Annotated in this window: 55 protein-coding genes (1 of these 55 cut by a window edge); 7 read left to right on the top strand and 48 right to left on the bottom strand. The window is 54.0% G+C overall.

Annotated elements, in window-relative coordinates; translation table 11 throughout:
- Positions 1–152: 152 nt before the first annotated feature.
- Complete coding sequence (locus ACTG3Z_RS00845) at positions 153–1,631, top strand: DEAD/DEAH box helicase (RefSeq protein WP_439140769.1); 1,479 nt, start codon at positions 153–155, stop codon at positions 1,629–1,631.
- Positions 1,632–1,692: 61 nt separating this feature from the next.
- Here ACTG3Z_RS00845 and ACTG3Z_RS00840 read toward each other — a convergent pair whose 3' ends face one another.
- A complete protein-coding gene (locus ACTG3Z_RS00840) occupies positions 1,693–2,277 on the bottom strand; it encodes a hypothetical protein (protein WP_439140768.1) in 585 nt (194 codons plus the stop codon).
- Positions 2,278–2,364: 87 nt separating this feature from the next.
- On the opposite strand from ACTG3Z_RS00840, the gene ACTG3Z_RS00835 reads away from it, so the two are divergent.
- A complete protein-coding gene (locus ACTG3Z_RS00835; protein WP_439140767.1) occupies positions 2,365–2,820 on the top strand; it encodes a MarR family winged helix-turn-helix transcriptional regulator in 456 nt (151 codons plus the stop codon).
- A 3-nt stretch (positions 2,821–2,823) separates the two neighbouring features.
- Here ACTG3Z_RS00835 and ACTG3Z_RS00830 read toward each other — a convergent pair whose 3' ends face one another.
- From ACTG3Z_RS00830 to ACTG3Z_RS00650, 37 genes are all read right to left on the bottom strand, one after another.
- Positions 2,824–4,491 carry a ribonuclease J gene (locus ACTG3Z_RS00830; RefSeq protein WP_439140766.1) on the bottom strand — a complete coding sequence of 556 codons (1,668 nt, stop codon included), beginning with the start codon at positions 4,489–4,491 and terminating at the stop codon, positions 2,824–2,826.
- A 6-nt stretch (positions 4,492–4,497) separates the two neighbouring features.
- Complete coding sequence (locus ACTG3Z_RS00825) at positions 4,498–5,271, bottom strand: type III pantothenate kinase (protein WP_439140765.1); 774 nt, start codon at positions 5,269–5,271, stop codon at positions 4,498–4,500.
- Positions 5,272–5,287: 16 nt separating this feature from the next.
- The gene (locus tag ACTG3Z_RS00820; protein WP_439140764.1) at positions 5,288–6,046 is read right to left on the bottom strand and encodes a biotin--[acetyl-CoA-carboxylase] ligase; all 759 of its coding nucleotides are present in this window, start codon (positions 6,044–6,046) and stop codon (positions 5,288–5,290) included.
- A complete protein-coding gene (nuoN, locus tag ACTG3Z_RS00815) occupies positions 6,036–7,478 on the bottom strand; it encodes an NADH-quinone oxidoreductase subunit NuoN (protein ID WP_439140763.1) in 1,443 nt (480 codons plus the stop codon). The genes ACTG3Z_RS00820 and nuoN overlap by 11 nt, the downstream gene beginning before the upstream one ends.
- Before the next feature lie 15 nt (positions 7,479–7,493).
- Positions 7,494–9,038: an NADH-quinone oxidoreductase subunit M gene (locus ACTG3Z_RS00810; protein ID WP_439140762.1), complete on the bottom strand. Its 1,545-nt coding sequence runs from the start codon at positions 9,036–9,038 to the stop codon at positions 7,494–7,496.
- Positions 9,038–11,152: an NADH-quinone oxidoreductase subunit L gene (nuoL, locus tag ACTG3Z_RS00805; RefSeq protein WP_439140761.1), complete on the bottom strand. Its 2,115-nt coding sequence runs from the start codon at positions 11,150–11,152 to the stop codon at positions 9,038–9,040. The genes ACTG3Z_RS00810 and nuoL overlap by 1 nt, the downstream gene beginning before the upstream one ends.
- A gap of 4 nt (positions 11,153–11,156) precedes the next feature.
- Positions 11,157–11,462 carry an NADH-quinone oxidoreductase subunit NuoK gene (gene nuoK / locus ACTG3Z_RS00800; protein ID WP_072630106.1) on the bottom strand — a complete coding sequence of 102 codons (306 nt, stop codon included), beginning with the start codon at positions 11,460–11,462 and terminating at the stop codon, positions 11,157–11,159.
- An 85-nt stretch (positions 11,463–11,547) separates the two neighbouring features.
- Positions 11,548–12,156, bottom strand: a complete 609-nt coding sequence (locus tag ACTG3Z_RS00795) for an NADH-quinone oxidoreductase subunit J (protein WP_439140760.1) — start codon at positions 12,154–12,156, stop codon at positions 11,548–11,550.
- Positions 12,153–12,560 (bottom strand): carboxymuconolactone decarboxylase family protein, encoded by a 408-nt coding sequence (locus tag ACTG3Z_RS00790; protein ID WP_439140759.1) that lies wholly within the window; start codon positions 12,558–12,560, stop codon positions 12,153–12,155. The genes ACTG3Z_RS00795 and ACTG3Z_RS00790 overlap by 4 nt, the downstream gene beginning before the upstream one ends.
- On the bottom strand, positions 12,557–13,051 hold the full coding sequence (gene nuoI, locus ACTG3Z_RS00785; protein WP_009828136.1) for an NADH-quinone oxidoreductase subunit NuoI: 495 nt from the start codon (positions 13,049–13,051) through the stop codon (positions 12,557–12,559). The genes ACTG3Z_RS00790 and nuoI overlap by 4 nt, the downstream gene beginning before the upstream one ends.
- 3 nt (positions 13,052–13,054) lie before the next feature.
- A complete protein-coding gene (nuoH, locus tag ACTG3Z_RS00780) occupies positions 13,055–14,095 on the bottom strand; it encodes an NADH-quinone oxidoreductase subunit NuoH (protein WP_439140758.1) in 1,041 nt (346 codons plus the stop codon).
- 7 nt (positions 14,096–14,102) lie between these two features.
- Positions 14,103–14,480: a hypothetical protein gene (locus ACTG3Z_RS00775; protein WP_439140757.1), complete on the bottom strand. Its 378-nt coding sequence runs from the start codon at positions 14,478–14,480 to the stop codon at positions 14,103–14,105.
- 23 nt (positions 14,481–14,503) lie between these two features.
- The gene (gene nuoG / locus ACTG3Z_RS00770; protein WP_439140756.1) at positions 14,504–16,525 is read right to left on the bottom strand and encodes an NADH-quinone oxidoreductase subunit NuoG; all 2,022 of its coding nucleotides are present in this window, start codon (positions 16,523–16,525) and stop codon (positions 14,504–14,506) included.
- Between the two features lie 3 nt (positions 16,526–16,528).
- A complete protein-coding gene (locus ACTG3Z_RS00765) occupies positions 16,529–16,969 on the bottom strand; it encodes a DUF5333 domain-containing protein (RefSeq protein WP_439140755.1) in 441 nt (146 codons plus the stop codon).
- A 101-nt stretch (positions 16,970–17,070) separates the two neighbouring features.
- Entirely contained in the window at positions 17,071–17,400 is a 330-nt protein-coding gene (locus tag ACTG3Z_RS00760) for a hypothetical protein (RefSeq protein ID WP_439140754.1), read from the bottom strand.
- The gene (gene nuoF / locus ACTG3Z_RS00755; protein WP_439140753.1) at positions 17,397–18,698 is read right to left on the bottom strand and encodes an NADH-quinone oxidoreductase subunit NuoF; all 1,302 of its coding nucleotides are present in this window, start codon (positions 18,696–18,698) and stop codon (positions 17,397–17,399) included. The genes ACTG3Z_RS00760 and nuoF overlap by 4 nt, the downstream gene beginning before the upstream one ends.
- A gap of 7 nt (positions 18,699–18,705) precedes the next feature.
- On the bottom strand, positions 18,706–18,933 hold the full coding sequence (locus ACTG3Z_RS00750; protein WP_439140752.1) for a DUF5337 domain-containing protein: 228 nt from the start codon (positions 18,931–18,933) through the stop codon (positions 18,706–18,708).
- A 12-nt stretch (positions 18,934–18,945) separates the two neighbouring features.
- A complete protein-coding gene (locus ACTG3Z_RS00745) occupies positions 18,946–19,890 on the bottom strand; it encodes an NADH:quinone oxidoreductase (protein ID WP_439140751.1) in 945 nt (314 codons plus the stop codon).
- A 27-nt stretch (positions 19,891–19,917) separates the two neighbouring features.
- On the bottom strand, positions 19,918–21,096 hold the full coding sequence (locus ACTG3Z_RS00740; RefSeq protein ID WP_439140750.1) for an NADH-quinone oxidoreductase subunit E: 1,179 nt from the start codon (positions 21,094–21,096) through the stop codon (positions 19,918–19,920).
- Positions 21,097–21,182: 86 nt separating this feature from the next.
- Positions 21,183–22,406, bottom strand: a complete 1,224-nt coding sequence (locus tag ACTG3Z_RS00735) for an NADH-quinone oxidoreductase subunit D (RefSeq protein ID WP_439140749.1) — start codon at positions 22,404–22,406, stop codon at positions 21,183–21,185.
- Positions 22,406–23,014: an NADH-quinone oxidoreductase subunit C gene (locus ACTG3Z_RS00730; protein WP_439140748.1), complete on the bottom strand. Its 609-nt coding sequence runs from the start codon at positions 23,012–23,014 to the stop codon at positions 22,406–22,408. Before ACTG3Z_RS00730 ends, ACTG3Z_RS00735 begins: the two co-directional genes overlap by 1 nt.
- A gap of 22 nt (positions 23,015–23,036) precedes the next feature.
- On the bottom strand, positions 23,037–23,561 hold the full coding sequence (locus tag ACTG3Z_RS00725; protein WP_375265466.1) for a NuoB/complex I 20 kDa subunit family protein: 525 nt from the start codon (positions 23,559–23,561) through the stop codon (positions 23,037–23,039).
- A complete protein-coding gene (locus ACTG3Z_RS00720) occupies positions 23,561–23,926 on the bottom strand; it encodes an NADH-quinone oxidoreductase subunit A (RefSeq protein WP_439140747.1) in 366 nt (121 codons plus the stop codon). The genes ACTG3Z_RS00725 and ACTG3Z_RS00720 overlap by 1 nt, the downstream gene beginning before the upstream one ends.
- A gap of 327 nt (positions 23,927–24,253) precedes the next feature.
- A complete protein-coding gene (locus tag ACTG3Z_RS00715) occupies positions 24,254–25,042 on the bottom strand; it encodes a crotonase/enoyl-CoA hydratase family protein (RefSeq protein WP_439140746.1) in 789 nt (262 codons plus the stop codon).
- Positions 25,035–25,904, bottom strand: a complete 870-nt coding sequence (locus ACTG3Z_RS00710) for a hydroxymethylglutaryl-CoA lyase (protein ID WP_439140745.1) — start codon at positions 25,902–25,904, stop codon at positions 25,035–25,037. The genes ACTG3Z_RS00715 and ACTG3Z_RS00710 overlap by 8 nt, the downstream gene beginning before the upstream one ends.
- Positions 25,901–26,578 (bottom strand): glutathione S-transferase family protein, encoded by a 678-nt coding sequence (locus ACTG3Z_RS00705; RefSeq protein WP_439140744.1) that lies wholly within the window; start codon positions 26,576–26,578, stop codon positions 25,901–25,903. The genes ACTG3Z_RS00710 and ACTG3Z_RS00705 overlap by 4 nt, the downstream gene beginning before the upstream one ends.
- Positions 26,575–28,521, bottom strand: a complete 1,947-nt coding sequence (locus ACTG3Z_RS00700; RefSeq protein ID WP_439140743.1) for an acetyl/propionyl/methylcrotonyl-CoA carboxylase subunit alpha — start codon at positions 28,519–28,521, stop codon at positions 26,575–26,577. Before ACTG3Z_RS00700 ends, ACTG3Z_RS00705 begins: the two co-directional genes overlap by 4 nt.
- 65 nt (positions 28,522–28,586) lie before the next feature.
- Positions 28,587–30,191, bottom strand: coding sequence for a carboxyl transferase domain-containing protein (locus tag ACTG3Z_RS00695; protein WP_439140742.1), 1,605 nt, complete (start codon positions 30,189–30,191; stop codon positions 28,587–28,589).
- On the bottom strand, positions 30,188–31,729 hold the full coding sequence (locus ACTG3Z_RS00690; RefSeq protein ID WP_439140741.1) for an AMP-binding protein: 1,542 nt from the start codon (positions 31,727–31,729) through the stop codon (positions 30,188–30,190). Before ACTG3Z_RS00690 ends, ACTG3Z_RS00695 begins: the two co-directional genes overlap by 4 nt.
- A 1-nt stretch (position 31,730) precedes the next feature.
- Positions 31,731–32,039, bottom strand: a complete 309-nt coding sequence (locus tag ACTG3Z_RS00685) for a hypothetical protein (protein ID WP_439140740.1) — start codon at positions 32,037–32,039, stop codon at positions 31,731–31,733.
- Entirely contained in the window at positions 32,039–33,202 is a 1,164-nt protein-coding gene (locus tag ACTG3Z_RS00680) for an isovaleryl-CoA dehydrogenase (protein ID WP_439140739.1), read from the bottom strand. The genes ACTG3Z_RS00685 and ACTG3Z_RS00680 overlap by 1 nt, the downstream gene beginning before the upstream one ends.
- A gap of 154 nt (positions 33,203–33,356) precedes the next feature.
- Positions 33,357–34,172 (bottom strand): glycosyl transferase, encoded by an 816-nt coding sequence (locus tag ACTG3Z_RS00675; RefSeq protein ID WP_375265445.1) that lies wholly within the window; start codon positions 34,170–34,172, stop codon positions 33,357–33,359.
- A gap of 50 nt (positions 34,173–34,222) precedes the next feature.
- Complete coding sequence (locus ACTG3Z_RS00670; RefSeq protein WP_439140738.1) at positions 34,223–35,389, bottom strand: M20 aminoacylase family protein; 1,167 nt, start codon at positions 35,387–35,389, stop codon at positions 34,223–34,225.
- Positions 35,390–35,401: 12 nt separating this feature from the next.
- Entirely contained in the window at positions 35,402–36,577 is a 1,176-nt protein-coding gene (locus tag ACTG3Z_RS00665; RefSeq protein WP_439140737.1) for a M20 aminoacylase family protein, read from the bottom strand.
- A 57-nt stretch (positions 36,578–36,634) separates the two neighbouring features.
- A complete protein-coding gene (locus tag ACTG3Z_RS00660) occupies positions 36,635–37,975 on the bottom strand; it encodes an NAD(P)/FAD-dependent oxidoreductase (RefSeq protein WP_439140736.1) in 1,341 nt (446 codons plus the stop codon).
- Positions 37,975–39,147, bottom strand: a complete 1,173-nt coding sequence (gene argE, locus ACTG3Z_RS00655) for an acetylornithine deacetylase (RefSeq protein ID WP_439140735.1) — start codon at positions 39,145–39,147, stop codon at positions 37,975–37,977. Before argE ends, ACTG3Z_RS00660 begins: the two co-directional genes overlap by 1 nt.
- A 1-nt stretch (position 39,148) precedes the next feature.
- Positions 39,149–40,969 (bottom strand): ABC transporter ATP-binding protein, encoded by a 1,821-nt coding sequence (locus ACTG3Z_RS00650; RefSeq protein ID WP_439140734.1) that lies wholly within the window; start codon positions 40,967–40,969, stop codon positions 39,149–39,151.
- Between the two features lie 327 nt (positions 40,970–41,296).
- Between ACTG3Z_RS00650 and ACTG3Z_RS00645 the strand changes: the two genes are divergently transcribed.
- The 3 genes from ACTG3Z_RS00645 to ACTG3Z_RS00635 all read left to right on the top strand — a co-directional run bounded on the left by ACTG3Z_RS00645 (position 41,297) and on the right by ACTG3Z_RS00635 (position 45,111).
- On the top strand, positions 41,297–43,000 hold the full coding sequence (locus tag ACTG3Z_RS00645) for a peptide ABC transporter substrate-binding protein (protein ID WP_439140733.1): 1,704 nt from the start codon (positions 41,297–41,299) through the stop codon (positions 42,998–43,000).
- 136 nt (positions 43,001–43,136) lie between these two features.
- A complete protein-coding gene (locus tag ACTG3Z_RS00640) occupies positions 43,137–44,144 on the top strand; it encodes an ABC transporter permease (protein ID WP_439140732.1) in 1,008 nt (335 codons plus the stop codon).
- Positions 44,137–45,111 carry an ABC transporter permease gene (locus ACTG3Z_RS00635; protein WP_439140731.1) on the top strand — a complete coding sequence of 325 codons (975 nt, stop codon included), beginning with the start codon at positions 44,137–44,139 and terminating at the stop codon, positions 45,109–45,111. Before ACTG3Z_RS00640 ends, ACTG3Z_RS00635 begins: the two co-directional genes overlap by 8 nt.
- Before the next feature lie 56 nt (positions 45,112–45,167).
- Here the strand turns inward: ACTG3Z_RS00635 and ACTG3Z_RS00630 are convergent, their stop codons facing one another.
- The 8 genes from ACTG3Z_RS00630 to ACTG3Z_RS00595 all read right to left on the bottom strand — a co-directional run bounded on the left by ACTG3Z_RS00630 (position 45,168) and on the right by ACTG3Z_RS00595 (position 53,817).
- Entirely contained in the window at positions 45,168–45,515 is a 348-nt protein-coding gene (locus ACTG3Z_RS00630; RefSeq protein WP_439140730.1) for a hypothetical protein, read from the bottom strand.
- A 33-nt stretch (positions 45,516–45,548) separates the two neighbouring features.
- Positions 45,549–45,878, bottom strand: a complete 330-nt coding sequence (locus ACTG3Z_RS00625; RefSeq protein ID WP_439140729.1) for a DUF2322 family protein — start codon at positions 45,876–45,878, stop codon at positions 45,549–45,551.
- A 48-nt stretch (positions 45,879–45,926) separates the two neighbouring features.
- Positions 45,927–47,333 carry a UDP-N-acetylmuramoyl-L-alanine--D-glutamate ligase gene (gene murD / locus ACTG3Z_RS00620; RefSeq protein WP_439140728.1) on the bottom strand — a complete coding sequence of 469 codons (1,407 nt, stop codon included), beginning with the start codon at positions 47,331–47,333 and terminating at the stop codon, positions 45,927–45,929.
- Positions 47,334–47,681: 348 nt separating this feature from the next.
- Entirely contained in the window at positions 47,682–49,400 is a 1,719-nt protein-coding gene (metG, locus tag ACTG3Z_RS00615) for a methionine--tRNA ligase (RefSeq protein WP_439140727.1), read from the bottom strand.
- A gap of 90 nt (positions 49,401–49,490) precedes the next feature.
- Entirely contained in the window at positions 49,491–50,579 is a 1,089-nt protein-coding gene (locus ACTG3Z_RS00610; RefSeq protein ID WP_439140726.1) for a serine hydrolase domain-containing protein, read from the bottom strand.
- A gap of 86 nt (positions 50,580–50,665) precedes the next feature.
- Positions 50,666–51,889, bottom strand: coding sequence for an MFS transporter (locus ACTG3Z_RS00605; RefSeq protein WP_439140725.1), 1,224 nt, complete (start codon positions 51,887–51,889; stop codon positions 50,666–50,668).
- 164 nt (positions 51,890–52,053) lie between these two features.
- On the bottom strand, positions 52,054–52,839 hold the full coding sequence (locus tag ACTG3Z_RS00600) for an inositol monophosphatase family protein (RefSeq protein ID WP_439140724.1): 786 nt from the start codon (positions 52,837–52,839) through the stop codon (positions 52,054–52,056).
- A gap of 72 nt (positions 52,840–52,911) precedes the next feature.
- Positions 52,912–53,817 (bottom strand): LysR family transcriptional regulator, encoded by a 906-nt coding sequence (locus ACTG3Z_RS00595; RefSeq protein WP_439140723.1) that lies wholly within the window; start codon positions 53,815–53,817, stop codon positions 52,912–52,914.
- A 15-nt stretch (positions 53,818–53,832) separates the two neighbouring features.
- Between ACTG3Z_RS00595 and metF the strand changes: the two genes are divergently transcribed.
- Together metF and ACTG3Z_RS00585 are read left to right on the top strand one after the other, a co-directional pair.
- The gene (gene metF, locus ACTG3Z_RS00590) at positions 53,833–54,780 is read left to right on the top strand and encodes a methylenetetrahydrofolate reductase [NAD(P)H] (protein WP_439140722.1); all 948 of its coding nucleotides are present in this window, start codon (positions 53,833–53,835) and stop codon (positions 54,778–54,780) included.
- 59 nt (positions 54,781–54,839) lie between these two features.
- The gene (locus ACTG3Z_RS00585; RefSeq protein WP_375265464.1) at positions 54,840–55,316 is read left to right on the top strand and encodes a PaaI family thioesterase; all 477 of its coding nucleotides are present in this window, start codon (positions 54,840–54,842) and stop codon (positions 55,314–55,316) included.
- Here the strand turns inward: ACTG3Z_RS00585 and ACTG3Z_RS00580 are convergent.
- Both ACTG3Z_RS00580 and ACTG3Z_RS00575 read right to left on the bottom strand, forming a co-directional pair.
- On the bottom strand, positions 55,313–56,410 hold the full coding sequence (locus ACTG3Z_RS00580) for a DUF2235 domain-containing protein (RefSeq protein ID WP_439140721.1): 1,098 nt from the start codon (positions 56,408–56,410) through the stop codon (positions 55,313–55,315). The two genes, ACTG3Z_RS00585 and ACTG3Z_RS00580, sit on opposite strands and share 4 nt — an antisense overlap.
- Positions 56,397–57,671, bottom strand: the 3' portion of a protein-coding gene (locus tag ACTG3Z_RS00575) for a xanthine dehydrogenase family protein molybdopterin-binding subunit (RefSeq protein ID WP_439140720.1). Its footprint extends 1,026 nt past the window's final position; the window shows 1,275 of its 2,301 coding nt (coding positions 1,027–2,301); the start codon falls outside the window, past its right edge — the gene reads right to left on this strand; its stop codon occupies positions 56,397–56,399. The genes ACTG3Z_RS00580 and ACTG3Z_RS00575 overlap by 14 nt, the downstream gene beginning before the upstream one ends.

Genomic DNA, 57,671 nt, shown 5'->3' with positions numbered 1-57,671 from the left:
TTTAGAGCAATGGACAAGGCGTGATTTGACCAAACCGCGCTTTTTCGCTATCCCCTGCGCCAAGACCCATGGAGTGCAAAGACACTCGATCAATCGGATTTGGTCTAATCAAGATGTACGGGCCAAGTTGTGTCCGTAAGCCACGGATATACATGACAAAGTTTAGTGATTTGAACTTGGACCCTAAGGTCCTCAAAGCCATCGAAGATGCGGGATACGAATCCCCCACCCCTATTCAAGCCGGCGCAATCCCACCTGCGTTGTTAGGCCATGACGTATTGGGAATCGCCCAGACAGGCACGGGCAAAACGGCAAGCTTTACGTTGCCGATGATTACATTGCTTGGCAAAGGACGCGCGCGCGCGCGTATGCCGCGCTCTCTGGTCTTGTGCCCCACCCGTGAACTGGCGGCACAGGTTGCGGAAAATTTCGATACATACACCAAGTATCACAAGAAGCTGAGCAAAGCCCTGTTGATCGGTGGCGTATCCTTCAAAGAGCAAGATCGCTTGATCGACAAAGGCGTCGACGTTTTGATCGCAACGCCGGGTCGTTTGTTGGATCACGTCGAGCGCGGCAAACTGTTGCTGACGGGCGTTCAAGTCATGGTTGTCGATGAAGCCGACCGCATGCTTGATATGGGATTCATCCCAGATATCGAACGCATCTTCGGCCTGACACCATTCACGCGCCAAACATTGTTCTTCTCTGCCACGATGGCACCTGAGATCGAACGTATCACCAACACCTTCCTCTCCAACCCTGCCCGCGTCGAAGTTGCGCGTCAGGCGACGGCATCCGAAAACATCGAGCAGGTCGTGATGATGTTCAAAGGCTCTCGCAAGGATCGCGAAGCCAGCGAAAAGCGAAAAGCCCTGCGCATGTTAATTGATGCTGAGGGTGAGAAATGCACAAACGCGATCATCTTCTGCAATCGCAAAATGGATGTGGATATCGTTGCTAAGTCGTTGAAAAAATACGGCTATGATGCAGCGCCTATTCACGGCGATCTGGATCAAAGCCAGCGTACCAAAACTCTTGATGGCTTTCGCGACGGTGATCTGCGCTTTCTCGTTGCCTCTGACGTTGCGGCGCGCGGGCTTGATGTGCCCTCTGTCAGTCACGTGTTCAACTTCGATGTGCCAAGCCATGCCGAAGACTATGTACACCGGATCGGTCGTACTGGCCGCGCCGGACGCGATGGCAAAGCTATGATGATTTGCGTCCCGCGTGATGAAAAGAACTTTGAGGCGATCGAAAAGCTGATCCAGAAAACAGTGACTCGCATTGATAATCCACTAAAGTCGAAAGAAGAACCGGCCAAAGTTGCGGATGACGCGCAACCAAACGCTGAAGAAAAGCCAAAGCGCACGCGTTCGCGTAGCCGCAAGTCTGCGCCCAAAGAAACCGCCCCGGTTGTTGAAACGCCTGTTGAGACAGTTGAGGTTTCGGATGCGAAACCTGCGGCAAAGGCTGATGTAAAAAAGCCTGAGGCGCAAAAGCCTGCACCAAAGGAAAACCGCGGTCGTGGTAATCGTGGTGGACGTGGCAATGACAACAAAGTTGTCGGTTTGGGCGATCACCTGCCCGGCTTTATTGCGATGAGCTTTGAAGAGCGCAGCTCAAGCTGAGCCGTTTTAAAAATTACATAAAAGCCCCGCAAAACACATCCTGTTTGCGGGGCTTTTCTATTTAAGCTGCCGTAGGGCGACGCATCATTCCTAGACCGCTGGAAATCACACCTGTGATCAATGTGGCAAGTGCAAGGGCCATCGCAAGGGTCAAAGAGATGAACTTCAGCGCCGCAAAGCTAGAGTAAATGTAGGCGAGGACTTGCGGGATCACTGTGTCAAACTGCATCATAATGAATGACATCAGGTTTTCTGAGGCATCAAGCAGGCCACCTGCAACGGCAAACCCAGCAGCGGCCAGACCAAGCTTGCGCGTCAGGCTACCCACCTGCCCCATTCGTGCCAAGAGCGTGCCGAAGCAGATACCAAAGACAATCACAGCCGCAATAAAGGCGAAGTCAAACAGCTGCGTTTGCACATAGATCCCAAAGGTCCCGCCCTCGCGCATCGCGTCGTAGTACCCAAGCGTCGTTGCGCCATCAAAACCAAGCTGCCCTGTCGCGAAATCAACGGGGTGCTGGGAAGCCGCATAAAGCTTGTCAAGAAAGATGCGCGTTCCTTGAAACGCGCCAAAGCTCGCGAGGGTCGCAGTTGCGTGCATCCAGAGCGGAGCGTTGAAGGCTCGGTTGGTAAGTGTCGTGAACATTGTCTCATTCCTTTCAGTATTTGCATTCCATGGAATATTATTTATATTCCGAGGAATGTTAATGCAAGTGAAAATGTGAACGCTTCTATGAAACCGCCAGAACATGTTGAAAAATATGTAAAACTTGGAACAGCTTTGGGGATAAGCACACAGTTGTTCAGCACGCGTATGGCTGCGCGTTTGGATCGATTCGGGCTGACAGAGGCGCAGTTCTCGGTACTCAACCACCTCGCGCGGCGGATGCCAGAGGGACAAAGCGTGACGGCGATTGCAGCGGCTGTCGAAGTGAAGCAGCCCGCAGTCTCAAAGATGGTCAGCAAATTCGAAGGGATGGGTTGGGCGCGTTTTGAAGCGATCAAAGGGGATGCGCGCGCAAAACAGGTTTATCTGACGAAAGAGGGCGGAGCGCATTTGATGAGCGTACAGCGCTCTTTACTGCCCGACTACGTACAAATGCTAGATGGATGGAGCGATGAGGACATTGCCGCCCTCACCACTCAACTTTTTCGTCTTGTCGGTTGGCTTGATCAGAACCGACTTTAGAGCTTAAGACAGACGGCTCACCACGATTGTGACTTCCGGTTTCTTACCGATTTCAGCATTGCAGCTTTGACGCACGCACCGCTTGATTGCCTCTTCCAGCTTCTTGTCGTCGCGCATCGTCTTGCCGCCAGAACGCCCGATGAGCTGGCTTAGATCTTCTTCGACCACATCCACCAAAGGCGCACGCGATTTGCCCTGATCCGCAAGTCCCATCAGTTCGCACCATGGATCGCCAAGCATTTCATCGTTCTCATCCAAAATCAGCGTCACGGTGATATGCCCGTTCAGCGCCATGCGCATACGATCCCGTACAACGCCATCAAGCGCGCCAACTTGAACCGAGCCATCCAAATAGGTGCGTCCGGTTTCAATGTAATCCGCAACTTTTGGTTTGTTGCCCGACAGATCAATCATCATACCGTTGACTGCGACGATACCCGCAAGGCCCTTTTGTTCCGCAATCTTAACATGCGTGCGCAAATGGCGATGCTCACCGTGCATCGGGATCAACATTTGTGGCTGTGTAATTTCGTGCATCTTTTCCAGATCAGGACGGTTCGCATGGCCCGACACGTGATACAGGCCAGAGCTGTCATCAATAACGTCCACACCCTTTTCCGAGAGTTGGTTGATGATGTAGATCACTCCGCGCTCATTGCCCGGGATCGTTTTTGAAGAAAACAGGAACGTATCGCCCTCTTTCAACGTCAAACCTTGGTATTTCCCACGTGCCAGCTGCGCAGAGGCCGCGCGTCGCTCACCTTGGGACCCCGTCACCAAAAGCATCACGTTTTCACGCGGTAACTGCGTCGCGTCTTCAGGGTTAATGCAGGTTGGAAAATCGCTCAGCACACCAGTCTCAATCGACGCCTCAACCATTCGACGCATCGCGCGCCCCAATAGCACGACTGAGCGCCCTGCCCGCACGCCAGCTTCCGCCAGCGTTTTCACCCGCGCAACGTTGGAGGCAAATGTCGTCGCAACCACCATACCCGGCTGATCTTTGATCAATTTTTCGATCTCGGGGCCGACCGTGATTTCAGAGCGGCCTTCGTTCAAAGAGAACACATTAGTGGAATCGCACACCAGCGCTTTGACGCCATCTTTAGACACATCGCGCCACAGTTGCTCATCAAACGGCTCCCCCACGAGCGGGGTTTCATCAATCTTGAAATCGCCTGTGTGCAAAATGCGGCCATCAGGACTGTCGATCACAAGGCCAGAACTTTCAGGGATCGAGTGTGAAATTGGCAAGAAGCCAACAGAGAATGGACCAGCTTTCACAGTCTCAGGCCAAGGGGACACGGTTGTCACTGCTTTTGCCTCAACCCCGTATTCGTCAAGCTTGCGGCGCGCGATATTCGCTGTAAACGCACGTGTATAGATTGGTGCGCGAAGTTGTTCATAGAAATGCCCAATCGCACCAACGTGGTCTTCATGCGCGTGTGTGATGAAGATCGCCTCCAAGTCATTACGGCGCTCTTTCAACCAAGTGATATCTGGCAGGATCAAATCCACACCAGGGGTACCGTCCATATCTGGGAAGGTCACACCAATATCCACTAGGATCAGCTTTTCTTTGCCCGGCTTTCCGTAGCCATAGACATAGGCATTCATGCCAATTTCGCCCGCCCCACCGAGGGGAAGGTAGATCAAACGCTCTGCGCTCATTTAGGTTTATCCGTTCTTCTTATTGTGTTCGTAGATCACGATCAGACCATGCATTGTCAGGTCATCTTCGATCACGTCGAACAGGTTTTGTGCGGTTGCAAACAGCGGGGCAAGACCGCCTGTGCCAACCACTTTCATCGGCTTGCCATATTCATTCTTAATGCGGTTCGTAATGCCTTCTATGAGGCCCGTATAGCCCCAGAAAACACCTGACTGGATGCACGCCACCGTATTTGTGCCAATTACGTGTTCTGGCTGGGAAATGTCCACGTGAGGTAGAGCCGCTGCACCATTGTGCAAGGCTTCAAGCGAGAGGTTCACACCGGGCGCAATCACACCGCCCACATATGCGCCGTCATCTGCGACCACGTCAAAATTCGTCGCTGTCCCAAAATCAACCACAACGACATTACCGCCATGACGATCAAACGCAGCTGCCGCATTGGCCAAACGATCAGGTCCAACCTGAGTGCCGCCATCCACGCGCGGCGCAATTGGCAGATCGCACTCAGGCTTGCCAACCACCAAGGGGCGGCAATTGAAAAACCGATCCGCAAAAACACGCAAGTTAAACACCACGCGTGGCACGGTGGACGAAATGATCACATCTTGAATATCAAGGTCGATCTCGTAATGCGCGACAAGCGTGCTGAACCATGTGAAATACGCATCCGCCGTACGTCCATGATGGGTAGAGGTGCGCAGGGTGCACAGCCATTGCGTGCCGTCCCAAATCGAGAAAACCGTATTCGTGTTGCCGCAATCAATGGCGAGAAGCATCGGCTATCTCCGATCGTTAGAAAAATACATCCGCAGCGGCAATCGCCACGCGGCCTTGTGAGGTCTTTAGAACAAGGTTGCCCTGCTCGTCCACAGTCTCGAACGTGCCAATGGTTTCACTGTTCATTGTACGGGCCGTAATCACCTCACCCAGTTTCGCAGCCCGTGCGAGCCACGCTTCACGGATCGAGGCAAAGCCGTAGGTGGTGAACTGGCTCTCAAGACGCGCGTAGGCGCTCGCGAGCAGATCAAGAAAATCTTCCGGTCCAATCGCAACACCCGTTTCTGAGAGCAACGAGACAGGACGCATCGCGCGCGCTTCAACCTCTGCAGGCGCTGGTGCATCCGCAAGGTTAACACCGATCCCAATAGCTAAATGCCCAACACCACCACCTGACCCAATGCTTTCCAGCAAAATGCCGGCAACTTTACCGCCATTAAGCAACACATCATTCGGCCATTTCAGCGCAAGCGCATGGGATTGGACCCCGCTTGCGATAAACGCATCATAAAGCGCAAGAGACGCCACAAAGGAGCGCAGCGCGACAACATCAGGTGCCTCGGATGGATGAAGGACCAAGGTGGCGGCGAAATTCCCTTTCGGAAAGCTCCACGCGCGACCACGACGACCACGAGACGCCGTCTGGTTCAGGGCCAAAATCCATTCTGGCCCTGCCAAAGATGTCGCAATGCGTGCTGCTTCTGCGTTAGTGCTGTCAACCTCGGCCAGCACCCGCCGACCATAGCCAAGCGGGAAACTGTTTTTAGTTAACAAGCGTTGCCGCCGCTGCTGCTGCTGCGCTTTCAATCCCGAAGAGATTGACCAGACCCAACACCATCACTGCCGCAGATGCCATCAAGAAGCCCCATAGAACAGGCGACTTGCTCTTGTCCAAGGTCTCGTCAGGTTCTTCCCCGAAGTACATGTAGAAGACGATGCGCAGGTAGTAATAAGCGCCAATCACCGATGCGATCACACCTGCAACCGCCAGCCAAGCAAGACCCGCGTCATAAGCCGCACGAAGAACGTAAAGCTTACCGAAAAAGCCAACCATCGGCGGAACACCCGCCATGGAAAACAGCAAGATTAGCATCGCCAAAGCTTTGCCCGGCTCGCGTTTCGCGTATTGGTTCAATGCACCAATGTCTGTGATCGCTTGCCCGTCTTTTTCCATTGAAAGGATAAAGGCGAAGGTACCGATATTCATCGTCACGTAAATCGCCATGTAAACCAGCATCGCTTGCACGCCCAAAACCGTGCCCGCCGCGAGGCCCATCAGCGCATAGCCCATGTGTGCAATCGACGAAAATGCCATGAGGCGTTTGATGTTTGTTTGACCAATCGCTGCGAACGCGCCCAAGAACATCGAGACGACAGACAGAAGCGCAATGATCTGGCTCCAATCGCTGACAGCACCGCCAAAAGCGTCATGCAAAACACGCGCGAACAACGCCATCGCTGCGATTTTCGGAGCCGTTGCGAAGAAGGCCGTCACTGGTGTCGGCGACCCTTCATAGACGTCCGGTGTCCACATGTGGAACGGCACGGCTGACACTTTGAACGCCAGACCAGCAACAATGAAGACAAGTCCAAAGAGCAAACCAATTGATGTATGCCCTTCTGTCGCTGTCTGGATGATACCAGAGAACAAAGTCGTACCAGCAAAGCCGTATGTCAGGGATGCGCCGTACAGCAGCAAGCCGGAACTCAGCGCGCCTAGCACGAAATACTTCAAGCCCGCCTCTGTTGAGCGCGCGCTATCGCGGCGCAAGGATGCAACGACATAAAGCGCCAATGACTGAAGCTCCAAGCCCATATACAGCGTCATTAGATCACCCGCAGAGACCATAACCATCATGCCAACAACGCTGAGCGCGACCAGCACAGGATATTCGAACCGCAACAGACCTTTGCGCTGCATATAGTCTTGGCTCATCACCAAAACAGCAGCGGAGGATATCAGAATGGCAACTTTTGCAAAGCGCGAGAACGCATCGTCAATGAACATGCCACCAAAGGCTTCGTTTGTGCCTGCGCCGTTCGCACCGATCCAGAGCGCAAGAGCAATGAAAACGCCTGCCGTGGCCCAAACAAGCGCCGGACCCATCTTATCCTTGCTCGTGTAGACCGCGCCCAGCAGTGCGCCTATCGCAAAGAGCGACAGGATGATTTCCGGCATAATGATGTTCAGGTCAGCCTGTATCATGGTGCAGCGCTTTCTTTAGTTCGTGGCGGCATTCTGGAGCGCGTCTTGCGCGCTTGCCAGTGCCGTTTCATAGTTGGAAACCAGCGCTTCTACCGAAGGGCCGATGATGTCGAGGACGAGCGCTGGATAAACACCCAACAGCAGCGTCATCACAACGAGCGGCGCGAAAATCACGCGCTCGCGGGTTGTCATATCAGTGATCGTGCGCAGGCTTTCTTTGATCAGATCGCCCATCACAACGCGGCGGTAAAGCCACAATGCATAAGCCGCTGACAGGATCACACCCGCTGTCGCCACTGCTGCCACCCATGTATTCACTTGGAACACGCCGATCAGCGTCAGGAATTCACCAACAAAACCGGATGTGCCGGGCAGACCAACGTTCGCCATCGTGAAGAACATGAAGATCAACGCATAAGCAGGCATACGCGTGACGAGACCACCGTAGGCATCAATCTCACGCGTGTGCATCCGGTCGTAGATCACCCCAACGCAGAGGAACAAAGCACCAGAGATGAAGCCGTGGCTGATCATCTGGAAAATCGCGCCGTCGATACCTTGCTGGTTCGCTGCGAAGATCCCCATCGTTACGTAGCCCATGTGGGCGACCGATGAATAAGCGATCAACTTTTTCATGTCTTCCTGCACAAGCGCGACAAGCGAAGTATACACAATCGCGATTGCAGACATCCACAAGATCAGCGGCGTCATCACATCCGCCCCCACTGGGAACATCGGTAAGCTGAAGCGCAAAAAGCCATAGCCACCCATTTTCAACAGGATCGCTGCCAACACAACGGAACCCGCTGTCGGCGCTTGCACGTGCGCATCAGGCAACCACGTGTGAACAGGCCACATCGGCATTTTCACCGCAAAGCTTGCGAAGAAGGCAAGGAACATCAGTGTCTGCAAACCGCCAACCACTTGGATACCGAGCAGTGAGAAACTCTCAGAGCCGAATGTATGCGACATCAATGTTGGAATATCCGTCGTAGCTGCATCCACAAACATCGCCACCATCGCGACCAGCATCAGGACAGACCCGAGGAAAGTATAGAGGAAGAACTTGAAGCTCGCGTAAATCCGGTTCGCGCCACCCCAGATACCAATGATCAAGAACATCGGGATCAAACCTGCTTCAAAGAAGACGTAGAATAACACCAAATCGAGCGCCATAAACACGCCAAGCATCAGCGTTTCCAAAAGCAAGAATGCGATCATGTATTCTTTGACACGTGTCTCAACATTCCAGCTGGCTGCAATCACCAGCGGCATCATGAAGGTTGTGAGCATCACGAAGAGCACGGAAATGCCATCCACGCCCATCTTGTACTGCATGCCCATGACCCAAGACGCCTCTTCCACCATCTGGAAGTCGGTGTTGGAGCTGTCGAATTGGAACAAGATGAACAGCGATACGATGAACGTTGCACTTGTCGCGATCAGCGCGAGCCATTTTGCATTACGCGCCGCCGCTTCATCGTTCCCTCGCAAAAAGAGGGCAAGGATCAAAGCTGCAAGCGCAGGGATGAAAGTGACAATGGAAAGAAGGTTATCCATTATTGCGCTCCTCCGGAGAACGTCATCCATGTAACTAGAACCAGAATTCCGATCACCATGGCGAAGGCATAAGTAAAGATGTAGCCGGACTGCGCGCGACCTGCGAGGCGGGTGAACAAGGGCACAATACCCATCGCCACACCATTCAAAGTCCCGTCAATCACATCCCCGTCGCCACGCTTCCAGAAGAAACGGCCAATCATGGATGCTGGCTTGACGAAGACAGCATCATACAGCTCGTCAAAGTACCATTTGTTGAGCAAGAAATTGTAGAGCGGACGGTTGTTCTCCATCGTGCGCTTGGGCATCTTTGGATCCCAGATGTAGAACCACATCGCCATCAAGAGACCAATGACCATCGCAACAAACGGGCTGAGTTTCACCCAAGTTGGAACATAGTGCGCGTCATGAATGACGTGATTGTCCTTGCCCGTGTAAATCGCGCCCTCACCTGGTTTTCCTGTGAATGCATATGACGTCTTTTTGGTCTTGTCGTCCTTAGGTGCTGCGTCATCGTCTTTATGATCGTCTGCGGCTTCACCATGACCATCTTTATGCTCACCATGCTCCGACGCTTCGGCGTATGGGACACCAAAAAAGCTCGCGATTTCATTCGTTTTGCCAAAGAAGCTGCTGTACCAGATCGCACCTGCAAAGATCGAACCAATGCTCAGAACACCCAGCGGGATCAACATGACCATCGGGCTTTCATGCGCATGTTCGTGCGTATGTTTGTCGCCACGCGCTTTGCCGAAGAAGGTCAAGAACATCAAACGCCAGCTATAGAACGATGTGAACAGTGCTGCTACGACCAGCATCCAGAAGGCATAGCCCATCGGATCCGCCGCAAACGCACTCTCGATCACAGCATCCTTGGACGCGAAGCCAGCGAAACCGATCCAACCTGTAAGTGGAATACCAACACCTGTGATCGCCAGCGTGCCAATCAGCATCGCTGCGAACGTGTATGGGATCTTTTTGCGCAAACCACCGTAGTTACGCATGTCCTGTTCGTGATGCATCGCGTGGATCACAGAACCTGCCCCCAAAAACAACATCGCTTTAAAGAAGGCGTGTGTGAACAGGTGGAACATCGCGACTGAATAAGCACCAACGCCCGCTGCAACGAACATGTAGCCAAGCTGGGACATGGTGGAATACGCAATCACGCGCTTGATGTCGTTTTGCACCAAGCCGATTGTCGCTGCGACGAAGGCAGTCGTTGCACCAAGGAATGTGACAAACGCTGTCGCTTCCGGCGCGTATTCCATCAATGGCGACATACGACACACAAGGAAGACACCGGCGGTAACCATTGTCGCCGCGTGGATCAGTGCGGATACGGGTGTCGGCCCTTCCATCGCGTCCGGCAACCATGTGTGCAGAAACAGCTGCGCTGATTTTCCCATCGCGCCAATGAACAAGAGCACTGCGAGCAAGTTTGCTGCATTCCACTCGGCCCAAAGGAAGTTCACCTTGGTTTCCGCAAGCGCGGGAGCCGCCGCAAAGATGTCATCGAATTTGACGCTGTCCGTTAGGTAATAAAGGCCAAAGATACCTAGCGCGAAACCGAAGTCACCCACACGGTTAACCACAAAGGCTTTGATCGCCGCCGCATTCGCAGATGGTTTGCGGTAGTAGAAACCGATCAAAAGGTAAGATGCGACACCAACCCCTTCCCAGCCAAAGAACATCTGGACAAGGTTATCGGACGTCACCAGCATCAACATCGCGAAGGTAAAGAACGACAGGTATGCGAAAAAGCGCGGCTTATAGCTTTCGCCCTCTTTCCACTGGGGGTCATCGGCCATGTAGCCAAAGGAATACAGGTGAACCAAAGCCGAAACTGTGGTGATCACGATCAACATGATCGCGGTCAGACGGTCCATACGGATCGCCCAATCTGTGCTTAGGCTGCCGCTTTCGATCCAACGCAGGATCTGGATTTTCTCTGTAACACCGTCATGCCCTAGGAAAACTATCCAGCTAAAGGCGCAGGCGACAAATAACAGGCCCGTGGTGATCCACATCGCCGCGCGCTCACCCGTGAGACGCCAGCCAAATCCACCAATCAGAGCCCCGACGAGAGGCGCGAAAAGAATAAGCGTTTCCATCTGATCAGCCTTTCATCACGTTGACGTCTTCAACAGCAATGGTGCCGCGAGTACGGAAGAAGCAAACAAGGATCGCCAGGCCAATCGCGGCCTCTGCGGCGGCGACTGTCAGAACGAAAAGCGTGAACACTTGCCCAACCAAATCACCAAGGAAACTGGAGAAGGCAACAAGATTAATGTTCACCGCCAGTAGCATCAGCTCAATCGACATAAGCAGGATGATGACATTCTTGCGGTTCACAAAAAGGCCAAAGATACCAATGACAAACAGCGTCGCAGCCACTGTCAGGTAATGTTCTAGTCCGATCATGTCGTCCCTCAGTTCTTTTATTCTTGGCGATGGCTATCGCCAGTGTTTGCCCATGCAGGCTTAATATTTAGTGCGGATCAGCAGCCTAAAGCCCCTGCCCCGGTTTCACGTCTTTCAGCTCCATCGCCGTCGCCGGGTCACGGTGCATCTGCGCCATCACGTCTTGGCGTTTCACATCCGTACGGTGGCGCAGTGTCAGAACAATCGCACCGATCATCGCAACCAACAGGATAAGGCCGGACAATTGGAAAATCAGGAAGTACTTATCATAGAGCAACAGCCCCAGCGCCTCAGTGTTATGCGCATCTGTTGGCGTAACAGCATCGCGCAAGCCTTCTGCTTGCTCACTGCTTTCCCAAACACCAAAGGCCATTGTGAATTGCATCAACAAGACAAGGCCAATGAGCAAGGCCAGCGGCATGTACTTCGCCATTTCTGCTTTCAACTCTGCAAAGTCGATGTCGAGCATCATGACCACAAACAAGAACAAAACTGCGACCGCGCCGACGTAGACGATGATCAACAACATCGCCACGAACTCTGCGCCAAGCAAAACGAACACGCCAGCAGAGGACAAGAACGCGAGGATCAACCATAAAACCGAATGTACTGGATTACGGCTAATCACCGTAAACAAGCCACCCGTGATCGTGCAGATCGCGAACAAGTAAAAGGTAAATACAGCGACGCTCATGTTTGCGCTTCCTTGCTATCTTGCAAAACCTCATTCGCGAATTCCATCGCGCGGGTCATGGCGGGGAGACCGGCAAACATCGACATTTGTGCAATGCTTTCAGTCACTTCATCTTTTGTTGAACCTGCCTCGACAGCGTGGCGCACGGTCATTCTAATCTGCGTTTCATTCTGCGCGCCCTGCATGGTCAAGCCAGCAAGGGTTAACAAAAGCCGCGTTTTGGCGTCCAACCCTTCCTTAGACGCGCCTTTGCCAAACGACATTTCCATCATGTCCTTCGTCATCGTCGGCCAAAGTTTTTCCATCGCCTGCGTCGACGCACCAGCAAACGCAGGGTTGAAAGCTTTCGCCATCTCCTGAGCTTGGGCCATCATCATGGCAAAGGGGTTGTTCGCATCAGTCATCGGTAAGGCGCATCAATCTCGAGGTTGCGCGCAATCTGCGCTTCCCAACGATCGCCGTTTTCGAGCAGCTTGTCCTTGTCGTAGAACAGCTCCTCACGGGTTTCGGTGGCAAATTCAAAGTTCGGACCTTCGACAATCGCATCCACAGGGCAAGCTTCTTGGCAGAAACCGCAATAAATGCACTTCGTCATGTCGATGTCATAACGCGTCGTGCGGCGTGAGCCGTCATCGCGCGGTTCCGCATCAATGGTGATCGCTTGTGCGGGGCAAACCGCCTCGCAAAGCTTGCAGGCGATGCAACGCTCTTCCCCGTTGGGATAGCGACGCAGCGCATGCTCACCCCGAAAACGTGGGGACAGTGGCCCCTTCTCATGCGGGTAATTCAGCGTCACTTTCGGCGCGAACATATAGCGCAAACCAAGGCCGAAACCTTTCACAAAGTCTGCGAGAAGGAAGTACTTGGCCGCGCGGCCATAATCGAAGTCAGCCATTGGTTAACCCCCTACTGTCCAGCGCGCGTAAACGCCCCAGAACCATCCAAATTTTGCAGCGAATGCGACGAACACGACCCAAAGAAGGCTGAGTGGCAGGAAGATTTTCCAGCCAATCCGCATCAACTGGTCATAGCGGTAGCGCGGTGTGATCGCCTTCACCATGGAGAAGAAGAAGAACACCAGAAGCATCTTGCTCACCATCCAGAAGATGCCGTCTGGCAAACCTGGGATTGGCGACAACCATCCACCAAAGAACATCAGCGAGATCAGCGCGCACATGAGAACGACGGCGACAAGCTCACCGATCATGAAGAGCAGGAACGGCGTCGAGGAATATTCAACCTGATAGCCCGCCACCAATTCTGATTCCGCTTCGGGAAGGTCGAATGGTGGACGGTTCGTTTCAGCGAGCGCCGAGATAAAGAAAAGCACGAGCATCGGGAAATGCGGCAGCCAATACCAGCTGAGCAAACCATAGTCGCTATCCTGTGCCGCCACGATGGCACCAAAGTTCATTGAACCTGAGGACAGGATAATACCGATAATAATCAAACCGATAGAGACCTCATAAGAGATCATCTGCGCAGCGGAACGCAGTGAGCCAAGGAACGGATATTTCGAGTTGGATGCCCAGCCCCCCATAATCACGCCGTAAACTTCAAGAGAGGAAACAGCAAAAACATAAAGGATCGCGACGTTAATCTCCGACAATACCCAACCTTCGTTGAACGGGATTACCGCCCAAGCGATCAAGCTCATCACTAAAGTGACCATCGGCGCCATCAGGAACACTGCTTTGTCCGCACCCGCAGGGAAGACAACTTCCTTAACGATGTACTTCAAAAAGTCCGCGAAACTTTGCAGCAATCCAAAGACGCCAACGACGTTTGGTCCACGGCGCATCATCACAGCAGCCCAGATTTTGCGGTCCGCATACATCAAGAATGCAAGCGCGAGCAGCAAAGGGATCACGAGCAAGAAGATTTGCCCAACGATTGTCAGGCCCATGCCCAATGTTGTGGTGGTGAAAAAGTCGTACATTAGGTCCTCACACCGTCGGTATCTTGTTCTCGTTGCAGGCAGAAACGGTGACTTCAGCGTCAATCGTTTTCAGCCCACGCGGGAGCGCTGGCGAGATGGTGTAAACAGCATCCCCGACCCATGTGCCACCCTCTTCGGCAACGTTTGTTCGTAAATGTCGTGCAAATCCGTAGCCACGGATCAGCGCGTACTGCGCAGCCGCGCATTCGGCGTAGGCATCTACGTCAGAATTGTCGCGCGCGCCCTTCATTTTCACTTGAAAGCTCACCAAATCCCCATCCAGAAGACGTGTTTGCACACCTTCGTAATCTGGTTTGAACGGCGCAGGCCTATCGCCCGCTTGCTGCTCGCAACCAGAGACGGTGCTGGCAATCGCCAGCGCCATGGGGGATATGATCGCCGCTGATCTCACTCCGCTGCGATCTTATCTGCGTCGCGGCGCGCTTTCGCGTTGGCTGAAAGCTCTGCCATCAATTCAGACGCGCGTGCAATCGGATTGCTCAGGTAGAAATCACTGATCGCATTGCGGAAATCCGCTGTGCCCATCGCTTTTGCCGGAAGTGGGGTCCACTCGTTCTCAGGCACTTCGTCGATCTCTGCGAGATGCGGAACCTCTGCCACCAAAGCTGTGCGCAATGCAGCGAGACTGTCGTAAGGAAGTTTCGCATCCAGCTCTGCGGACAAAGCACGCAAGATCGCCCAGTTCTCTTTCGCTTCACCCGGTGCAAAGCCAGCGCGCATCGCAAGCTGCGGACGCCCTTCGGTGTTCACGAAGAGCCCCTGCTCTTCCGTATAGGCAGCACCCGGCAGAATGATATCAGCACGATGCGCGCCACGATCGCCGTGGCTGCCTTGGTAAATCACGAAGGCACCCGCGTCGATGTCCACTTCGTCAGAACCGAGGTTGTAAATCACCTCTGCATCTTTCGTCGCAGCTTCGACACCACCTTCGGTAACGCAGCCCGCGTCCATCGCACCAACACGCCCTGCGGCTGTGTGCAAGATCATGAATTTCGACTCGCCTGCTTCCGCTGTCGCCATCGCCGTGCCAAGCACCGCTTCGCCATCAGCTTCTTGCAACGCGCCTTGGCCGACGATCATCACGCCAGCTTTGCCGTGCTTGTCGGAATGATCCATATCGGCGATCTTTTGCAACGCTGCGCGATCCGTACCGAGATGAACGTAATCATATGTCAGATCAACCGGCTCACCAATCAACGCGACTGTCGCGCCTTTTGTCCAAGCCTTGCGGATACGCGCATTCAAAACCGGCGCTTCAATCACTGGGTTCGCGCCGATGATAAAGATCATCTGAGCGTCGTCGATATCTTCGATTTTCGCAGTACCGACATAGCCAGAGCGATTGTCAGCAGGCAGCTTCGCCTTGTCAGTGCGGCACTCAACGTTGCCACCCATGCCTTCAACCATTTGTTTAAGCGCGAAAGCCGCTTCGACTGGCACGAGATCACCAACAAGGCCCGCAACTTTCTTGCCCTTCATCGCAGCAGCCGCAGCGCCAAGCGCTTCGCCCCAATTAGAAGGACGCATCTTGCCGTTCTCACGGATGTAGGGGCGATCAAGGCGCTGACGGCGCAGGCCATCCCAAACAAAACGGGTTTTGTCGGAAATCCATTCCTCGTTCACGCCATCATGGTTGCGTGGCAACATGCGCATCACTTCACGACCTTTCGTGTCCACACGAATAGAGCTGCCAAGCGCATCCATCACATCGATGGATTCTGTCTTGGTCAGTTCCCAAGGACGCGCGGTGAACGCGTAAGGCTTGGACACCAAAGCCCCAACAGGGCACAGATCAATGATATTGCCCTGCAAGTTGCTGTCCAGCGTTTCGCCCAGATAAGACGTGATTTCGGCGTCTTCACCGCGACCTGTTTGGCCCATCTGCGTTATACCCGCGACCTCAGACGTGAAGCGCACACAGCGCGTGCAAGAAATGCAGCGTGTCATGTGGGTTTCTACGAGTGGTCCCAGATCCAGATCATCCGTCGCGCGCTTTGGTTCGCGGAAGCGTGAGAAGTCGACGCCGTAAGCCATCGCTTGATCCTGCAAGTCGCACTCGCCCCCCTGATCGCAAATCGGGCAATCGAGCGGGTGGTTGATCAGCAAGAACTCCATCACGCCTTCGCGCGCTTTTTTCACCATGGGCGAGTTAGTCTTGACCACAGGGGGCTGACCTTCTGGACCGGGGCGCAGGTCACGCACCTGCATCGCGCAGGAAGCGGCAGGCTTGGGCGGACCACCCACGACCTCAACAAGACACATGCGGCAGTTGCCGGCAATCGTCAGGCGCTCGTGATAACAGAAACGGGGAATTTCGATCCCCGCCTCTTCACAGGCCTGAATAAGGGTCATCGCCCCGTCTACTTCGACTTCGTTTCCGTCGATGATGATCTTGCGTAGGTCGGACATGTTCTACCTTGCTCTTAGAAGAACGCCAATTTGGCTGCGTTTTGCGATTTCTGCGCGGCCCAAACGGCACATGGACGCGGCGTCAGTTGTGGAAGCACCATTTTGCGCGAGATAGGCCTCGCCGCGCTTGCGCATCTTGGCTTTCTCCGTGTTGCTTTTGGTGTATCGATTGATTTCGTCGTTCGAATAGCCTTTGGCACGTGCTTCGCGTTTCAGCGAATTGAGAAAACCGAGCGCGGTAAAGGTGCGCGCGCTGATGCTGTCGCAGCGGTTGCGAATTTCGTCAGCGATACCGACCGCCAACAGGCCATTGTTAATCTTAGTCTCATTTTGCAGACCCGCGGCAAAAACCGGCGTGGACGACAAAAGGGACGCAGCGACAAAAGCTGCTGTGAAGAGACGGATCAAAGGTTGATTGAATAGCATGGATGTATCTCCTGTCATGCAAACTGCTCTCGCGGTTTGAACATGTGCCAAACCGTGACCCAGACTTGCGCAAGGGGCGGTTTGATATGCAATAACATCCCTATTTCTATTGGTTTTTATCATTCTACGCACCGCCCTTGGACAGTCAGAACATCATCGACAATGTTAAGCGCTGTTGCTTCAGCGTCAGGGCTTGCGCCCCACTCGATGTCAGAGCGGCCATATTTACGGACGCAGTAGCTTGTGCCTTCAAAACGCGCCGCTTCGCGCGCGCCCTCTAAGCTCTGACTGACCGGAGAGGCCGTCGCTACAAAATTGCGCTTATCTTCTTTGTCGACGCTTGTGCGGCCATTGAACTGCAAGCCATCAAACAACACCTGACGCGATGGGTCTGTGCACCCCATCAACGCGACAAGCGCGACACTACATATGAACGCGGTACGGATCACTTCGCTGCCACCGCGCGCGTTGTTTTGCCAGTGATTTGCGCTTTGATGCGATCTTCAATTTCGTCGCGGAAATTGTTGATCAAACCTTGGATCGGCCAAGCCGCAGCATCGCCAAGCGCACAAATCGTATGGCCCTCAACTTGCTTCGTCACATCCCAAAGCATATCGATCTCAGCCGGATCAGCGTCCCCTTTAACAAGGCGCTCCATCACGCGCATCATCCAACCCGTGCCTTCACGGCAGGGCGTACACTGACCACAGCTTTCATGCTTATAAAACTTAGCCAAACGCCAGATTGCTTTGATGATGTCGGTGTCTTTATCCATCACAATCACCGCCGCAGTGCCAAGGCCAGAGCCAAGATCGCCGCGCAAGTAATCGAAATCCATGATCGCATCGCGCATCTTCTCGCCGCGCACACAAGGCACAGAAGAACCACCCGGAATAACCGCTTTCAGGTTGTCCCAGCCGCCTTTGATACCACCGCAATGGGTTTCGATCAGCTCTTCGAACGAGATGCTCATCGCCTCTTCGACGACACATGGGTTGTTCACGTGACCAGAAATCGCGAAAAGCTTTGTGCCTGCGTTGTTCGCGCGGCCAAAACCCGCGAACCACTCAGGACCACGGCGCAAGATCGTCGGCACCACGGCGATGGATTCAACGTTGTTCACAGTTGTCGGGCAACCATAAAGACCCGCACCCGCAGGGAAAGGCGGCTTCATGCGCGGCATGCCCTTTTTGCCTTCAAGGCTTTCAAGCAGTGCCGTCTCTTCGCCGCAAATATACGCCCCTGCCCCATGGTGCAGGTAAATGTCGAAATCCCAACCGGATTTGCAGGCGTTTTTACCAACGAGACCCGCTTCATAAGCTTCGTCAATCGCGGCTTGAAGTGCTTCTTTTTCGCGGATGTATTCGCCGCGGATATAAATATAGCAGGCATTGGCATTCATAGCGAAGCTCGCAATCAAGCAACCCTCTACCAATGTGTGCGGATCATGGCGCATGATTTCGCGGTCTTTACATGTGCCTGGCTCGGATTCATCAGCGTTCACCACAAGATACGCAGGACGCCCGTCGCTTTCCTTTGGCATGAAGGACCACTTGAGACCCGTTGGGAAACCCGCACCACCACGGCCACGCAAGCCCGATGCTTTCATCTGATCGATGATCCAATCGCGACCGTTCTTGATGATCTTGGCTGTGCCATCCCAATGTCCACGCGCTTGCGCACCCTTCAAGGTGCGGTCGTGCATGCCGTAGAGATTGGTAAAAATGCGATCCTGATCGGCTAGCATCTTATGATCATCCTTTCGTGTCCTGACGCGCACGCCAGATTTGATACGTCACAACCATCGACCAAACGAGCGCCGCAAGGACGGCAAAGTCGATGAGTAGAGCGAACCTGCCCGGCATGCCAAGCTGAGGTCCGATCCATTGGGCCAAGATCCAAAAGAGCATCGATCCAGCGATGACAAGTGCGACCATGCGCCCTTTTTTCGCCAATGCTTCTTCTGATGTGTCCTGGCCCATTGGAATATTTCCTTAGTAAACCGAACCTTTGTCGACACGCTTAGAGAACTCAGTGTCCTCGCCCGCCGCCAAAAGTTTGGCCTGTGCAACCCATTCGTCCCGCGTCGCGCGACCTTTGAACCCTTCTAGATTTGAATTCACCCACGCAAGTTCGTCAGCGGTCCACGCAGCAATCTGATCGAAGTGGAAAAAGCCCATGGAGTTACAAAGCTTTTCAAGCTTTGGCCCGATACCTTTGATGCGCTTTAAATCGTCCGCACCGCCTTCGCGCGCGGCTGTAAGCGTTGCTGGCTTGGTGCCCTCATCCGCTCCTTCGCGAACGCCGTCACCATCAAAGTCTTCACCTGCGGCTGCATCGGCTGCTGCTTTGTCTGCTGCGGCCTTCGCTGCTTTCTTCTCTGCGGCAGCTGTCTTCTTGGCTGCTGCCTGTTCAGAAGCTGCTTTTTCAGCCGCCGCTTTGTCTGCTGCGGCCTTATCGGCTGCAGCTTTGTCCGCCGCCGCTTTGTCTGCCGCCGCTTTATCCGCTGCTGCTTTATCCGCTGCTGCTTTGTCGGCTGCTGCTTTGTCCGCCGCCGCAGCGTCGGCTGCTGCTTTGTCGGCCGCCGCTGTGTCTGCTGCAGCATTTGCGCTGCCGGACGCTGACGTGCTCGCGACTGCGGCTGATGTACCTGCGGCTACGGCTGCGCTCGCACCTACATTGGATCCAGTGGAACCCGATGTCGTCGAAGACTGTGACGCACTGTCTGCAGATTTAGCGCCGGCTGCAGGCAAAGGTGTGCAAAATAGCCAGCTGAATACGAGGCCCAGCAACACAAACACCAAAGCGCCCAAAAAGGCGGCAGGCATGAAGGTGTATTCTCCGACCGTCAAAAGCATTACAAACGTCAGCAAGCCAGCGACCGCTGCCATTGCCCAGCACCCGATTTGGCAGGTGGAATTTTTCTTAATATCACTCATTGTGACTCTCCCAGGATTTAAGAAGCATTAGTAGACGCTTCCTTTTTTTACACGGGATGCAAATTCTGTGTCGCCCCCGTTTGCAAGCACGTTGGCCTGCGCCACCCAATTGTCACGGCTTACGCGACCTTTGAATCCTTCAAGATTTTGATCGACCCATGCGACTTCTTCATCGGTCCACTTTGCGACCTGATCGAAGTGGAAAAAGCCCAACGAGTTAAGCAGCTTTTCCATTTTCGGACCAACCCCTTTGATCATTTTCAGATCATCCGCACCCGTTTCGCGCGCAGCGGTCAAAGTGCTTGGCTTTTTGCCCGCACTTACGCTGGCAGCGTCTTCTGCTGTCGATGTTTTTGTAGCGGGCTTGGCTTTGGACTTTGCTATCGCTTCTTGTTTGGTCACACCGGATGCATCAGCTGCCTTTTTTGCTGCTGGCTTTGGCGCAGAAGCTTTTTTCGCAGTAGCTGGCTTCGCTTTAGTGGCAGGTTTAGCCGTTGTTTTGCCCTGCCAAGGCGCAAGAAGTGGCACCTCAGATCCATCAATAGGTTTGATCGTATCGCCGATATCGCTCGCGAGCTGAGCCGAGGCATTGTATTGTGTTTTACCGCTTTCATACTCTTTAAGGCTGGTCAAACCAGACAAAGGCTCACAAGAGTACCGGCCATTTTGCGGACCCGGTGTCGGAACTGTACCCGCCGCCATATCATCAAGCAGCTGGCTCAAGCCTGCTGTTGTGAGGTCCTCATAATAGTCCTTGCCAATTTGAGCCATCGGCGCGTTTGCGCAGGCCCCGAGGCACTCCACTTCTTCCCATGAAAATTTGCCATCTGCACTTAGAACATGTGGCTTGTCAGCGATTTTCTCTTTGCAAACGGCAACAAGATCTTCGGCACCACAGATCATGCAAGATAATGTACCACAGATCTGAATATGTGCCACAGAGCCGACAGGCTGTAGCTGGAACATAAAATAGAAGGACGCCACTTCGAGGCCACGAATGTAGGCAAGGCCAAGCATATCTGAAATATGCTCAATCGCTGGACGTGTGAGCCAGCCCTCTTGTTCTTGCGCACGCCACAAAAGCGGGATGATCGCGGAGGCTTGGCGACCCTCTGGGTATTTCGTGATCTGCGCTTCGGCCCATGCTTGGTTGGCGGGGGTGAAAGCAAAGCTGTCGGGTTGGTCTTTGTGAAGGCGGCGGAGCATTAGTACGACCCTTTAGATCCGAGGCAGGCGTTGGAGCCTCCGGCGGGGATATTTTTAGAAAGAGGAAGGGCAAGGCGCATCATCAGTTACCTGTCAATTTCGCCGAAAACGACGTCCATAGTGCCGATGATCGCGGCCACATCGGCGAGCTGGTGGCCCACCGTGATGTGATCCATCGCTTGCAAATGCAAGAAACCCGGCGCGCGAATTTTGGAGCGGTAGGGTTTGTTCGACCCGTCCGCCACTAAGTAAACGCCGAACTCGCCTTTAGGGGCTTCAACCGCGCAGTACACTTCGCCCGCTGGCACGTGGAAGCCCTCGGTGTAGAGCTTGAAGTGGTGAATGAGCGCTTCCATCGAGGTTTTCATGTCACCGCGTTTCGGTGGCGTAAGCTTACCACGGGCCATGACATCGCCCGGCTCTTCGCGCAGTTTGGCAATGGCTTGCTGGATGATTGAGACCGATTGCGTCATCTCTTCCATGCGGCAGAGGTAGCGATCATAGCAATCGCCGTTTTTGCCAACGGGGATCTGGAACTCAAATTCATCGTAGCATTCATAGGGCTGTGCGCGGCGCAAATCCCACGCAAAGCCAGAGCCACGCACCATAACACCAGAGAAGCCGTAGTTCAGGATGTCTTCTTCAGTGACGACGCCAATATCCGCGTTACGCTGTTTGAAGATACGGTTCTCGGTCAACAGGCCATGCATGTCGTCCATGAACTTCGGGAATTCATGAGACCACGCTTCGATATCGTCAAGCAGAGCATCTGGCAGATCCTGATGCACGCCACCAGGGCGGAAGTACGCTGCGTGAAGGCGGGCCCCGCAGGCGCGTTCATAGAAGATCATCAACTGTTCGCGCTGCTCAAAACCCCAGAGCGGTGGCGTGAGCGCGCCAACGTCGAGCGCTTGTGTTGTGACGTTCAACAGGTGGTTCAGCACGCGGCCAATTTCGGAATAAAGTACGCGGATCAGCGAGGCACGGCGCGGGATTTCGATGTCGCACAGCTTTTCAATCGCAAGGCACCAAGCGTGTTCTTGGTTCATCGGGGCCACGTAATCAAGACGATCAAAATATGGCAGGTTTTGCAGGTACGTGCGGCTTTCCATCAGCTTTTCAGTGCCGCGATGCAGCAGGCCGATATGCGGATCGCAGCGTTCTACGATCTCACCATCGAGTTCGAGAACCAAACGTAGAACCCCGTGCGCCGCAGGGTGCTGCGGGCCGAAGTTGATGTTGAAGTTACGGATTTTCTGCTCGCCAGAGAGCGCGTCTACAGAGTTGTCGTCGAATTTGGAGCCGTCCATCATTTCGCTTCCTCCGTCTTTTCATCACCCGGCAGCACGTATTGCGCGCCCTCCCACGGGGACATGAAATCAAACTGTCGGTATTCTTGCACCAAACTCACAGGCTCATACACAACGCGCTTTTCGACTTCGTCGTAACGTACTTCAGTGTAACCCGTTGTTGGGAAATCCTTGCGCAAAGGATGCCCGCGGAAACCATAATCCGTCAGGATGCGGCGCAGGTCTGGATGGCCTGAGAACAAGAGGCCAAACATGTCGTAGATTTCACGCTCGAACCAATTGGCACTGGGGTGCACGTCAACAATGGATGGCACCATATCATCTTCGCGCACTTGTACACGAAGGCGGATCCGGTGGTTCATATACATCGACAAGAAGTGATAAACGACATCAAAACGCTTGCCACGCTCTGGATAATCCACTGCGGTAATATCCACCAAGCTCGAAAACTTGCAGCTTGAATCGGTCTTTAGAAACTCAACCAAGTCGACGATGTTGGATGGCGCGACGGTCACATTCAACTCGCCCTGCTCAATTGCCCAACTCAAAACGCAATCAGGGCGTTTGAGTGCGATGTGGGTTCCTAGCTCTTCCAGCGCTGCGCTCATGACAGTCTCCTAGAGGCGCGCCTTAGCGCGCGATTGTTCCGGTGCGGCGCATTTTACGCTGCAATTGCATGATGCCATAAAGCAATGCTTCTGCCGTGGGCGGGCAACCGGGGACATAAATATCAACAGGTACGATGCGATCGCAGCCGCGCACGACGGAGTATGAATAGTGGTAGTAGCCACCGCCATTCGCGCAGGACCCCATAGAGATCACGTAGCGCGGCTCTGGCATCTGATCGTAAACTTTGCGAAGTGCAGGCGCCATCTTGTTGGTCAATGTGCCAGCCACGATCATCAGGTCTGACTGACGTGGGGACGCGCGAGGCGCAGTTCCGAAACGCTCCAAGTCATAACGAGGCATGGAGGTATGCATCATCTCAACCGCACAACACGCCAAACCAAACGTCATCCAGTGTAGCGAGCCAGTGCGCGCCCAGTTGATGATGTCATCCGTTGACGTCAGCAGAAAGCCTTTGTCAGCAAGCTCAGCATTCAGCGCGGCTGTGCCATGGTCACGATCACCACCTGCAGTGGCTGTTCCAGTCATCACTCCCATTCGAGCGCTCCTTTTTTCCACTCGTACGCAAACCCAGCAGTCAGCACTGCGAGAAAGACCATCATCGACCAGAAACCAACCATGCTCACATCTTTAAAGGCCACAGCCCAAGGAAACAAAAAGGCGATCTCGAGATCGAAAATAATGAACAGGATGGACACCAGGTAGAACCGCACATCAAACTTCATCCGTGCATCATCGAATGCGTTAAATCCGCATTCATAGGCCGACACCTTCTCAGGATCTGGATTGCGCACGGCTAAAACAATTGCGGCAAGGATCAGGACAAGGCCCAAACCAATGGCAACGGCCAGGAAAATAATGATGGGGAGGTATTCTCTTGCAATGTCTTCCACGAAGAATGGTTCCCTTCGGTCTCGCGCGCGCTTCGTCTTTTAAGCTCGGCGCGCTCAAATGGCTAGTTTGGCTCATTCGGGGTGTACCGAGCCGTGCTCAGAGGGTCAACTCCAGCAATACAAGAATTGATAAGGCTAACAGCCGCGCAAGCCCCTTGTTTTTATAGATTTTTCGTCAGAACGACAAAAAACGTGTCAAATCCAATGCGACGAACTCACATAACTGCTGGCAATTTGTGATCACAAGTGAGGGACTCAACGCCTCAAGACGCACGATTCCATGCTCTGGTAGTGATCACACGAATAAGTGGTTGCGCGCTGGTGTTTTTACGGCTGCCCCGCCCAATCCGGCGCGCGCTTTTCAAAAAACGCGCTGATGCCTTCAAGCGACTCAGGGCTTTCCCAACGTTGCGCAAGCGCGTCAATCGTATGCTCGATCGTTCTTTCATCGATAGGGTTGCTCAGTGCACGCACCAAAGCCTTGGCATCAGCAACAGCGCCGGGCGCGCAAGATAGATATGGGGTGACCTCTGCCTCAATCGCGGCGTCGAGCGCATCTAATGGGACGACCTTAGCGAGCAAACCCAAATTTTGCGCTTCATGCGTCTCAAATCGTCGTCCAGACATGAAAACGCGCCGCGCATTTGCAGCGCCCATTCGCGCAACGACATAAGGACCAATCGTTGCAGGTATCAGGCCTAAACGTGTTTCAGTCAGGCCCATCAGCGCACCCTCAACTCCAATCGCGATGTCGCACACGCTGGCAAGGCCAACGCCGCCGCCAAATGCATTTGCATGGATGCGCCCGATAAGCGGTTGCGGCAACGTATCGAGCGCTTGCAACATGTACGCCAGCTTTGCGGCCTGTGCGCTGCGCGTCTTTGGGTCCATATCCATTTGCGCGCGCATCCACGCCAGATCACCGCCTGCGCAAAAGCTCTTTCCTTCTGCGCTAAGGACAACAACACGGATCGCCCGATCTGTCGCAATTTGTTGCGCTGCTGCGAGCAAATCATCAAGCATTTGCTCGGACATCGCGTTATGTTTGTCCGCGCGCGCCAGAACAAGCTGTGCAACACCGCGCTCATCAGTGCTTAGTTTTATTGTTTCAAACATCACCTTGCCCTTTGCCGCGCAACCCAAGCGCCATCTTCGCGGCACGTTCTAGCACCGCTGGATTAAGATTTGTGGTGTACCCCAGTGTTTCCAATCGCGCTGCAACACTCTCTGTCGCGACATTTCCCAATGCACCGGGCGCATAAGGGCATCCGCCAAGACCGCCGATAGATGTATCAAAGACGCGCACCCCTTCCGCAAGCGACGCTTCGATATTGGCCAAGGCACGCCCGCTCGTGTCATGATAGTGCCCCGCAAGCTTTGCTTTTGGCGCCGCAGCTTTGACAGCTCGCAGCATTGCGGTGATTTCGTCTGGGTAGGCGTGCCCCGTCGTATCACCGAGCGAAAGCTCGTAGCATCCCATATCATGCAACGCTTTCGCGATCCGCGCACTTTGTTCCGGCGATGTCGGGCCGTCATAAGGACAATTTATAGTGCAGGAGATATAGCCTCGTACTGGAATGCCATGGGCTTTCGCTGCCGCAGCAACTGGCGCAAATCGTTCCAGGCTATCGGCAATGCTTGCGTTGATGTTCGCCTTTGAGAACCCTTCGCTCGCAGACCCGAAAATTGCCACTTCGTCTGCGCGCGCGCTCATCGCCCCATCAAAACCACGCATGTTAGGGGTCAGCGCCGCATAAGATACCGACGGCGCACGCGCGATACCTGCAAGTACCTCAGCGCTCGTTGCCATTTGCGGGACCCATTTGGGGCTGACAAAGCTTGCAACCTCGATCCGTGTAAACCCTGCCGTACTTAGCAGATTAACCAAAGCGATCTTGTCCTGAGCAGAGATCAGTGCCTTTTCATTCTGGAGCCCGTCACGCGGCCCAACCTCAAAAAGCTCGACCGTTTCGCTCATGTCGGCATCTCCCACGCAGGATAGAAGTCTTTGGTGTAAAGCACTTCGTCCTCTTTTGGCAGGCTCGCCTGATATGCTGCGCGCGCTTCAAGTTGCGCGAACCATATGGCAACCGCCGGATGCTGATCCAATTTGCGAAACCTTTGCCCCAAGTAAACCGCCTGCCCCACAGATATGTCCGCAGCAGAGAACCCACCCGCCAAAAGCATTCCACAGCTTTCTTTCGTGCTTTGCAATTGAGCCTCCAGCGCATCATAACATTTGCCAAGCCGCGCAGCTTCAAGGTTCATCACCGCGGCGCTGCGCATATTGTCATCGCGTAGTACCAAATGCTGCTGCGTCAGCGCAGCAAGATGCTGGCTAATAGTTTCCGCAAAATGCACCCAAACAAGCCACATCATGCGCTCGCTCGACCCAACAGCGCGCCCTAATCCAGCTTCGGGAAACCGTTCACACAAATACTCTGTGATTGCGCCGGTCTCGAACATGCGTTGTCCGTCGATCTCAAGTGCAGGCACACGTCCTGCCGGCGATAGCTTCAAGTAGGTCGGATCGCGTAAGCTCTTGTCAAACCCTTGACGCGCGATTTCAAACGGCACGCCCAACTCGTGCAGCAACCATAGGCTACGCATCGACCGAGTTTGTGGCGCATGATGTAAAATGATCTGCTTCATTCTGTATCACTCTCTTGCGGCGCAAGCCGAATAAGTGCCGCACCTGCCTCAACTTGATCGCCCTCACTGACGTAAACCTCGGCAACTTCTCCAACACGCTGTGAAAGCAAGGAATGTTCCATTTTCATGGCCTCAAGGGTGCACAATGACTGATCAAGAGTCACTTTTTGTCCGTTTTTCACAAGCACTGACTTCACGACACCGGGCATCGGTGCCAGAACAACATTCGTATCACCACTTGCTCCACTGCTTTGTTGTAGCGGATCAAAGAGCGTGAACGACGCACCGTCTGGGCCAAAGACATGCACCTGATCGCTTAGCTTGGTCGCACGTAGAGCTGGCGATCCTTTGCTCATCCATGCGCCATTTTGCCAAATAGCCATGACCTGCCCCATGGGTGTTTCCACCTCGACCTGAGTGGATGTCACAAACCGCAAAACACAGATGAAATGTTCTTGGTCCTGCGCCAAAACAATTCGACGGGCAAGCGGTTGCCAAAGTGAAAACCCAAGCTGCGACTTTGCTTTGTCTAGCTCAGCGGCACTGATTGCAGCACAGGCCAAAATCTCCGCCGACAGGGGCTTTGCCTCCGTGAGCATTGTTTGATCACGCCCAATCAAGCCAGTGTCCACCTCTCCGCTTGCGAACCCTTTGTGACACGCGAGAGCATGTAAAAAATTGAGGTTGGTCACGGTCCCTGCGACTTCGGTTTGCGCCAAAGCACTTCGAAGTTTGCTCAATGCAACGGCGCGTGTCGGGCCATGCACCGTAATTTTCGCAATCATCGGGTCATAAAAAGGGCTGATGTCATCACCGCTGCGCACACCCGTGTCAGCCCGCACATCATTTGGGAACATCAAATGGGTCAAACGCCCCGTAGCCGGCAGAAAATCACGCGCCGCATCTTCCGCATACAGGCGCGCTTCGAAGGCATGCCCCTCAATCGTCAGCTCTTCTTGTGACTTAGGCAAAGATGCACCCGCAGCGACGCGCAATTGCCATTCCACAAGATCCACGCCTGTGATCGCCTCCGTCACTGGATGCTCAACCTGTAAGCGCGTGTTCATTTCCATGAACCAAAAACCATCTTCACGCAGGCCATCTGACCCATCAACGATAAACTCAACCGTCCCCGCGCCAGAGTAGTTGATCGCCTTCGCCGCGCGCACAGCCGCCTCTCCCATGGCAGCGCGTACTTCAGCGCTCATCCCCGGAGCAGGCGCTTCTTCAATCACCTTTTGATGGCGTCGCTGAAGCGAGCAATCACGCTCGAACAAATGCACCGCATCTTTGCCATCGCCAAACACTTGGATCTCTATATGACGCGGCTTGGTTACGAATTTCTCAACAAGGACATCAGAATTTCCGAATGCGGTTTTCGCTTCGGATCGCGCACTTTCCAGCGCAGCAACAAAGGCACCCTCGCTTTCAACAAGACGCATACCTTTACCGCCACCACCGGCAACCGCCTTGATCAAGACAGGATACCCAATCTCGATCGCTTTCTCAGCCAATAGATCGTCGCTTTGGTCCGCCCCGTGATATCCTGGAACAACAGGGACGCCCGCTGTTTCCATCAATGACTTAGCCGCGTCTTTTAATCCCATAGAGCGGATTGCATGAGCACTTGGTCCGATAAACGTCACGCCTGCGGCCTCAACCGCTTCGACGAACTCAGGATTTTCGGATAAAAAGCCATATCCGGGATGGATCGCTTGAGCGCCTGTATCAAGCGCAGCTTTGATAACGACATCAGCGCGAAGGTAACTCTCAGCAGGTGCGGACCCACCAATATGTACAGCCTGATCTGCCATTTGCACATGTCGCGCAGAGGCGTCAGCATCAGAATATACCGCAACACATCGCACGCCAAGCGCTTGCGCAGTTTGTATAACACGGCATGCAATTTCACCCCGATTGGCGACAAGTATGGCATCAAACATTTTTTATTTCCAATTTAAAATCATATACTAACGTGGCGATATGAATGTAATACATCAAGATTGACCTACATTCGAAACACGCCAAAGCGTGTCTCTTCAATCGGTGCGTTCAGCGCGGCTGATAAGCTCAGTGATAAAACGTCGCGACTTTTCCTCGGATCGATAATTCCATCATCCCAAAGTCGCGCAGACGCATAAAGCGGATGACTTTGCTCTTCGAACATATCAATAGTTGGCTGCTTGAACAGCGCCTCTTCCTGCTCTGACCACGTTCCGCCTTTACGCTCGATGGCGTCACGTTTCACAGTTGCAAGAACACCCGCCGCTTGCGCGCCGCCCATCACAGAAATCCGACTATTGGGCCATGTCCACAAAAAGCGCGGCTGGTAAGCGCGTCCCGCCATACCATAATTTCCCGCACCAAAAGAGCCCCCCACGAGCATCGTAATCTTGGGAACCGAGGTTGTCGCAACCGCCGTCACAAGCTTAGCGCCATGTCGTGCGATCCCCTCATTTTCATACTTACGCCCCACCATAAAGCCTGTGATGTTTTGCAAAAACACCAACGGGATTTTGCGTTGCGAACATAGCTCCACAAAGTGGGCACCTTTCTGAGCCGCTTCGGAAAACAGAACACCGTTGTTAGCGATTATGCCAATCGGGCAGCCTTTAAGATGCGCAAAGCCAGTGACTAACGTTTCGCCGTAGCGGGGTTTGAACTCATCAAAACGCGACCCATCCACGATGCGTGCGATCACCTCGCGTATGTCATAGGGCGTCCTTAAATCCGCTGGAACAACACCAAAAAGCTCGTCAGGATCGTATGCTGGCTCTTCGCTCGCTTGCCAATTCACCGTGTCCGGTTTGCTGCGGTTCAAATGACTGACCGCACGGCGCACCAAGGCAAGCGCATGGGCGTCATCCTCTGCCAAATAATCAGCAACCCCTGAAAGGCGTGTGTGAACATCCCCACCGCCAAGATCTTCAGCTGTAACAACCTCACCTGTCGCAGCCTTCACCAAGGGCGGACCAGCAAGAAAAATAGTGCCCTGCTCGCGCACAATGATTGTCACATCGCTCATCGCGGGCACGTACGCGCCGCCCGCAGTACATGACCCCATGACAGCCGCAATTTGCGGAATACCCTTAGCGCTCATCCGCGCTTGATTGTAGAAAATACGGCCGAAGTGATCACGGTCAGGAAAGACTTCATCTTGATTGGGCAGGTTCGCACCGCCACTATCAACAAGGTAGATACATGGAAGGTTATTCTCTTGTGCAATTTCCTGCGCGCGAAGATGCTTTTTGACGGTCATCGGGTAGTATGTCCCGCCTTTTACAGTCGCGTCGTTGCAGATCACCATGACCTCTTGGCCCTCGACAGTGCCAATACCGGCGATCACACCAGCACTTGGGGCGACCCCATCGTACATGCCATGCGCCGCAGTGGCACCGACCTCTAGAAACGCCGAGCCTACATCGAGTAGATTAGCAACGCGTTCGCGCGGCAGCATCTTCCCGCGCTTAACGTGGCGCTCGCGAGAGGTTTCTGGTCCGCCAAGAGCGGCGCTCTGAGCAACCTGCGCGATCTGCTCCAGCGCGTCTGTGTGCGCCGCGACATTTGCTTTGAACTCCGCTGAATTTGGGAGCGCCTTACTGGTGAGTTTCATGAATGACCTTCCAATTCAGCGCATGCACGCGCCTTTAACTCTTTGCGGATGACCTTGCCTGTTACCGTCAGGGGCAAATGATCTACAAATTCGATTTCTCTTGGATAAGAATAACTTGCGAGACGATCCTTAACGAACGCCTGAAGATTTATGACCAAGTCACTACTTGAGTGTATCCCGCTCTTCAGGACAACGTACGCTTTGACTATTTCGGTTCTCAGCGGATCTGGCTTGCCAACAACACCCACCGTTGCAACGGCATTATGGGCGAGCAAACAGTCCTCGATTTCGGCGGGGCCAATGCGATATCCTGACGAGGTGATGACATCATCTTCGCGACCAACGAAACGAAGATATCCTTGTTCCCAAATGCCACAATCGCCCGTTAACATCCAATCGCCTTTGAACTTTTCGCGTGTCGCCTCAGGGCGTTTCCAATATTCAAGCATCATAGACGCCGCCCCTTTTTGAATGGCGATATCGCCTTCCTCCAAGCTTGGCTGGCCTTGCGCATCCAAAATCGCGATTTCAAAACCAGCAGCCGGCTTGCCGATGCAGTTTGGACGCGGTGCAAAAAGAACGCTGCTCGAGCTGGCGGTCATATTGCATTCGGTTTGGCCGTAAAATTCGTTGATCGTCAGCCCGAACGCCTGTCTGCCCCATTCAAGCATTTCCGCGCCCAAAGGCTCTCCGCCCGAAGCAACAGAGCGCAGGGACTTCATCTCAACATTCGCGGCTTTAAGCATACGAAGGGCCGTTGGTGGAAAGAATACATTCCTTACAGGCGCGCGACGCACCACATCACAACAGGCCTCAGGCGTGAATTTCTTCAGCCGTGCTGCAACCACTGGAATCCCTAGGGCGAGACCGGGCATGAGCACATCAAACAAGCCACCGATCCACGCCCAATCCGCAGGGGTCCATAAACAGTCATCGGTTTGACCAAGAAAATCATGGCTCATCTCCACCCCCGGAAGGTGGCCAGTGAGCACTTTATGGCCATGCAGCGCGCCCTTTGGCGCACCCGTTGTGCCAGAGGTATAAATGAGACACGCAGGATCATTTGGTGCAGTATCAGCGATCTGCAAACGCGCGCCAGATACCAACTCAAGAGCATCGGGAACCAGCGCAGGTGCTGTCATCTGACGTTTGGCATTTTCCATATCGGTGATGATCAGCGAAACACCTGCATCGCCTGTGCGCGTATCGAGCGCATCTGACTGAAACAGCGTGAACAAGGGAACTGAAATTGCACCAATGGACCAAATCGCAAGATGCGCAGCGGCCGTCCACGCATCTTGGGACCTTAGTACGCCAACGCGATCCCCGCGCTTGATCCCAGACGCGCAAATTGCACGCGCAAGTGCTACGCTCTTTGCTTCAAGGTCGCCGTATGTGACCGGACCATTCTCAAGTTCATAAATCGCAATTTGACCAGCCGGATGCGCGAGACATTGCTGCGCCATGTTCAAACGCTCTGGCAAGTCCCAAAGCACCTGCGCGCGCATCTCATCATAGCTGAGGGTACGAACCAACATATTATGTCTCTGGCTGACCATAAGAGGTGGAGCCAAGTTGAACGCGACCATATCGATTGGCTTGGTATATCTCTGTTTCGCCCGTCGATGCACGGCAAATCACAATGAGCCAGACATCATCCACTTCGGAGGGTTTCGCTTCACAATCAGTGGCTTGGCGCATGGCATCGCCGCTTAGGTAGTTCGCAGCAGCGCGATTGATCACGTCACTTTCTGTCAAGGCAGAGACGTGCCAGCCAGCGCGCAGGCCAAAAAATGCAGTTGCCACTGTGAGCGCCGCAATCGGCGTCCAAAGCAGCCAACGCGGCATTACGACATCGCTCCCATCAGTTCACGCCCCACCAGCATGCGGCGAATTTCAGAAGTGCCAGCGCCAATCTCCATCAGCTTGGCATCGCGGAAAATGCGCGCGACAGGACTGTCATTGAGAAACCCTGCCCCTCCCATCGCTTGAACCGCTTGATGCGCAACAACCATCGCTTCTTCAGAGGCATAAAGCACACAGGCAGCGGCGTCTTGGCGTGTGACCTGCCCTTTGTCGCAAGCGCGTGCAACTTCGTAGACATAGGCGCGAGCGCTGTTCATTTTTGTATACATATCCGCAATTTTTCCCTGCATCAGTTGGAAATTTCCAATGCTTTGGCCAAATTGCTTGCGCTCCACCATATAGGGCATGATTTCATCAAGGCAGGCCGCCATGATGCCCGTTCCAATGCCAGAAAGCACAACACGTTCATAATCAAGACCTGACATCAGGACACGCACGCCTTTGCCTTCTTCGCCAAGCACGTTCTCAAACGGGACTTGGACGTCGTCAAAAACCAACTCTGCGGTGTTTGATCCGCGCATACCGAGTTTGTCGAAATGGTTAGATGTGCTGAACCCGGTCATGGATTTTTCAATCAGGAAAGCGGTCATGCCTTTGGAACCAGCATCAGGATCCGTTTTGGCGTAAACAACAAGCGTGTCCGCGTCGGGGCCATTGGTGATCCAGTATTTATTGCCTTTGAGGCGATAATGATCGTTACGCTTTTCCGCGTGCAGCTTCATCGACACCACGTCAGAGCCAGCGTTCGGTTCTGACATTGCAAGCGCACCTACATGTTCACCAGACACCAGTTTGGGCAGATATTTTGCTTTCTGCTCCGGCGTGCCGTTCAGGCTGATTTGATTAACGCAAAGGTTTGAATGCGCGCCGTAGCTGAGCGAGACCGACGCAGAAGCCCGCGCGATCTCCTCAACTGCGATGACATGGGCAAGGTAGCCCATATTAGAGCCCCCGAAGTCTTCATCCACGGTGATCCCATGAAGTCCAAGCGCGCCCATTTCTGCCCAGAGTTCGGGCGGGAAAGCATTGGAGCTATCAATTTCTGCCGCCATCGGTTTGACGCGATCTTGCGCCCAACGATGCACCATATCGCGAAGAGCATTGACGTCTTCGCCAAGATCGAAACTCATTGAGTGCATGAACATAGTCGTGGCTCCGAAGTTTATTGAACGCTTGTTCAGATAATGGGGGAGCCACACGATTCCGTCAAGCGTCGCGCGCCATTAACTACGGCACGTCACTTTGACCGCCGAAGGGAGCCTCCGGCGGGAGTTTATTTGGAAAAAATGAAGAATAGGTTTACGCGTAGTCGTCGCCAAGGTGCGCTTTGGCACGATCAATCCAATGATCTTTCATCCAAGCGCAGGGGCGCGAGTGACGGTGCAGCAAACCTGGATACCCTGTCACTGCCTCAGCAGTTTTCGGGCGGCCATGCGTACATACAACCGCAGCACCTTCGGGTAATACGGGTGCTTTGAAGTAGTTCAACGGCCACATCGGCAGGCAACCGTGCTTGAACGATACGATCATGTCTTCGGGCAAGTACTCGAAATCGCCGTTTGCCAGTGCGCGGCTCCATGTGTAGCGCTGCTCATTTCCGCGCGATTCGATAACGCGCCCGCGCGGGTCTTTCGCCATATCGCCATAAAGATAGTCGTGTTGGTCAGGATCAAACAAAAAGACGGAGCCATGACCCGTTCCCTTGCCTTTTCGCTTTTCGATCCAGTCGTGACGCATCGAAACTTTCCCCGGTGCATGGTTCCAGATTGGCATCAGATCGCCTGTGATCACAACATCAAGATCAAAGCCCATAAGACGACCAGAATGGTTCGGGATCAAACCCGGTTTGAACAAAGTGATCTTACGCATCTCATTGGACCAGCCATTCTCGGTATGCGCTTTTGTCATTTCATCATCGAAGGTTTCAAATTCGAGCGGGACAACCTCAATATCAGGATGCAGCCCTTCGGGATGCTCTGTCACACATACAAAACGTAGATCACCGACCGTATTGCGGCGCACACCAGAGTAGAGTCGGTTGGCGTATTCCGGCCCAAAGGGTTTACCCCATTTGATGCAACATGCGGTGATCATATCTTGGTCGTCCTTTTTCATATCGATGCGCCCGCTCTAACGTAGGCGCATCGATATGAAAAGCCTGAGCGTCAGGCAGCGGGCATGCGCTGTTCAACGATCTCTGCCCACCAGCTTGCGCCTGACGGTGAGGTCTCATCATTGAAGTTGTATTCGGGATGGTGCACCATTGCCGTATCACCATTGCCGACAACGATGTAGGCACCGGGACGCTCTTCGAGCATGAAGGCGAAATCCTCACCGCCCATGACCAAAGGCGCGTCTTGCGTGGGCTTGCCCGAAACACTTTCTGCAACTTTCGCGGCAAACGCAGTTTGCTCTTCAGAGTTTACCATGACCGGATAGTTGCGCGTGTAGTCCAACTCAATCTGGCCGCCAAAGGTTGCGGCAACCCCAGCGCAAATCTCGCCCATGCGCTTTTCTGCAAGGTCACGCGTTTCAGGGCTCAACGTGCGCACTGTACCTTTAATGTGCACCTTTTGCGGGATCACGTTGTGCGCTTTGGATGAAGTTTCAAAGGACGTGACAGAGACGACTAATTGCTCAATCGGGTCGGCGTTACGTGAGGCGATTGTTTGCAATGATAAAACCAGTTGGCTTGCCATGACAGTCGTATCAACTGTGTCATGTGGTTTAGCGGCGTGACCGCCTTTGCCCTCCAGTTCGATTGTGAACAAATCTGCCGCGGCAAAGAACGGACCCGAGCGGATCGCAAATTCACCAACAGGCAAACCCGGCCAATTGTGCATGCCATAGACCTCTTGGATGCCGAATTTCTCCATCAACCCGTCATCACACATCTCTTTGCCGCCGCCGCCGCCCTCTTCGGCGGGTTGGAAGATAACCACGACAGTCCCGTCAAAATTGCGCGTATCAGACAGATATTTCGCGGCCCCCAGCAACATCGCCGTATGGCCATCGTGACCGCACGCATGCATCGCATCTGGTGTTTTGGAGGCGTACTCCAGCCCCGTCTGCTCGTGGATCGGCAATGCGTCCATATCCGCGCGCAGGCCTATGACCTTGCCAGAAGAATTCTGTTTGCCTTTGATCACACCCACAACGCCAGTGCGGCCAATTTTGCCTACAACCTCATCGCAGCCAAACGCTTTGAGCTTTTCTTCGACGATCGCGGATGTGCGGTGGGTTTCAAACAAGATCTCAGGATGCTCGTGCAGATCACGGCGCCATTCTGTGATTTCGGGCAACATTTCAGCGAGACGGTTTTTGATAGGCATAAGGTGGCTCCTCTAAGCAGCGGGCATACGGGTTTCGATCATGCCAGCAAGCCATGAACAGCCCGCAGGTATGATGTCATCATTAAAGACATACTCAGGATGGTGGACCATTGCCCCGCCCTCCCCATTACCAAGGAAGATATAGGCACCGGGGCGTGCTTCAAGCATGTAAGAAAAATCTTCGCCGGCCATCATCGGTGGCGTGTTGGGGTCAACTGCGCCTTCGCCCGCAATGGACTTAGCAACTGCGATTGCATGATCGGTTTCGACGTCGTGGTTCACAGTCACGGGGTAGCCGCGTTCGTATACAATCTCGACAGAGCAATCGAAGGCATCCGCCGTGGAACTCGTGATCTTCTTGATGCGCTGTTCGACCAAATCGCGCACCTCTGGCGATAAAGTGCGCACGGTCCCGCACAGGTTCACCGTCTGCGGGATCACGTTAAACGCACTGCTGTCATTGCTCATCATACAGATTGACAGTACCGCGTTTTCAAGCGGATCCACATTGCGACTGGTGATGCTTTGAAGTGCAAGCAAGATATGCGCCGCAGTGATATTGGGATCAATGGCTTGGTGTGGAATCGCACCGTGCCCGCCTTTACCGGTGATCTTGATTTCTACAAGATCTGTCGCCGCCATAAGACCACCTTTTCGAATGGCAAACCCACCCTCTGCGCAGCCGGGCATATTATGCAGACCGTAAACCTCGTCGACATTATAGCGATCCATCACGCCTTCATCGACCATCACTTTACCACCGCCACCACCCTCTTCTGCGGGTTGGAAAAAGAGCACGGCCGTGCCATCGAAATTGCGCGTCTCTACAAGGTATTTCGCCGCCCCCAACAGCATCGCAGTGTGACCATCATGACCACAGGCATGCATTTTGCCGTCATGTGTGGATGTATACTCAACATCAGCAATCTCGTGGATCGGCAGGGCATCCATATCCGCACGCAGGCCGATGACACGGCCAGAGGTATCGGTTTTGCCCTTGATCACCGCAACCATGCCGGTTTGCGCAACGCCTGTTTCAAGGCTGTCCACGCCAATGTCGCGCAAACGCTCTTCAACAAAGGCTGCCGTTTGAGGCAAAGCGAAGCCCAACTCGGGGATCGTGTGTAAATGACGACGCCACTCGGTAATTTCAGGATGCAGATCAGCGAAACGGTTATGGATAGGCATATTTGTCTTCCCCCAATTTTGTGTAAGCCTGTATTATCTCAGCGCGTTTGGCAAGGCTTATAGGTTCGGCCCTAAGACCAGTTTGGACCCATCAGAAAAACGGCTTAGGCGGAAACGGCTGAGATCATGGCCCGTTTCTTTGCCTTGCATAAGCTTTGCAGTGATACGCCCGAACGCAGGGCCAATGCCAAAACCATGACCACACATGCCAGTGCAAATCGTCAATCCAGGAAGCGCAGCGCAGGTATCCACAACAGGCACCACATCCGGCATCACATCAATCATGCCGGCCCATGCCTCTTTAATCTTCACCTTGCCGAGTGTTGGAAACGTGTCCGCAAAATCACGCGCAAGCTTGGTCACTTTGCGCGCGTTTGGTTCAGGGTTTAGAATACGCATTTGCTCAAACGGGCTTTGCTCTGTCGCACTCCAGCGTCGTTTGGTCCCCCACGCATCAGGAAACCCCTTTGGCGCGGATGGAAGGTAGCGTGTGCCCAAAGGATCTTGGATAAGTTGCGGTAAAAACCCCAGTGCAGCGCGAAATGCATCCGGCCCGACAAAAAGTTCGTGAAATCCAGATGGGGCCAGTGAATAGCCACCATCCGCACGCCGCCGCCACGCGATGCGATCATCCACGCCGCTATCAGACACAACCTCAGGAAGGACGTCTGTGGCAGCAACTGTGGCACGCACGCTGAGCTGAGGGATTGAAACGCCGTGACGCCGCAGCATAAGTGACGACCACGCCCCCCCTGCGAGCGCAACTTGCGGCGCTTTGATCCGCCCTTTTTCTGTGATCACGCCCGTGACTTTACCAGCTTCAAGATCAAGCATCCGAACAGCGCAATTCTCGATAATCGTGACGCCCTCTTCAACAGCAGCACGCGCAAGCGTAGGCACTGCGACCCAAGGCTCTGCGCGCAGATCATTCGGGGTGTACAGCGCGCCCGCCCAGCGCGCATTGGCTTGTGGGATAAGATCGGCCAAGTCATGCGCGCTCAGAAGTTTGGAGCTGAGCTGATAAGGTGCGGCAAAATCAAGCCAGTCTTGATAGCCCGCCATATCCTCGTCTTTAGCGGCCATGAACAACGTACCCGTCGTTGCCAAACCGACACCGCCCACTTGTTTGTCTAGATCGCCCCACATCTTTTGTGCCTCGAGCATAATCGGGATTTCTGAGAGATCGCGCCCCTGCGCTCTGATCCAGCCCCAATTGCGCGATGATTGCTCGCCCGCGATGCGCCCTTTTTCCAAAAGGACGGGTTTGAGCCCGGCTTTGGCCAATTCCCAAGCGGTCATCACGCCGATGATCCCGCCGCCAATGACCACAGCGTCAGCCGTGCGTGGCAGTTCAGCCGAATGTTCAATCGGGCTTTGCGCGCTGATTGGAAAGGCCATTACAGCAAACGCTCTAAAAGCTTCTCCATAAAGGCATGACCTGCATTGAATTGCGCAACTGTGCAAAATTCATTGGGTTGATGGGCCTGTGCAATATCACCTGGACCACAAATAACTGCGGAATACCCCCGTTCTTGGAACTGTCCGGCTTCAGTGCCGTAGCTCACCTTATGAGAGGCATTGTCACCAGTGATCTGACGCACCAGCGTTTCGGCTTCACCGTTCTCTTCGGGTACGAGCGGCGGGACGTTGAAGCGCTCGGTGAGCTCTATCGAAGTCTCGGGTACAACGGCTTGCATCATCGCTTCGACCTCACGGACTTTCGCAAAATAACGGTCACGCCAATCAAAGGGATCTTCGCCAGGTACGACACGGAAATCGACGCCAAAATGACAGTCCTTGGCCGTGATGTTGTGCGCTGTTCCACCCTCGATAATGCCAACATGCGCTGTTGTGAAAGGTGGATCAAACTGCGCTGCTATTTCTGTTGGTTCAGCGGCCATATTCGCCGTGTTAACATCATTGGCCCAGTCAATCAGCTTGGATCCGTACATGATCGCATTGACCCCAGTATGCAGGATCGAGGAATGCACCTCAAAACCTTTCACATGGGTCATGTACCCGCGCCCACCTTTATGACCTGTGACCGCTTGCATCATACTCGGTTCACCAACGATTACAGCGCTGGCTTTGGGCAGGACTTCGAGCATGCGATCAATCATTGGCGGCGCACCCGTGCAGCCGATTTCCTCGTCAAAACTGAGCGCGATTTGCAAAGGACGTTTCACCCCGCGTTTGTGGGCCTCGACCAAAGTCCAGATCGCAAGAGCATCGAACCCTTTCATATCGCAAGTGCCGCGCCCGTAGTATTTTCCGTCCTTTTCAATCACAGTCCAAGGGTCGGTGTCCCAAGGCTGGCCATCAATCGGCACGACATCCGTATGACCAGAAAGCACGATTGCGCCTTCCTGATCCGGCCCCACATGCGCAAAGAGCGCGGCCTTTTCAACGATGCGATCTTCGCTATCCTCATAGAAGCGGTGGCACGTGATGCCGTGCGAATTGAGATAGTCTTCGACCCAATCAATAAGGGGCAAGTTGCTATCCCGCGATACTGTGGGAAAGCTGATAAGCTTTGTCATTAGCGCTAGGGGAGAAAGCGTCTCAACCATTTCAATACCCGCTATCTGTCAGCAAAACAAAATGCTCTGGCGCCACTTCTTTGTACTTTGACGGTTCAGGATCATATCCGACAGGATGCATTGGTGACGGGATCGGCTTGAAATTCAAATCGCGCTCATCTTTGCGCTTGCGCGGGTCAGCGATTGGCACCGCCTTCATCAACGCTTGCGTATAAGCGTGCTGCGGGTTTTCAAACACAGCCGCGCGCGGACCCATTTCGACGATCCGCCCCAGATACATCACGCCTACGTAATGGCTAACGCGCTCAACCACGGCCATATCGTGGCTAATGAACAGATAGCTCAGACCCAGTTCCGCCTGCAGTTCCATCATGAGGTTCACGACCTGCGCTTGAACTGACACGTCGAGGGCCGACACCGCCTCATCCGCAACAATCAGTTTGGGGTTCAAGGCCAAAGCCCGCGCAATGGCGACGCGTTGACGTTGACCACCTGAAAGCTCATGCGGGAAACGGCGCAAGAAAGAGCGCGGAAGTTCAACACGATCAAAAAGCATCTCAACGCGGTCAGTCAGCTCCTTCCCCGATGCCGTGCCATAATTGCGCATTGGTTCTGCGACTTGATCAATCAACTGCATCTGCGGGTTCAGCGATGCAAACGGATCTTGGAAAATCATTTGCATGTCCAATCGGCTTGCGCGCAACTCCGATGGGCCCATGTCCATGATCTCTTTACCAGCCAGCGTGATCTGTCCGCTCATGGGTTCCACCAAACGCAGCAATGAGCGGCCCACCGTGGACTTGCCACACCCGGACTCACCCACCAGTGACAGCGTTTGGCCTTTGTTGATCGTGAACGAAATATCCTCCGCCGCATGCACATTCGCGACGACGCGGCGCAGCAAACCACCTGTGACGGGAAAACGCGTCGTCAGTCCGGTGACCGCAAGCAAAGGTTCATTCGTGCCCGGGATCGGCTTTATTTCATCTTGGTCTGTGCCGAGCAGCTTCATTGGCTCAGGCGCTGCTTTACCGCGCATCTCGCCTAGCTTTGGAACAGCTGCCAAAAGCGCTTTGGTATAAGGGTGCTGCGGGTTCTCGAAGATTTCCTCGACAGTGCCCTCTTCCACCTTGTTGCCGCGAAACATCACGACAACGCGGTCTGCCATTTGTGCAACCACCGCCATATCGTGGGTGATAAACATCACAGCTGTCCCCGTCTCGCGCTTGAGGCGATCCATGAGGGCCAATATTTCCGCCTGAATGGTCACGTCTAGCGCTGTTGTTGGCTCATCCGCGATCAGCAAGCGCGGCTCGCACGCTAGTGCAATCGCGATAACCACACGTTGGCGCATCCCGCCTGACAATTCATGCGGATATTGATCAAGGCGTTTTTCGGGTTCAGGGATACGCACCTGACGCAACAATTCTAGCGCCCGCTCTTCGGCCTGCGCTTTGCTCAGGTTCTTGTGTACCCGCAAGCCTTCAGTCAACTGACGCCCGACCGTGAACACCGGGTTCAACGCGGTCATCGGTTCTTGGAAGATCATTCCGATCTCATTGCCGCGAATCGTACGCATGAGATCAGGCCCAGCAGCGCGCAGATCCATTTCGCCATCATCTTTTCGATTAAAAATGAGGCGACCGCCTGCAATTTCACCACCGCCGTATTCTACCAGGCGCATCAGCGACAGCGACGACACCGATTTACCAGATCCCGATTCGCCCACAACGCAAACCGTTTCGCCCGAATTGATAGAGAACGAAACGTCCTCAACACCAACCACAGGCCCGTCTTTGGTTTGGAATTCGACCCTAAGGTTCTCTATTTGAGCGATTGGCTGGTCGAGCATTTCATCTTCCCCATTGCATGCAATAAAGAAGGCTACGGTCAGATCACTTGGGATGTCAAAACCTTTCAGCGATGCTTACGGCAACGGTCCAAGTTTCTGTAATGCCCGCGAATTTTCATAAGCAAGACGCTTGCAATTTCCCAAAACTCTGTTTCGATAAGGCTCAGTGGTCGGGGGTGTCTCTTTTGGCTGGGTTGATTCTTGATCAAACCCGCCGAGTGGTCGTTCCCTTGGCTGTTGTCAAAAGGTTTGGGCAAACCCGAACCGTTAAAAATGCTAGGTCAACGCCACTATGGCGTTGATTTTGTTCAACAAGGAGAGACTTTTATGATGCTTCGAACACTCTTGATGGGTGCGGCTGCAAGCTTTGCGATGGCCCCAATGGCCATGGCCGAGCGTGGATCAGACGGCACCGTCAACATCATCTATTGGCAAGCGCCTTCCATCCTGAACCCGTTCCTTTCTGGCGGTACAAAGGATGTCGAATCGGCGTCGCTCGTGCTCGAACCGCTCGCGCGCTACAATGAAACCGGCGAGATGGTTCCCTTCCTTGCTGCTGAAATTCCAACTGTTGCAAACGGTGGTGTTTCCGAAGACCTCACTCAGATCACATGGAAAATCCAAGAGGGCCTGCTGTGGTCCGACGGCACGCCAGTTACCTCTGCGGATGTAAAATTTACCGCTCAGTATTGCATGGATCCGGAAGGCGGCTGTGCGCAGCTTGCATTCTTTGATGGTGTTACATCTGTCGAAGCGTTGGATGATCTGACAGTCAAAGTAACATTCGATCAGCCCAAGCCAAATCCATACGGCCCATTTGTTGGTGGTCAGTCGCCAATCCTACAGGCTGCTCAGTTTGCAGATTGCCTAGGTGCGAAAGCGCCAGAGTGCACCGAAGCAAACTTTAACCCAATCGGCACAGGTCCATTCGTTGTTGACGATTTCCGTCCAAACGACGTGATCCAGTTCTCTGCGAACCCCAACTACCGTGATCCTGCAAAGCCAGCGTTTGCGAACGTGAACTTCAAAGGTGGTGGTGACGCGAATGGTGCGGGTCGTTCTGTTCTTGAGACAGGCGAGTTCGACTACGCTTGGAACCTTCAGCTGGCACCAGACGTCATCGCAAAGATGGAAGAAGCTGGCAAAGGTAAGGCCATCGCAGGTTTCGGCCCATTGGTTGAGCGTCTTGAGATGAACATGACCAACCCAAGCCCGGATCTCCCACCAGAGACGCGTGCAACGGTTGCAGAGCCTCACCCGTTCCTCAGCGATCCTGCGGTTCGCGAAGCTCTGTCGATCTCTATCGACCGTGCATTGCTTACCGAAGTTGGCTACGGCAAGGCGGGTACACCAACTTGTAACCTCGTCCCTGCTCCAGCGATCTATGCATCCGACAACACCTCTTGCTTGACGCAAGATCTCGACAAAGCGCGCGCGCTTCTCGATGGTGCTGGCTGGGTTGATAGCGACGGTGACGGCGTACGTGAAAAGGACGGCGTGAAGCTTTCCATTCTGTACCAGACGTCCACAAACGCTGTGCGCCAGGACTTCCAGGCGCTGATCAAAGACTGGTGGAGCCAGATCGGTGTTGAAACAGAGCTTCGTAACCTCGACGCGTCTGTCTTCTTCGGCGGTGACCCAGGTTCGCCTGACACGTTCCAGAAGTTCTACGCAGACGTAGAAATGTATGCGAACACGTTCAACGGCACTGACCCACAGCAGTACCTCGCTGCATATCGTTGTGGCAACGAGCCAAAGCCATCCAGCCAGTGGCAGGGTGAGAACATCAACCGCTTCTGCGACCCAGCATATGACGAGCTGATCGACGAACTGGCACGCACAGGTGACATCGACAAGCGCGGCGAAATTGCGCGTAAGATGAACGACATGCTGACCAAAGACACAAACACGATCGTTCCACTTGTGAACCGTGCACGTGTTTCTGCGCATGCCAACAACCTTGGCGGCGTTGTTCTGAACGTTTGGGACTCCGAGCTGTGGAACATCGCAGATTGGCACCGCACAGAGTAATTTTACTCTAAGCCTTCGCGCCCTGCCGATGTCATTTTGGCAGGGCGCATCCCTTTATTAGTCCCATTGGTCTGTTTGCCGTTTTGCCTGCACGAGGCAGAGCCGCCAACACACCGATCTTCAAGTCTGGATCCACATGCTGACATTCACGATACGACGTCTGATCCTATCCGTTCCGACGCTTCTGTTCATCGCGCTTGTGATCTTCATGCTGATGGAACTCGCCCCCGGCGATCCCATGGCGCAGGTTCCCCTGACCGTTCCACCTGAGGTGAAAGAAAAGATGCGCGAAGCGCTTGGTCTTGGCCAGCCCGCGCATATCCGCTTTTTCAAGTGGCTCTATCAGTTCTTTATCATTGAACCGATGGTGTTCTGGGACTGGATGTGGGGCACAACATACACTGAAGGCGTGCAGCGCGTTATCTCTTGGCAGACCCGCAGCCCTGTAATGGACATCGTGATCCAGCGTATGCCTCAGACGCTTTGGGTTGTTGCGATGGCCTATATCGTAGGTGTGTTGATCGCGCTGCCAATCGGCATTTATTCTGCGTATCGCCAGTACTCAGTCTTTGATCAAACAGGCACCTTCGTGTCGATGATCGGCTTTTCGATCCCGCCTTTCTTTACCGGTCCATTGCTCATTGTACTGTTTTCCGTGCAACTCGGCTGGCTCCCTTCGATCTATGATACCACCCATGTGGTCACCGATTGGGCCAGCTTCAAAGTGCAATTCATGCAAATGATTATGCCCGTCATGGTGCTTGCCCTGCAAACCACGGCGCAGATAAGCCGTTACATGCGCGCATCCATGCTAGAGAACCTGAACCAAGACTACGTACGCACAGCGCGCGCCAAAGGTCTCTCAGAGGCGATTGTCGTAATGGTTCATGTATTGCGCAACTCGATGATCCCCGTGGTCACAGTCATTGCACTCGGGATGCCCGCAATCTTTGGCGGCGCAATCATCACAGAGAACGTTTTCAAGGTGAACGGCATCGGTCAGCTTTTGCTGACGGCGCTCTTTGCCAATGACATTCCAATGGTGCTGACCCTCACCTTTATCTTCGCGATCTTGATCGTTCTGTTTAACCTGATTGCCGACATACTCTACGGCGTCCTTGACCCGAGGATCCGCTATGACTGATGCAACCCAGATCGACGCGATTGAAGCGCTCAAAGATAAAGAGCCTCAAAAGCCCCCGCGTAGCCAGTGGAAAGACGTTTGGGACCAGTTCCGCAAACATAAAGGCGCGCTCTTTGGTGGTGGATTCTTGCTATTCATCACGCTCTTTGTGCTTTTGGGGCCGCTCATTTGGCAGCTTGATCCGCAAAAACTCGACATCCGCAACAAAGACATCCGCCCGATCTACACGTGGCTGTGGGACGGTGATGCAAAGGTTGCATGGAACCGCCCCCTCGGCACCGACAACTTAGGGCGCGATATGCTCGCCAATATGATCAAAGGCGGGCGCACGTCGCTTGCTGTGGGTTGGGCTGCGATGATCCTCGCGTTGGTGCTCGGGACATTGATTGGCGTGCTCTCAGGCTACTTTAAGCGCCTGGATGGCGTCTTGATGCGCTTTACAGATTTGGTACTGTCTCTCCCTCTGCTTCCGCTCCTACTGGTGGCCGTGACTTTGTTCCGCCAACCTTTGCGTGCCGCATACGGGCCAGAGGGTGGCATGTTCGTGCTGATTGTTGGTATCATCGGTATCACAAGCTGGATGCAAACAGCGCGTATCGTACGCGGCGAGATATTGGCGCTGAAAGAGCGCGAATTCATCCTTGCTGCCCGCTCCATCGGCACAACACCCTATAAGATCATCACGCGCCATCTATTGCCCAATATCATGTCCCCCATCATGGTCTCCGCAACATTGGGGCTTGCAACAGCGATCATTACGGAAAGCGCATTGAGCTTCCTTGGCGTCGGTTTCCCGTCCGACTTTCCAACATGGGGCAAGATGCTGGCTGACAGTGTTCCGCGCATGACCGAATATCCAGAGCGTGTGGTCCTTCCAGGTATCGCGATTTCGCTGACTGTTCTGTCTGTAAACTACTTGGGTGACGGCTTACGTGACGCCTTGGATCCCCGTATTCGTGGGCGTTAAGGTAAGGTGCGTGATACCACGCACCTTACGCAAAAAATTGATCCAAAAACTCGTTGCTAATGGCCCGCGCTGCCCCAAAAGGTGACAACACTGTCAAATTCTGAATGGTGATAGCGCGCTGCCGCTGAACCATCTAAATCGCCTTGAAAACGACCAAGCCGATGCGCACACTCAAAAAAGCCCTGTCTCGGAAGACCCTGTGTAGCTTTACTCACAACAAGTGCCGCAATCAGCGGGTGGCCCACTGCAGCATCTTGCTCCATCAACTCCTCTAACGCCGTGGTCAGTTGCCGAACAGTATTAGGTGGCGCAAGTTCGAGCTTTAGCGCGAGCGCTTGATAGGTGATCGGCTGACCCTGACGTGCAACTTCGATCAGAACTCGCCGAACACGTTCCGCTAGCATGTTAGAGTGTCCTTCGCATCGCAACCGCAACGCTTAAGCTGCAATCAAAGTCACCTTCAGCGCGTCCGCCCCATCAATAATGCGAAACAACTGATCTATGTTAGGATGCGCACCGGGGCGCGCTTTAGCGTCTGGGGTGTGTTCGGCAAACACATCTAGACCGTGCTGCGCAGCCTCCATATTTATCTCCCCAAATTCTTGATGAAGATACTGATACACAATCAAAGATCCTTGCTTGCCGGGTTGATTATCGATGCGTGCAACGATTTCCCCTTTTGGATCACTCAACTCAATCGCTGCAAGCGTATCGATCGAGGGCATCAGCGCCAGATTGTCCTTAAAGGAAGATGTTGGCTGGATCATGTCTAAGTCCTTATAAATGTTAAGTCCATTTCGGTCGCGCGTAGCGCCTTAACCCTGTTGGCCAAGCGTTGCTTTGACCAGTTGCGCAAAGTGATCCCCGCGTTTTTCAAAATTGTCATACTGATCGAAACTGGCCGCCGCAGGGGCCAAAAGCACTGTCTCACCCTCCCCTGCATCCGCCATCGCACGTGCCACAGCTTGTTCCATGGACACGCAGATATCACTCTCAACCCCTGACAATTGCAGCGCAAACCCTTCGGCGTCACGCCCGATCACATAGGCTTTCAACACCTCGCCTGCCACATCTGCCAACGCACCAACGCCGCCCTCTTTCTCAAGCCCGCCACAAATCCAGCGAATCTTTTTGAACGCGCCAAGCGCTTGTTTGGCACTGTCCACATTCGTGGCTTTGCTGTCATTCACATAGGTCACACCCTGCGCCTCAGCGACAATCTGCGAGCGATGCGGCAAGCCCGGATAAGACGCCAATCCAGCCTCAATCACCCTAGGTGCCAGCCCCAATGTCCGACACACCGCATATGCGCAGCAGGCGTTTTGATGGTTGTGCGTGCCGGGCAAGCCCTTGATCGCGCGCAGATCGATAGAGCCAATCTGACGCCCTTTGCGATACTCAGACAAGAAGCCTTTGCGCGCGAAAACCGTCCAGCCAAACTCCGTCAACTTGCGATCTATAGAGACGCGGATCACCCGATCATCCTGCGGCCCTTGCGCCATTTGTCCGGCCAAATACGAACCCTCAGCTTCATCCACACCAATAATCGCGCGCTCTGGCCCGCCTTCAGCGAATAAGCGGCGCTTGGCTGCGAAATAGCCACCCATGCCCGCATGACGATCCAGATGATCAGGGGAGAGATTGGTGAACACCGCGACATCCGGTGTCAAAGCACGGGCAAGGTCGGTTTGATAGGACGACAGCTCCAGCACAACAACTTCGCCGTCAATTGCAGGATCAATGTCGAGCACGCCGCGACCGATGTTTCCCGCAAGCTGCGTGGCGCGACCTGTGTGCTCTAAAACGTGGTGGATCAATGCGGATGTCGTGGATTTCCCGTTCGATCCCGTCACCGCGACGATACGCGGAACAACGTCCATATTCTGCCATTCCGTTGTCGCGAAAGAACGGAAAAAGAGCGAGATGTCGTTGTCCACAGGTACGCCCAGTTCATAGGCCTCTTCGATCACAGGATTGGGCATCGGGTAAAGATGCGCAATGCCCGGTGATGTGATCAAGACCGCAAGCTCTGCAAGGGTTTTTCCCGTGAGCTTGGCCGTCTCGAACCCCTCCCCCTCCGCCTTGGTGCGGGCGGTCTCATTATCGTCCCAACAGATCGGCACGGCCCCACCTTCACGCAGCGCACGCGCAGCGGACAGGCCAGAGCGCCCCAGCCCCAACACCCCAACGCGCGCGCCTGTGTATCCTTGCACTGGAATCATGATGAGCCCTCCCGATAAGTGCGGCTATCGGTAGTCGGTTTGGCAGGAAATGGCTAGCTATTCGCTCGGCAAAGCATCAATTCTACGCTGGGTTTCGATGAAGTAGTGCTTTGCCTGTTCGTAGTCACCGGCGCACACAGGATGGTCACTTCCCATTGACAACGTTGCTTGCGCAAAGGCTGCCAAGTTCCACAGCGTTCTATTCCAGAAACAAGACCACAACGATTCACATGCTGACGCCTTACTTCAATAATTTGTTAAAGCATACACGCCGAACGTGAACTGAAAAGGCCCTGCCCTCCTATGGCGAAGGTCGGTGTAAATCCGAGAGGGATCTGTTGGTAGGGATTACTCACGGACGCCCGCGAACTTCTCTTGCCAATCCTCACGCTCATCATCTGTGATCTTACGGAAGGTCACGTCAGGTACAGAGAAGGCTGCCCCGACAGGCAACGCACCCAAGGCGGCCTCAACATTATCAGGCCAGCTGTCATCCTCGCACTGCATCGCACGCATCAGCGTCTCGGCAGCGTCGGGAATGAACGGGCTGGACAGCACTGCATAGAGCCGGATCAGGTTCAGCGCGAGGCGGATTTGCGCGGCGGCTGTTTCGGGGTCTTCCTTGAACGTCACCCATGGGGCGGCGGCTTGCAAATATTCATTGCCCGCGACCCAAATCGCGCGCAACTCGCCAGCGGATTTGCGCACTTCCATCGCGTCCATATAGCCCTCGTAAGCGCGGATGCGGGTCGTAAGCTCTGCGATCAGCGCCTCTTCGCGTTCGCCCCATGCGCCGCCCTCGGGCACCACTTCGCCGAATTTGGAGCGGCAGAATTTGGTCACGCGCGAGACGAAATTGCCCAGAACATCGGCCAGATCTTTATTCACCGACGCTTGGAAATTCTCCCAAGTGAACTCGCTATCGCTGCTTTCCGGCGCGTGACTCAGCAGCCACCAGCGCCAATAATCAGCGGGCAAAATTTCCAAGGCTTGATCCATAAACACGCCGCGCCCGCGCGACGTGGAGAACTGACCACCATCATAATTGAGGTAATTCAGGCCCTTGATGTAGTCGACCAACTTCCACGGCTCGCCAGAGCCGAGGATCGTGACAGGAAAGCTAAGCGTATGAAAAGGCACGTTATCCTTGCCCATGAACTGCGTATAGCGCACATCCTCTGCGCCTTGGTCGGTGCGCCACCAGCGCTGCCAATCCGCATCGCTTTTGCCATTCGCGTCAGCCCATTCCTTGGCGCAAGCGATGTATTCAATCGGCGCGTCGAACCAGACGTAGAACACCTTGCCCTCCATGCCCGGCCAATCCTCAGAGCCGCGCTTCACAGGCACGCCCCAGTTCAGATCGCGCGTGATGCCGCGATCTTGCAGACCATCGCCGTCATGAAGCCATTTCTTCGCGATCGAGGTGGTCAGCACGGGCCAATCATCCTTGCTGTCGATCCACTCCGAGAGCTGATCTTTCATCTGGCTTTGGCGCAGGTAGAGGTGTTTCGTCTCGCGCATTTCCAAGTCAGTCGAGCCTGAAATTGTCGAGTAAGGATTGATCAGATCCACCGGATCAAGCTGCTTGGTGCAGTTGTCGCACTGATCGCCACGCGCACTCTCGAAGCCGCAGTTGGGGCAAGTCCCTTCCACATAGCGATCTGGCAGAAAGCGGCCATCGGCTTTGGAATAAATCTGCTGATCCGCGACTTCCTCGATCAGCCCTGCATCGGCCAAACGTCCTGCAAAATGCTGCGTCAGCTCGCGGTTCTGCTGCGAGGACGAGCGCCCGAAATGATCGAAGGACATGCGAAAGCCCTTAGCGATCTCATCCTGAACCGCCCACATTTCTGCGCAATATTCTTCAACAGGTTTGCCCGCCTTGGCCGCGGCCAATTCCGCAGGGGTACCATGTTCATCCGTGGCGCAAAGGAACAAAACTTCATTGCCGCGCGCACGCTGAAAGCGCGCGTACAGATCCGCGGGAAGTTGACTACCTACCAAGTTGCCAAGGTGTTTGATCCCATTGATATAGGGGATCGCGGAAGTGATAAGATGCCGAGCCATTTTGAGTCGTCCTGCGTTGAGTTGCACAACCCATAGCGCTCTGACGCGGGCAGTTCAAACTGCCTTTGCACACCCCGTTGTACGCGGGGGCTACAAATGTTCTGCAAAAGCGCGGTGCAAGTGACGATACGCTTCAGGCGGAAGCTTGGTATCCCAGCTGACCACAACAGCCGTGCCATCAGGGCCAACCATCATATAAGAGCCCAAATTCGCGCGTCGGCGATCCGTGTGTTTCCATGAACCACCATGGGAAAACAGATATCCACGATCATGATTGCGAACCCAAGCCCCCATTCCATACCCTGTGTCCGGATCAAGCGCGAAGTCACGCGGCTCTTTGACCCAAGGCGTATTCGGTGCGAACCAATGCATCGCATAGCGTGCGTAATCCTCGACCGAAACAAGCCAACCACCATAGCCAGCCGTCTTGGCCATGTGGCCTGACACATTTGCATTCAACGCTTTTGCAGGGTCCATGATCCGCGCCTTGCACACCTCAGCATAGGAGCCACCAGACATCGCGCCAATCAGGCTGCCAAGAATTGCATAATTCGCATTGGAATAGCTGTATCCACTTTCCACATTAAAGTTGGCCGGCACTTTCAGCGCTGTGCGCGTCATAGAGGCTTGGCTATCCAAGTGTTTGTTTTGAAGCGACGTTTTGCCCTGCACTAAACGCGTCGGCAAACCGCTTGTATGCGTTGCAAACTCGGTCAGGGTCTTTTCTAGCATCGCGTCCCCGGGTGTTAGGTTGAGCTTGGCCAAGACGGGCTGCAAATCTGCAAGCGTACTGCTCCAATCGTAGGGGCTGCCTTCCAAAAATGTGTTCAAGCAATGCGCGGTGATCGATTTTGACAGGCTTGCCATGGGAAAACTTGTGGACGGTGCACGCTTTGCTCCGCGCGAGCGCAGGATTGATCCGTCTTGACCTATCGCGATGCTCGAAGCGGTCACGCCATATGTGCCCATCCATTCACGCCACGCGGTTTCAAACGCATCCAAGGCAACCACATCTTTTCGGCGGCTCGTTTGCACCGCGGGTAACGGTTTAAACTCACTATGATCTTGCGCCACAAATACAGGCTTGGACGGGCCAATCTTAACGCCAAGCGCCAGCGCTTGTCCGATTGCGAACGCGCCACCAACCATCATTAGAAATACTACTTTTTTGTAAACCACGCCGATCTGCCGAAAAATGTTTGCCTGTTGATCACAGGCCGGCGCGCCACTTTAGGGTCAAAAGTTTGTTATTCTCGTGATTTCTTTTAACGCTTGCGCCGCAACCCTTTCGAGAGCCGCCCGATCACAAATGACGTACGCGGCGCATAAACGTAGGGCGTACGTTCTTCTACGGTATCGCGCGCGCGCATGCGCAACAAACCAAAGACCACCAACAAAGCATGACCCGACGCAATCATAAGGAACAACGCCGATGGTCCATACCAGTTAATCAAGCTTGAAGACAAAAGCGGCGACGCAATCGCACCAAGGGCGAAGAAAAACATCAAGGCCGCGGAAAGCTCGACCCGCTCATCATCCGTGGCAAAGTCATGGGCGTGCGCTGCGGCCACTGAGTAGATAGGAAATGTTGTAAGACCGAAAAATGCAGCGCCTATCATGATCGCGGTCGTGCCGGAATCAACAATCACATTGATCACGATGCAACTAACAATGGCAGCTATCGACAGCCAGATTAAAACCCAACGACGATCAAACTTATCGGCAAGCCACCCAACCGGATATTGCGCGAGCGCTCCGCCCAGCACAAATGCGGCGAGGAAATAAGCGATTTGATCTGTGCGCAGCCCCACTTCTTGCCCATAGATCGGACCAACCATGCGAAACGAAGCACTCGAAAGCGCTGCGACAATCACCCCCGCCGCCGCCAAGGGGGAGCGTGTTACAGCCAACATGGGCCGCAACCTAGGCGCGCTTGGTGTTTTGGGTTGGCTCACTTTGGTGAGGGTCAGCGGTAGCAATGCGGCACAACACAACAAGGCCAGCAAATTATACGACACATAAGACGCGGGTTCCAAAACCCCGATCATCAATTGTGCGGCCAATGATGCCCCCATATCAGCAACGCGGTAGACCCCCATCGCGCGGCCTCTGTTTTCGTTGGTGACTTTGGCTTGCAACCAAGCTTCGATGACCGTGTAGCATCCCGCAACACACAGCCCCGAAGCGACGCGCATCAATGCCCAAGCATAGGGATCAATGACTAACATATGCGCAAGAAGCCCAATCGCACCAGATGCTGTAAAGGCTGCGAATGCACGGCTGTGCCCGACGCTCCCCATCAAACGTGGGGCCCACCAGCAGCCTATGAAAAAGCCAACAAAATGCGCGGATCCTAAAAGACCGATTTGCGTCGTGCTAAAGCCCAGCACGATACCCGACAGCGCATCAAGCGGCCCGACACCACCAGATGACAGCTGCAACAATGCCACTGATAAAAACAACGCTGCAAAGGAAATAAGTAACCGCATAGCCCAAACTTAAAGCGGTTCCCAAGCACCGCTTCAACGTTTTCGACACCCATCTGTCGGTTTAGGACATCAAGAAAAACCTTTTGGTCTTCCTCTCTCAGAAATATCCTGGGGGTGTGGGGGCAAGCCCCCACTCATGCCGATTGCACATGCAATTCGAAACTTTATGGGCGTACCGCTTTCGCAAAAGTCGAAAAGATCGCCTCATTCGCGCAGATCACTTCACCATCGGCTAAAATATCTTTGCCAAGGGTCAAAGGTTCAATAAACCCGCCCGCTTCACGCACCAGAACAATGCCCGCGGCTAGGTCCCATGCGTTCAAACGGCGCTCCCAGTAGCCTTCATAGCGGCCTGCCGCGACATAGGCTAAATCAAGCGCTGCAGATCCCCAACGACGAATACCCGCCACCGCAGGCGCAACCTTGGCAATCTCTTTGATCGTCTCTGGTAGGTCAGAGCGTCCACCAAACGGGATGCCAGTCGCAAAAACGCCTTCAATCATTTGATTGCGCGAAGAAACCCGCAAGCGCTGGTCATTCATCCAAGCGCCCATGCCTTTTTCTGCAACATACATCTCATCTTTTGCCGCGTCGTAAATAACACCCGCAACGATCTGACCTTTATGCTCCAAGGCGATCGAAACCGCCCAATGCGGCAGGCCGTGCAGAAAATTGGTGGTGCCATCCAGCGGATCTACGATCCAGCGACGCGTCGGGTCAGTGCCCTCTTCTGCGCCACCTTCTTCGGCAAGCCAGCCATAGGTTGGCCGCGCTTCCATCAACTCTTCTTTGATGATCTTTTCAGCTGCCAAATCTGCCTTGGTAACAAAATCACCCGCGCCTTTGCGCGACACTTGCAAATTTTCGACCTCACGGAAGTCTTTGGTCAAGCTACGCCCCGCTTTGCGCGCGGCTTTGATCATCACATTTAGATTTGCGCTGCCTTGCATAGCATCTTGGTCCTTAGCATCATTTCTTGGCTTAGCGCGCGTATAGGCAGAGCCGCGCAATTTGCCAAGCGCTTAAGCGTTCTGCAGCTTAGCGCTCTCTTCTTTGGCAAGGCGGATCAGGTCCATCATGTAGGGTTTAGCCACCTCATCGCTTCGGGTCGCGGCAAAAAGCTGACGGGTCAGTCCCTTTTTCGTCAGCGGACGCGTCACATAATCAGATGAATACTTCACCTCGCGGACAACCCAGTCTGGCAAAACAGAAATACCACGATTTGACGCAACAAGCAGCAAGATCACAGCTGTTAGTTCCACTTGGCGGATGGATGCCGGCTCTACTTTGGCGGGGATCAAAAGCTGGCTAAAAATATCTAGACGCGAGCGTTCAACTGGGTAGGTAATCAGCGTTTGCCCACGAAAATCTTGCGCTTCTACAAATGGTTTTTGTGCCAAAGGGTGCTGAGCTGATGCAACGAAAACAGGTGCATAATCAAAGAGGTGGGTAAATTCGACACCAGCCAAATTTTCAGGATCAGAGCTGACAACCAGATCCACCTCTTCCTTTTGCAAAGCAGGCAGCGCATCAAAGGCGAGGCCGGGTTTGATATCCACGTCTACGTCTGGCCATAGCTTTCGAAAGCCCTCCAACACAGGAAACAGCCACTCGAAACATGCATGACATTCAATCGCGATATGCAAACGGCCTGATTTACCGTCCCGCAATCCGCTAAATTCCGCTTGCATCGCATCAATATCGGGCAGGATTTTTTCAGCCAGCCGCAACAATCGCATACCAGCGGCTGACAGCTTCATAGGCTTGGAGCGACGGACAAACAATTCGACCCCTGCCTGATCCTCTAAGCCTTTAATTTGATGGCTCAGCGCACTTTGCGTGATGTGCAATTGATCTGCCGCTTTGGCCAAGCCACCATTTTCGTAAATCGCTTTGATTGTGCGTAGATGGCGAAACTCAATATGCATACCTGAGCAAACCTCATGATAGAGTTGAAAGTTATGAAGTTGTCTCACAATTTAAGCTGTGCAACAAGAATGAAATTCATAAAGAAAGCGATAAACATGAGCACGCCGACAGTTTCATTTGAGTTTTTCCCACCTCAAAACCTAGAAGCGTCTTTTCGGCTTTGGGACACTGTGCAAACTTTGGCACCGCTTGATCCGACATTTGTGTCTGTCACCTATGGCGCTGGCGGCACCACGCGCGATTTGACACGTGACGCAGTTGCGACGCTGCACAAATCCAGTGGTCTGAATGTCGCCGCGCATTTGACCTGTGTAAACGCAACCAAGGAAGAAACCCTTGCAATTGCAGCAGATTTCGCCAAAGCAGGGGTGAAAGAAATTGTCGCGCTACGCGGTGACGCGCCGAAAGGCGAAGCCACTTTCACACCATGCGATGGGGGATTTGCGAATTCGCTTGAGCTGATCGAAGCGCTTGCTGCAACTGGTGATTTCAAAATACGCGTAGGCGCTTACCCTGATCGCCACCCTGAAGCCCCTAGCGCGCAAGCAGATGTTGATTGGCTCAAAGCCAAGATAGATGCGGGCGCGGATGAGGCCATCACCCAGTTTTTCTTCGAAGCGGATACGTTTCTAAGGTTCCGCGACGAATGCGCCAAAGCTGGGATAGATGCCCCGATCTTGCCCGGCATTTTGCCGATTGAGAATTGGAAGGGAACCCGCAACTTCGCCAAGCGCTGCGGCACAGCCGTGCCAGTGTGGCTCGAAGACGCTTTTGAGAAGGCAGAGCGTGATGGCAGAAGTGACCTTCTTGCGACAGCAATTTGCACAGAACTCTGCTCTGATCTGATGAGCGAGGGCGTCGATGCACTACATTTTTACACCCTCAACCGTCCGGAATTGACGCGCGATGTGTGTCATGCGCTCGGGGTCGTACCTCAGGTTGATTTACAGAACGTTGCGTAACAGCGATTGAAGCGGAGCACCGCAGCTTTTAGCCTGAGCGTAAACTAGGAGGCATTGCGATGCTCTACGCTCAAGGACCCGACGACCTGTTAAGCGTTGCGGATGCGCTCAAACTCTCTGGGCGCGATTATATGCAGGGTATTCTGGACGGTGATTATCCGGCCCCGCCCATGGGCAAAACGCTGAATTACAAATTGCAGGATGTGGGCGATGGCCACATCATTTTTCGCGGAAGCCCACTGTTTGATCATTGCAACCCCATGGGCACGGTGCACGGCGGTTGGTACGGCACCCTCCTTGATAGCGCCATGGCGTGTGCTGTGATGACAAAAGTTCCGAGGGGCAGCGGATATACAACATTGGAATATAAGGTAAATATTCTGCGCTCCATCCCACTTGGGATGGAAGTGGATTGCATTGGAACAATCGATCACGCAGGACGCTCCACAGGCATTTCGCATGGTGAAATTCGCGGCGTCGCGGATGGCAAGCTTTACGCCACGGGCTCCACAACCTGCATCATTTTGACACCTTAAGCCCTGCTCGGCCGGCGCAGACGACGCCTTATTCTAGCGCTTAGGCCCTGTTCGGACGCAGGTGGATCGCGACGTTCACGCGTATAGACCGAGTGATGCAAACGCTCGCAACGATCCCCTTCTACGACACGTCTTTTGCGCGACAAAAACAGCTTTCCAAACCCACGCCAAGTGCTGGCAGAGGGGGCGGTCGCGTTTTGCTCAAAGCGCGCGCGCCAATTATCGGGTAACTCTAAGCCACAGCTCTCGATCCGTTCCAACATCCAAACAAGCGGGATATTCGCCAAAGGGCGCGCGGCTTCAAAGCCAAGCAACTGCCCGCCTACATCGCCATGGGTGCCCGGAAACCAAACTTGTTCAATACGCCCCTGCCAATCATCAGGACAGGTCCACAGGACGGGTTCATAACTGTTGCGCGTCTCATCGCGTGCGAGTGCGTGAAACCCATGCCGGATCGAGCGGCCAAGTTCATGATTGTGAAACGCATGCTTTGGCGCGCTCCATCGCCAGAGCACCGGCAGGCCAACACCCAGCGCTTTAACCGTATCCCAAACGCCAACCATTTCGATGGGGGCTTCAGGGTGGCAATGTGTTTTCACGAAGGTTTCCGCCTCAATTAACGCGTCTCCCTCTTCATAGATGCGATAAATGCTGCGAATATTGCGCTCAATTGCCTGTTCCGCTGTCAGCAATCCAACGCGATCTATCACCCCTGCAAGCGAGCGCGCAGCATAAGCACCCCGTGAATACCCCAGCAAAAAGATCCGATCCCCCGCGCGATACCGCGACGCAAGAAATCCGTAAGCACGTCTGATTTGGCGGTTTATGCCCCGCCCCATCATCACATCTGGCGCAGAACGAAGTCCGCGCCATTGCACGCCTGCTTCATAATAAAGCGACAAGTCTGGGTTAGCTTCACGCAAAATTTTATATGTGCGACCTGCATTCGTTTCATGCCCCTCATCAAGAGAGGACATCGTGCCATCCAGAATAACCACGTGGGTTTGCGGCTCATGCGCCGCAGAACGCGGACTTTGGCGGCGACGACGCAGTGCGCCGCTGAGCCAAAGGGATATGCGTTTACTCAGCCGCAATTCGCTGAGCGTTCAATATTTGCCACATCCGATGTGGCGTGAAGGGCATATCAACACGATCAATGCCCAAAGGTGCAACCGCGTCCTGCACAGCATTCGCAATCGCCGCCATAGACCCGACGGTTCCGGCTTCGCCACACCCTTTCATCCCCATAGGGTTGGTCGATGTGGGCACCGCTTCTGTCGAAAATGAAATCATAGGCACATCATCCGCGCGCGGCATGGCGTAGTCCATAAAACTTGCTGTGAGCAACTGGCCGTCTTCATCAAACACTGCCCGCTCTGTCAGCGCTTGACCAAGGCCCTGCGCGATACCGCCGTGCACTTGGCCTGCGACCAGCATCGGATTGATAAGATTACCAAAATCGTCAACGACAGTGTAGCGATCTACCGTGACAACCCCTGTTTCAGGATCGATCTCCACCTCTGCCAGATGCGCGCCATTCGGGAACGATTGTGCCGAAAGCGTGATGCGTGCTTCAGAGGTTAACAGCTCTTCCTGCCCCTCCGTCTTTGCCAATTCTGCCGCTTCGATCATCGTAAAGCTCAGGTTAGAGCCATCGCTGCGGAATGCTTCATCGTCAAACATGACTTCTTCCTTACTCACGCCCATCTTTTCAGCTAAGAATGGCGTAAATTGGGCGATCATCTTTTCCACACTCGCAAGTGTGGCCGTGTTTTGAACTGTTACCGAGCGAGAACCACCAGTTCCGCCGCCCGTCGCAATGCGGTCGCTGTCGCCTTGGATCACATCGATGCGGTCCACAGGGATACCTGTTTGGTCTGACAAGAACTGTGCATAGACCGTTTCATGGCCCTGCCCGTTGCTTTGTGTCCCCACATAAATACTTACGCGACCCTCTTCTTCAAAGAACACCACTTTGCTGGTCTCCGAAGGATCGCCCAAAATACTTTCAATATAGTAACATATCCCCATGCCGCGCAGCATACCTTTGGCCGCACTCGCGTTGCGACGGCTTGCGTAGCCCGCGTGATCGCTCTTGCTTTGCGCAACAGTCAGGACGCGATTGAAATCGCCGATGTCATAGGTGACCCCAGACGCAGTGACGTAGGGAAAGTTATCAGGGGCAATGAAATTACGGCGACGCAATTCCCAAGGGTCCGCACCCAGTGCGCGTGCTGCGTAATCCATAGAACGTTCTAGCACGTAAATCGCCTCTGGCCGTCCAGCACCGCGATACGCATCCACTTGAGTGGTGTTGGTATAAACCCCCTCCACATGCAGATAGACCGCCTGCAC

The sequence above is a fragment of the Planktotalea sp. genome, assembly GCF_965659345.1.
In the GTDB taxonomy this organism is placed as follows: Bacteria; Pseudomonadota; Alphaproteobacteria; order Rhodobacterales; family Rhodobacteraceae; genus Planktotalea.
This window is presented reverse-complemented; position numbering and strand designations above follow the sequence as displayed.

Bases quoted from the DNA above. Each gene is read 5' to 3' on its own strand.
- ACTG3Z_RS00725 (WP_375265466.1), bottom strand. From the start codon at position 23,561: ATGACTGGAACAGCCACTGCAGGTGGTGATCGTGACCATGGCACAGCC.
- ACTG3Z_RS00845 (WP_439140769.1), top strand. From the start codon at position 153: ATGACAAAGTTTAGTGATTTGAACTTGGACCCTAAGGTCCTCAAAGCC.
- metG (WP_439140727.1), bottom strand. From the start codon at position 49,400: ATGGCTCGGCATCTTATCACTTCCGCGATCCCCTATATCAATGGGATC.
- nuoN (WP_439140763.1), bottom strand. From the start codon at position 7,478: ATGATACAGGCTGACCTGAACATCATTATGCCGGAAATCATCCTGTCG.
- ACTG3Z_RS00625 (WP_439140729.1), bottom strand. From the start codon at position 45,878: ATGATCCAGCCAACATCTTCCTTTAAGGACAATCTGGCGCTGATGCCC.
- nuoG (WP_439140756.1), bottom strand. From the start codon at position 16,525: ATGTCCGACCTACGCAAGATCATCATCGACGGAAACGAAGTCGAAGTA.
- ACTG3Z_RS00640 (WP_439140732.1), top strand. From the start codon at position 43,137: ATGCTGACATTCACGATACGACGTCTGATCCTATCCGTTCCGACGCTT.
- ACTG3Z_RS00700 (WP_439140743.1), bottom strand. From the start codon at position 28,521: ATGTTTGATGCCATACTTGTCGCCAATCGGGGTGAAATTGCATGCCGT.
- ACTG3Z_RS00595 (WP_439140723.1), bottom strand. From the start codon at position 53,817: ATGCATATTGAGTTTCGCCATCTACGCACAATCAAAGCGATTTACGAA.
- ACTG3Z_RS00660 (WP_439140736.1), bottom strand. From the start codon at position 37,975: ATGGCCTTTCCAATCAGCGCGCAAAGCCCGATTGAACATTCGGCTGAA.
- ACTG3Z_RS00705 (WP_439140744.1), bottom strand. From the start codon at position 26,578: ATGAAGCAGATCATTTTACATCATGCGCCACAAACTCGGTCGATGCGT.
- nuoF (WP_439140753.1), bottom strand. From the start codon at position 18,698: ATGCTAGCCGATCAGGATCGCATTTTTACCAATCTCTACGGCATGCAC.
- ACTG3Z_RS00735 (WP_439140749.1), bottom strand. From the start codon at position 22,406: ATGGACGGCTCCAAATTCGACGACAACTCTGTAGACGCGCTCTCTGGC.
- ACTG3Z_RS00730 (WP_439140748.1), bottom strand. From the start codon at position 23,014: ATGAGCGCAGCGCTGGAAGAGCTAGGAACCCACATCGCACTCAAACGC.
- ACTG3Z_RS00690 (WP_439140741.1), bottom strand. From the start codon at position 31,729: ATGTTGGTTCGTACCCTCAGCTATGATGAGATGCGCGCGCAGGTGCTT.
- ACTG3Z_RS00825 (WP_439140765.1), bottom strand. From the start codon at position 5,271: ATGCTTCTCGCCATTGATTGCGGCAACACGAATACGGTTTTCTCGATT.
- ACTG3Z_RS00840 (WP_439140768.1), bottom strand. From the start codon at position 2,277: ATGTTCACGACACTTACCAACCGAGCCTTCAACGCTCCGCTCTGGATG.
- ACTG3Z_RS00665 (WP_439140737.1), bottom strand. From the start codon at position 36,577: ATGCCTATCCATAACCGTTTCGCTGATCTGCATCCTGAAATTACCGAG.
- ACTG3Z_RS00585 (WP_375265464.1), top strand. From the start codon at position 54,840: ATGCTCTACGCTCAAGGACCCGACGACCTGTTAAGCGTTGCGGATGCG.
- nuoI (WP_009828136.1), bottom strand. From the start codon at position 13,051: ATGGCTGACTTCGATTATGGCCGCGCGGCCAAGTACTTCCTTCTCGCA.
- ACTG3Z_RS00605 (WP_439140725.1), bottom strand. From the start codon at position 51,889: ATGCGGTTACTTATTTCCTTTGCAGCGTTGTTTTTATCAGTGGCATTG.
- argE (WP_439140735.1), bottom strand. From the start codon at position 39,147: ATGGTTGAGACGCTTTCTCCCCTAGCGCTAATGACAAAGCTTATCAGC.
- nuoH (WP_439140758.1), bottom strand. From the start codon at position 14,095: ATGTACGACTTTTTCACCACCACAACATTGGGCATGGGCCTGACAATC.
- ACTG3Z_RS00685 (WP_439140740.1), bottom strand. From the start codon at position 32,039: ATGCCGCGTTGGCTGCTTTGGACGCCGATTGCGGCGCTCACAGTGGCA.
- ACTG3Z_RS00830 (WP_439140766.1), bottom strand. From the start codon at position 4,491: ATGAGCGCAGAGCGTTTGATCTACCTTCCCCTCGGTGGGGCGGGCGAA.
- ACTG3Z_RS00695 (WP_439140742.1), bottom strand. From the start codon at position 30,191: ATGAAACTCACCAGTAAGGCGCTCCCAAATTCAGCGGAGTTCAAAGCA.
- ACTG3Z_RS00740 (WP_439140750.1), bottom strand. From the start codon at position 21,096: ATGCTCCGCCGCCTTCACAAAGACCAACCCGACAGCTTTGCTTTCACC.
- ACTG3Z_RS00835 (WP_439140767.1), top strand. From the start codon at position 2,365: ATGAAACCGCCAGAACATGTTGAAAAATATGTAAAACTTGGAACAGCT.
- ACTG3Z_RS00680 (WP_439140739.1), bottom strand. From the start codon at position 33,202: ATGTTCATGCACTCAATGAGTTTCGATCTTGGCGAAGACGTCAATGCT.
- ACTG3Z_RS00670 (WP_439140738.1), bottom strand. From the start codon at position 35,389: ATGCCTATCAAAAACCGTCTCGCTGAAATGTTGCCCGAAATCACAGAA.
- ACTG3Z_RS00750 (WP_439140752.1), bottom strand. From the start codon at position 18,933: ATGGGCCAGGACACATCAGAAGAAGCATTGGCGAAAAAAGGGCGCATG.
- ACTG3Z_RS00745 (WP_439140751.1), bottom strand. From the start codon at position 19,890: ATGAGTGATATTAAGAAAAATTCCACCTGCCAAATCGGGTGCTGGGCA.
- ACTG3Z_RS00675 (WP_375265445.1), bottom strand. From the start codon at position 34,172: ATGAAAAAGGACGACCAAGATATGATCACCGCATGTTGCATCAAATGG.
- ACTG3Z_RS00635 (WP_439140731.1), top strand. From the start codon at position 44,137: ATGACTGATGCAACCCAGATCGACGCGATTGAAGCGCTCAAAGATAAA.
- ACTG3Z_RS00795 (WP_439140760.1), bottom strand. From the start codon at position 12,156: ATGAGCGTCGCTGTATTTACCTTTTACTTGTTCGCGATCTGCACGATC.
- ACTG3Z_RS00650 (WP_439140734.1), bottom strand. From the start codon at position 40,969: ATGCTCGACCAGCCAATCGCTCAAATAGAGAACCTTAGGGTCGAATTC.
- nuoK (WP_072630106.1), bottom strand. From the start codon at position 11,462: ATGATCGGACTAGAACATTACCTGACAGTGGCTGCGACGCTGTTTGTC.
- ACTG3Z_RS00765 (WP_439140755.1), bottom strand. From the start codon at position 16,969: ATGACAGGAGATACATCCATGCTATTCAATCAACCTTTGATCCGTCTC.
- metF (WP_439140722.1), top strand. From the start codon at position 53,833: ATGATAGAGTTGAAAGTTATGAAGTTGTCTCACAATTTAAGCTGTGCA.
- ACTG3Z_RS00775 (WP_439140757.1), bottom strand. From the start codon at position 14,480: ATGGCGCTGGCGATTGCCAGCACCGTCTCTGGTTGCGAGCAGCAAGCG.
- ACTG3Z_RS00790 (WP_439140759.1), bottom strand. From the start codon at position 12,560: ATGACTGATGCGAACAACCCCTTTGCCATGATGATGGCCCAAGCTCAG.
- ACTG3Z_RS00600 (WP_439140724.1), bottom strand. From the start codon at position 52,839: ATGCAAGGCAGCGCAAATCTAAATGTGATGATCAAAGCCGCGCGCAAA.
- ACTG3Z_RS00715 (WP_439140746.1), bottom strand. From the start codon at position 25,042: ATGTTTGAAACAATAAAACTAAGCACTGATGAGCGCGGTGTTGCACAG.
- ACTG3Z_RS00630 (WP_439140730.1), bottom strand. From the start codon at position 45,515: ATGCTAGCGGAACGTGTTCGGCGAGTTCTGATCGAAGTTGCACGTCAG.
- murD (WP_439140728.1), bottom strand. From the start codon at position 47,333: ATGATTCCAGTGCAAGGATACACAGGCGCGCGCGTTGGGGTGTTGGGG.
- ACTG3Z_RS00810 (WP_439140762.1), bottom strand. From the start codon at position 9,038: ATGGATAACCTTCTTTCCATTGTCACTTTCATCCCTGCGCTTGCAGCT.
- ACTG3Z_RS00645 (WP_439140733.1), top strand. From the start codon at position 41,297: ATGATGCTTCGAACACTCTTGATGGGTGCGGCTGCAAGCTTTGCGATG.
- nuoL (WP_439140761.1), bottom strand. From the start codon at position 11,152: ATGGAAACGCTTATTCTTTTCGCGCCTCTCGTCGGGGCTCTGATTGGT.
- ACTG3Z_RS00710 (WP_439140745.1), bottom strand. From the start codon at position 25,904: ATGAGCGAAACGGTCGAGCTTTTTGAGGTTGGGCCGCGTGACGGGCTC.